Annotated in this window: 37 protein-coding genes and 1 pseudogene; 18 read left to right on the forward strand and 20 right to left on the reverse strand. The window is 48.9% G+C overall.

Annotation, left to right across the window (positions count from 1 at the left end):
- Positions 1-78: 78 nt before the first annotated feature.
- The 3 genes and pseudogenes from DXD78_RS18735 to DXD78_RS18745 all read right to left on the reverse strand — a co-directional run.
- On the reverse strand, positions 79-1,047 hold the full coding sequence (locus tag DXD78_RS18735; protein ID WP_009037578.1) for a fimbrillin family protein: 969 nt from the start codon (positions 1,045-1,047) through the stop codon (positions 79-81).
- A gap of 45 nt (positions 1,048-1,092) precedes the next feature.
- Entirely contained in the window at positions 1,093-2,097 is a 1,005-nt protein-coding gene (locus DXD78_RS18740; RefSeq protein ID WP_034529235.1) for a DUF5119 domain-containing protein, read from the reverse strand.
- Positions 2,073-2,612, reverse strand: a pseudogene (locus DXD78_RS18745) (DUF3575 domain-containing protein); the annotation flags it as partial. The pseudogene DXD78_RS18745 and the gene DXD78_RS18740, both read right to left, overlap by 25 nt.
- A 512-nt stretch (positions 2,613-3,124) precedes the next feature.
- Here DXD78_RS18745 and DXD78_RS18750 point away from each other — a divergent pair.
- Positions 3,125-3,928 carry a glycerophosphodiester phosphodiesterase family protein gene (locus DXD78_RS18750; RefSeq protein ID WP_009037576.1) on the forward strand — a complete coding sequence of 268 codons (804 nt, stop codon included), beginning with the start codon at positions 3,125-3,127 and terminating at the stop codon, positions 3,926-3,928.
- 19 nt (positions 3,929-3,947) lie between these two features.
- On the opposite strand, the gene dprA is transcribed toward DXD78_RS18750, so the two are convergent.
- From dprA to DXD78_RS18765, 3 genes are read right to left on the reverse strand one after another with little or no spacing between them, the layout of a single operon-like run.
- Positions 3,948-5,066, reverse strand: coding sequence for a DNA-processing protein DprA (gene dprA, locus DXD78_RS18755; RefSeq protein WP_009037575.1), 1,119 nt, complete (start codon positions 5,064-5,066; stop codon positions 3,948-3,950).
- Positions 5,067-5,077: 11 nt separating this feature from the next.
- The gene (locus DXD78_RS18760) at positions 5,078-5,494 is read right to left on the reverse strand and encodes a thioesterase family protein (protein ID WP_005834284.1); all 417 of its coding nucleotides are present in this window, start codon (positions 5,492-5,494) and stop codon (positions 5,078-5,080) included.
- A gap of 31 nt (positions 5,495-5,525) precedes the next feature.
- Complete coding sequence (locus DXD78_RS18765) at positions 5,526-6,818, reverse strand: peptidase U32 family protein (RefSeq protein ID WP_005830944.1); 1,293 nt, start codon at positions 6,816-6,818, stop codon at positions 5,526-5,528.
- 69 nt (positions 6,819-6,887) lie between these two features.
- Here DXD78_RS18765 and dusB point away from each other — a divergent pair, with 69 nt between their 5' ends.
- The 3 genes from dusB to DXD78_RS21450 all read left to right on the forward strand — a co-directional run bounded on the left by dusB (position 6,888) and on the right by DXD78_RS21450 (position 8,352).
- Positions 6,888-7,868, forward strand: a complete 981-nt coding sequence (gene dusB, locus DXD78_RS18770) for a tRNA dihydrouridine synthase DusB (RefSeq protein ID WP_005830947.1) — start codon at positions 6,888-6,890, stop codon at positions 7,866-7,868.
- Between the two features lie 102 nt (positions 7,869-7,970).
- Positions 7,971-8,216 (forward strand): hypothetical protein, encoded by a 246-nt coding sequence (locus tag DXD78_RS18775; RefSeq protein WP_153880885.1) that lies wholly within the window; start codon positions 7,971-7,973, stop codon positions 8,214-8,216.
- Positions 8,217-8,226: 10 nt separating this feature from the next.
- The gene (locus tag DXD78_RS21450) at positions 8,227-8,352 is read left to right on the forward strand and encodes a hypothetical protein (RefSeq protein WP_005834280.1); all 126 of its coding nucleotides are present in this window, start codon (positions 8,227-8,229) and stop codon (positions 8,350-8,352) included.
- Here DXD78_RS21450 and DXD78_RS18780 read toward each other — a convergent pair.
- The 3 genes from DXD78_RS18780 to DXD78_RS18790 form a co-directional block, all read right to left on the reverse strand.
- On the reverse strand, positions 8,349-9,314 hold the full coding sequence (locus tag DXD78_RS18780) for a phosphatase PAP2 family protein (RefSeq protein ID WP_005830954.1): 966 nt from the start codon (positions 9,312-9,314) through the stop codon (positions 8,349-8,351). The two genes, DXD78_RS21450 and DXD78_RS18780, sit on opposite strands and share 4 nt — an antisense overlap.
- Positions 9,305-10,312: an NAD(P)-dependent oxidoreductase gene (locus DXD78_RS18785; RefSeq protein ID WP_009037572.1), complete on the reverse strand. Its 1,008-nt coding sequence runs from the start codon at positions 10,310-10,312 to the stop codon at positions 9,305-9,307. The genes DXD78_RS18780 and DXD78_RS18785 overlap by 10 nt, the downstream gene beginning before the upstream one ends.
- Positions 10,313-10,373: 61 nt before the next feature.
- A complete protein-coding gene (locus tag DXD78_RS18790; RefSeq protein WP_009037571.1) occupies positions 10,374-11,312 on the reverse strand; it encodes a cation diffusion facilitator family transporter in 939 nt (312 codons plus the stop codon).
- A gap of 226 nt (positions 11,313-11,538) precedes the next feature.
- Here DXD78_RS18790 and rnr point away from each other — a divergent pair, with 226 nt between their 5' ends.
- Together rnr and DXD78_RS18800 are read left to right on the forward strand one after the other, a co-directional pair.
- Positions 11,539-13,683, forward strand: a complete 2,145-nt coding sequence (gene rnr, locus DXD78_RS18795) for a ribonuclease R (protein WP_005830959.1) — start codon at positions 11,539-11,541, stop codon at positions 13,681-13,683.
- Positions 13,684-13,848: 165 nt separating this feature from the next.
- Positions 13,849-14,325: a pyridoxamine 5'-phosphate oxidase family protein gene (locus DXD78_RS18800; RefSeq protein ID WP_005830961.1), complete on the forward strand. Its 477-nt coding sequence runs from the start codon at positions 13,849-13,851 to the stop codon at positions 14,323-14,325.
- 63 nt (positions 14,326-14,388) lie between these two features.
- Here the strand turns inward: DXD78_RS18800 and cysK are convergent, their stop codons facing one another.
- Positions 14,389-15,336 (reverse strand): cysteine synthase A, encoded by a 948-nt coding sequence (cysK, locus tag DXD78_RS18805; RefSeq protein ID WP_005830963.1) that lies wholly within the window; start codon positions 15,334-15,336, stop codon positions 14,389-14,391.
- Between the two features lie 219 nt (positions 15,337-15,555).
- Between cysK and epsC the strand changes: the two genes are divergently transcribed.
- The 9 genes from epsC to DXD78_RS18850 all read left to right on the forward strand — a co-directional run bounded on the left by epsC (position 15,556) and on the right by DXD78_RS18850 (position 25,910).
- Entirely contained in the window at positions 15,556-16,455 is a 900-nt protein-coding gene (gene epsC, locus DXD78_RS18810; protein ID WP_005830965.1) for a serine O-acetyltransferase EpsC, read from the forward strand.
- Positions 16,456-16,594: 139 nt separating this feature from the next.
- Positions 16,595-18,094, forward strand: a complete 1,500-nt coding sequence (locus tag DXD78_RS18815; RefSeq protein WP_009037570.1) for a THUMP domain-containing protein — start codon at positions 16,595-16,597, stop codon at positions 18,092-18,094.
- Positions 18,095-18,114: 20 nt separating this feature from the next.
- Positions 18,115-20,340, forward strand: a complete 2,226-nt coding sequence (locus DXD78_RS18820) for a DPP IV N-terminal domain-containing protein (RefSeq protein ID WP_009037569.1) — start codon at positions 18,115-18,117, stop codon at positions 20,338-20,340.
- Between the two features lie 169 nt (positions 20,341-20,509).
- On the forward strand, positions 20,510-21,784 hold the full coding sequence (purD, locus tag DXD78_RS18825; protein WP_009037568.1) for a phosphoribosylamine--glycine ligase: 1,275 nt from the start codon (positions 20,510-20,512) through the stop codon (positions 21,782-21,784).
- The gene (locus DXD78_RS18830) at positions 21,785-22,780 is read left to right on the forward strand and encodes a hypothetical protein (RefSeq protein WP_005834261.1); all 996 of its coding nucleotides are present in this window, start codon (positions 21,785-21,787) and stop codon (positions 22,778-22,780) included. It abuts the gene before it with no gap.
- Positions 22,765-23,244: a YqaA family protein gene (locus DXD78_RS18835; RefSeq protein WP_005830979.1), complete on the forward strand. Its 480-nt coding sequence runs from the start codon at positions 22,765-22,767 to the stop codon at positions 23,242-23,244. The genes DXD78_RS18830 and DXD78_RS18835 overlap by 16 nt, the downstream gene beginning before the upstream one ends.
- Before the next feature lie 162 nt (positions 23,245-23,406).
- Positions 23,407-24,093, forward strand: a complete 687-nt coding sequence (gene mnmD / locus DXD78_RS18840; protein ID WP_034529232.1) for a tRNA (5-methylaminomethyl-2-thiouridine)(34)-methyltransferase MnmD — start codon at positions 23,407-23,409, stop codon at positions 24,091-24,093.
- Positions 24,094-24,163: 70 nt separating this feature from the next.
- Complete coding sequence (locus DXD78_RS18845; protein ID WP_009037566.1) at positions 24,164-25,066, forward strand: metal ABC transporter solute-binding protein, Zn/Mn family; 903 nt, start codon at positions 24,164-24,166, stop codon at positions 25,064-25,066.
- 34 nt (positions 25,067-25,100) lie between these two features.
- A complete protein-coding gene (locus tag DXD78_RS18850; protein ID WP_009037565.1) occupies positions 25,101-25,910 on the forward strand; it encodes a metal ABC transporter ATP-binding protein in 810 nt (269 codons plus the stop codon).
- Positions 25,911-25,992: 82 nt separating this feature from the next.
- Here DXD78_RS18850 and DXD78_RS18855 read toward each other — a convergent pair whose 3' ends face one another.
- The 6 genes from DXD78_RS18855 to DXD78_RS18880 all read right to left on the reverse strand — a co-directional run bounded on the left by DXD78_RS18855 (position 25,993) and on the right by DXD78_RS18880 (position 39,317).
- Positions 25,993-27,882 (reverse strand): hypothetical protein, encoded by a 1,890-nt coding sequence (locus DXD78_RS18855; protein WP_172679951.1) that lies wholly within the window; start codon positions 27,880-27,882, stop codon positions 25,993-25,995.
- A complete protein-coding gene (locus DXD78_RS18860) occupies positions 27,872-30,400 on the reverse strand; it encodes a glycoside hydrolase family 9 protein (protein ID WP_009037563.1) in 2,529 nt (842 codons plus the stop codon). The genes DXD78_RS18855 and DXD78_RS18860 overlap by 11 nt, the downstream gene beginning before the upstream one ends.
- A gap of 5 nt (positions 30,401-30,405) precedes the next feature.
- A complete protein-coding gene (locus DXD78_RS18865) occupies positions 30,406-31,650 on the reverse strand; it encodes an AGE family epimerase/isomerase (protein WP_005830990.1) in 1,245 nt (414 codons plus the stop codon).
- 202 nt (positions 31,651-31,852) lie between these two features.
- Positions 31,853-33,532 carry a RagB/SusD family nutrient uptake outer membrane protein gene (locus tag DXD78_RS18870; protein WP_008662437.1) on the reverse strand — a complete coding sequence of 560 codons (1,680 nt, stop codon included), beginning with the start codon at positions 33,530-33,532 and terminating at the stop codon, positions 31,853-31,855.
- 24 nt (positions 33,533-33,556) lie between these two features.
- Complete coding sequence (locus tag DXD78_RS18875; protein ID WP_211475851.1) at positions 33,557-36,730, reverse strand: TonB-dependent receptor; 3,174 nt, start codon at positions 36,728-36,730, stop codon at positions 33,557-33,559.
- Between the two features lie 211 nt (positions 36,731-36,941).
- Positions 36,942-39,317: a TIM-barrel domain-containing protein gene (locus DXD78_RS18880; RefSeq protein WP_005830996.1), complete on the reverse strand. Its 2,376-nt coding sequence runs from the start codon at positions 39,315-39,317 to the stop codon at positions 36,942-36,944.
- A 256-nt stretch (positions 39,318-39,573) separates the two neighbouring features.
- Here DXD78_RS18880 and DXD78_RS18885 point away from each other — a divergent pair, with 256 nt between their 5' ends.
- Positions 39,574-43,485, forward strand: coding sequence for a two-component regulator propeller domain-containing protein (locus DXD78_RS18885; protein WP_009037561.1), 3,912 nt, complete (start codon positions 39,574-39,576; stop codon positions 43,483-43,485).
- Positions 43,486-43,490: 5 nt separating this feature from the next.
- Here DXD78_RS18885 and DXD78_RS18890 read toward each other — a convergent pair whose 3' ends face one another.
- From DXD78_RS18890 to DXD78_RS18900, 3 genes are read right to left on the reverse strand one after another with little or no spacing between them, the layout of a single operon-like run.
- Complete coding sequence (locus DXD78_RS18890) at positions 43,491-45,221, reverse strand: glycoside hydrolase family 9 protein (protein ID WP_005831000.1); 1,731 nt, start codon at positions 45,219-45,221, stop codon at positions 43,491-43,493.
- Positions 45,222-45,261: 40 nt separating this feature from the next.
- Positions 45,262-47,136, reverse strand: coding sequence for a hypothetical protein (locus DXD78_RS18895; protein ID WP_227741077.1), 1,875 nt, complete (start codon positions 47,134-47,136; stop codon positions 45,262-45,264).
- Between the two features lie 23 nt (positions 47,137-47,159).
- Positions 47,160-48,413, reverse strand: a complete 1,254-nt coding sequence (locus DXD78_RS18900) for an AGE family epimerase/isomerase (protein ID WP_009037559.1) — start codon at positions 48,411-48,413, stop codon at positions 47,160-47,162.
- Positions 48,414-48,752: 339 nt separating this feature from the next.
- On the opposite strand from DXD78_RS18900, the gene DXD78_RS18905 reads away from it, so the two are divergent.
- Positions 48,753-51,287, forward strand: a complete 2,535-nt coding sequence (locus tag DXD78_RS18905; protein ID WP_005834212.1) for a glycoside hydrolase family 9 protein — start codon at positions 48,753-48,755, stop codon at positions 51,285-51,287.
- Positions 51,288-51,429: 142 nt separating this feature from the next.
- Here the strand turns inward: DXD78_RS18905 and DXD78_RS18910 are convergent, their stop codons facing one another.
- A complete protein-coding gene (locus DXD78_RS18910; RefSeq protein ID WP_005831010.1) occupies positions 51,430-52,851 on the reverse strand; it encodes a sialate O-acetylesterase in 1,422 nt (473 codons plus the stop codon).
- A gap of 193 nt (positions 52,852-53,044) precedes the next feature.
- Between DXD78_RS18910 and DXD78_RS18915 the strand changes: the two genes are divergently transcribed.
- Positions 53,045-53,920 carry an ATP-binding protein gene (locus DXD78_RS18915; RefSeq protein WP_227741078.1) on the forward strand — a complete coding sequence of 292 codons (876 nt, stop codon included), beginning with the start codon at positions 53,045-53,047 and terminating at the stop codon, positions 53,918-53,920.
- The last annotated feature ends 28 nt before the right edge of the window (positions 53,921-53,948 follow it).

Below are 53,948 nucleotides of genomic sequence, written 5' to 3' on the forward strand. Positions count from 1 at the left end.
GAACCCATACTGAATCCCGTATTTTACATTTACACAAAATATTTTATAGTGCCGTTTTTTATTGCGGACAGTGCCGTTTTATTTTTCCACGTTCGTATCATCAGCCGTACTCCATGGACCAACTTCAGGTACAAAGGTTACTTTTGCCGCCTTATTGGCCAGCGTCAGCGTATAACGTATCTTTTTGCCTTCACCCCAGGCTTGTGTATCATTCAAGTCAATGGCGGAAGTTACAGTATCAAGAAGAACGTCTTTCTCATAGATGTCATAGACAACATTGATTTTGGCATTCGTATCCAACGTCTGGGGCATCAACATCCAGGCTGTATTCACTTCCACACCCGTTGTATTCACTTCCAATGCACCATCGTCAATCGTATGTGCATAAGTGGCTGTTCCTTCCTGTGACTTCCATATTGAATCATCAAAACCATAAGTTCCTTTATTGTGCACACCGGATATTGTAAGTGTTTTCAGTTTATAAGTCAAAGCGTCGGCTGCCTTGACAGTGAAATTTATTTGGGTCAGTATATGGCCGAATTTCAAAGATACCCCACTGGCATTTGATGCCTTGGTTGCATCCGTCGCTTTCGCGGCTACCAAGTCCGTTTGGGCAGCTACATCCGCTACCGTATAAGTAATGGAAGGATATATAGCACTAGCAGCCGGTTGATTGTACGTCAAGGCCCCGGTACCCGGATTCCCGTAAGCAAAGAACTGCAAGTTATCCGTCATTGGCCAATAATATGTTCCCCCAGTCAAACTCCAGTCGGGAGCACTATAAGTTACCTTAACAGCTGCCATGAATTCCTTCATCGCATCAAAAGTCGCAACAGAGGCCATTGTTGTTGCTCCCGTATTATAAGCATACACAGTGAACCCTACCTTCTGCAATTCCGGCAAATCAGTCACTGTGGCTCTCGTAGTGTTACCCACTACTGTTCCCAATTTAATCTCCGCCTTTTGTCCGGCATTCTCTATCTCCTCACTTTCCGAGCAACTCATTACTGCTGCTGCAGCCAAAGCCAAAAATAAAACCTTCTTCATAATTGTCTGTTATTAAAGTTAATATATTTATTTGTCTGTTTGCTATCAATTCACCGGTAGCTCCACATCCGTCTCATCATCCCAATCGTCCACATCGCCACCAATCCCTCCATCTCCTTCATCAGTTCCCGGTTCCAAATCATCCACCACAACCTTGTCCTCCGGTACGGGAACCTCGATATGGATTTCCGACCCAGGAACGCCCACATCAGGTTCTTCTTCGCCTCCTCCCGAGGGAGGAGCTGTTTCAATCACTTCCGTGATATCCACCTTCACCTCTTGAACCGTTTTATCTCGTTTCACAATCTTCAGTGTCAGCAACATAGGACTATCCGCACGGGTCTTGGTATCTTTCAGTAATACAAAACTGGAGAAATGCCCCCATAAAAGCCCGTTTTCACGCTTTGTATCCACACATATAGGTACCTCGCTCAAATGGCAAGCACGGTTGCCTATAAAGTAACTTCCGTTCAAGCCGTCCACATGGCAGATGATGCTCGATATTCTATCCCATCCTTCCACCTTTATATCAAAGGAATAATGGTCCACTACCGCTTCCGGCTTCCAGTCCAACGGAAGCGCCACATCACTCTGCCTTATTTCCACCTCGTCCAAAGCCACCACATACAAAGGGTCGGGCGACCAAACCATATCTTCGTGTACATCCAGCCCCGTACAGTGTCCCGTAAAAGCCTCAATCGTCTCATAACTCTCGTCGCCCCGTATCTGTATACTCTCCGTATTGAAGTTATAGGCCACCACCGCATACTTCCCCGGCGGTACCTTCACCTCACCCCCTCCGGCAGGCAGATAACTTTCAACCTTTCTCCCCTGAGTATCTTTCGGATAGAAGATAATCCGCATGGTCTGCGGCAGCTTATCCGTCACCCCTTTCCAATCCAGTTTAATCTGTACTCCGCTAACGGGATAATCATCCAGCATATCGCGGAAGTCACAGCTTCCCAGCATTGGCAACAGCCCGAAGAACAGCCAGAGAATCATATGCCGTGCATCTTTCATACCACTCATCTCCCCGACGTTAGAAGCCATACCAAAGAAATTTTTGCTTTTGTCGGCCCGATAAAGTGATACTTTCCACTGCTGACCCAAACCAAGTCATTTCCATAAGAAGTATATTTCCTGTACTCCGTATCCAAGTATCCAATGCCCACACTGAATTCAATCGCCAGATGCCGAGCCAGTGGACGCACGTATCCATAAGTTATTCCTGCAGCTGCGTAATACTTCCCCCGGTATCCCTTCTCCTTTTTCAACTGAAAATCATAGGTACCTCCTTCGGCATATGCTCCCAGGAAGTGTCCGGACAATCTTCCGCGCGTATGGCGGTTTCCCAACCAGTAACGCGCCTCTGTCCCTCCCGAAAGGAGCTGATAGCAGAAATTACATCCGCTGTCAGACCACCAAGGGCATTTGTACTCAACATTCAAAGACCACCTCTTTCCCAATGGCAGCTCCACTTCTATGTTCGGAGCCAAGGCCAGGTCGTAAAGCAAATTATTTTTTAACGCCAGCACCGTTTTACAAGTATGGCTATGGGATTCTACCGACTTATTCTGCCCTATTACCTGCCCCGACATCATGCAAAAAAGGAGTAGCCAAAAGACATATATAAAAATGCGTTTTCCCATAATTTCGCGTTGTATACAAACAAAAGTAGAAGATAATTACCGAATAAAAATCACTTTCCATCACTCTTTTCAAAGGCTGAAAGGTTCTGTGAAACGATTGAAACAGATTTGCAACTTCTGCCTTATCCGGGACGCTGTGAATAGATTCTTCTCTCTCAAAAAGTCAATCCGTGTGCGAAAACAGTAAAATTCAGTGAAAGAAATACAAAAGAAGTAGCAGGAACATTCTGAAATTTGGAAGATAACAACGGGAACCTTACATTTGTAATGTGATTTTTTTCATAGTATTAGATTTAAGGTTAACAAAGGTTGGAGTACAGCGGTACTCCTTTTTTTATGCCCATACGTTTCTCCGAATGACAAAAAATAGCTATCTTCGATGGCTTTTATAACTGTTAAAGAAGAAAACATCACCACTTGAGCCCATTATGAAAAAACCGGTACTCGCATTGCTTTCCATAATCCTACTTACCGCAGGATGTTCCCAACGGCCTGCCGCCACCACCAAGATACCCCTAACCAGCGCACACCGTGGTGCCGCCACCATCGCTCCCGAAAACACAATGGCATCCGTAGATTCGTGCATCAAATACGGTGTAGGCAATATAGAATGCGATGTCTGCATCAGTAAGGACAGTGTCTTCTACGTACTGCACGATTCCACCCTCGACCGTACCACCAACGGTACCGGCGCCATCTCCCAATGGCTGTCCGCCGACATCGACACACTGGATGCCGGCTCTTGGTTTGCGCCCCGATTTGCCGGACAACGGGTACTACGTCTTACCGACCTGCTACGCAAGGCCAAAGAGCACGGTTTAAGAATCACCATCGACTACCGCAACGGCGGTCTGCACCAATTACTGGATCTGATAAAGGACGAAGGCATGCTGGAAAACTGCAACTTCACCTTCAGCAAGGAGTATCATGCCAAATGCTTCAGAAAGATGGCACCCGAGGTAAGAACCCTGCAAGCCTACATCAAAAGTGAAAAGGACATAGAGCATGTCGTAAAGGAACTGCATCCCGACATCGCTGTCGTCTGGATTGACTCCCTTACCCCACAATTCGTAAAGAAATGCCGTGAGCACAACCTGCAGGTACTGGCACTCGTCCTGGGGCTGGACGACAAGACGGAAGAGAACCAGAAGGCAGTCGACCTGGGGGTAGACATCATAGCGACGGACCACCCGGAAAAGTTCATCATGAAATACGGGAAACCGTCCATATAAGGCAAGAGACCTGCCGCGCTCAAGTCAGCAAGTGATAGACACCACCCACCATTGCCTTGACCACTCCCTTCATCTCCAATTCAAAAAGCAAGGCACTCATCCGGTTGACGGGTATGTCCGCTTCCACCACCATCGCATTGATATGGAGGTCTCCCTGCCGCATAAGGATGCGCATAACAAGCTCCTCCTCTTCTGTCAGTTCCGGAAAGAGATTACGCTGAATACCTTCTGTCCGGGCAGGCTGCTCCGCTACGGCCCAGCCCATAATCTGCACAAACTCTTCCGCACTCTGGATAAGGGCGGCCTTGTTGTCGCGTATCAACCGGTTACAACCGATGGAAGATTCGTCCGTAACACGCCCCGGAACGGCAAAGCAGTCACGATGGTATCCCTCCGCCAACTCTGCAGTGATAAGGGAACCTCCCTTTGCGGCAGACTCCACCACAATGGTAGCATCACTCATACCCGCCACAATACGGTTGCGGCTGACGAAATTATGCTTGTCCGGATTCGTCCCGGTAAGGAATTCGGTCAGCAGTCCGCCTTGTGCCAGCATGTCGATGGCTGTTTTCCGGTGGACATACGGATAGATGCGGTCCAGTCCGTGAGCAAGGACAGCAACGGTAGGGAGATGATTTGCCAAAGCGGCCCGATGGGCATGGATATCTATCCCGTAAGCCAGTCCGCTTACTACCAGCACATCGGGACAAAGAACGGCCAAATCGCGCAGGAAGTCGGCACAGAATTGCTTGCCGTAATCGGTGGCACGGCGTGTACCTACCATATCGATGACATGCAGGCGGTTGAAATCGGTGTTTCCTTTAAAGAAAAGTACAATCGGCGCATCCTCACATTCGCGCAAGCGGGAAGGGTAAGCCTCATCCTTCAACGTCAGGCAGGAAAGACGATTCTTCTCTACAAACTCCATCTCCTGCTCGGCACGCAGAAAGGCAGCGGGACAATCAAGAGCCGTCACTACCCCCGGATTCACACCGGGCATGATTTCGGGGAGCTCCTTCCGCCGACTGAATACTTCGGCAGCACTGCCCATACCCTCTATTAAACGCTTTGCCCCGATATGTCCTATACCGGGGCAAAGTGTGAGAGCTATGCTGCAAATCCATTCGTCACTGTTCATTCCACCACAGATTACACAGATTCACACGGATTGAGATAAGGGGCAAAGAGACGGTCGAACAGTTCGCTATCGCTTAACCGTCCGTTCACCACACATACGGTTTCAACTATGCCTTTGAGACAGACTTTGCCGTCGGAAGCACGGAAGATATCTTGGTAAAAGACGTACTTGATACCCTCCTTCTTCATGTAGAGTTTGGAGACAAACTCGTCACCACTCCTCAGGGGAGTCTTGAAAGCCATATTGATACGTGCCACTACCGGGTCTACCCCCTGCTCGTGCAGTCCGGCAAAGCTGACGCCGGCACTCAACAGAAACTCATGGCGCGTATGCTCCAGATAATGCTGATAATTGGCATTATTGACGATGCCTTGCAGGTCGCATTCATAGTCGCGCACCTTCATGGGAAGTTCATAGATATAATTCATATTTACTATTGGACTATTTACTATTTGATACTTAGCCACGTTGTTTCTCCACATCCAAGCCTTTGAACTTCTTCAGTTCCTCTACGCTGACCAGCTTGTAGAGTTTGTCACTGGGACGTATTTTCACCGATTTCATCGAGAAATGCTGGCCTTTCTTTACAGTCTGCACGGGTTTCAAATCGACGCGTGCCTCGTCCAAAGTGACGAATTCGGCACCCGTTGTGGGACCCGTAATCAGCAACTTGTCGCCTACGCTCACTTCGGCTGCTTCTACCAGGAACTCCGCCACACCGATGTTTGAGAAGTAGCGGATACCCTTACCCACATAGATTTTACGTTCCGTAGCGGCAGAGCCGTAGTTCTTGGTCCATTCGCCCAAGCGTTGTCCCAGGTAGTAGCCGTCCCAGAAACCACGATTGAAGACCGTCTTCAAGCGTTCGTCCCACCGAGCAATCTTCTCATCGGTGAATGTATCGTCCAGATAGGAACGGATGGCTTCTTTGTAACACTCCACTACCGTGCGCACGTACTCGGGTCCGCGGGCACGTCCTTCTATTTTGAAAACACGAACACCTGCATCCAGCATCTTGTTCATGAAGTGGATAGTTTTTAAGTCTTTGGGGGACATGATGTATTGGTTGTCCACCTCCAATTCCACATCCGTCTCCTTGTCGCGCACCGTATAACTACGGCGGCATACCTGCATGCAGGCACCGCGGTTGGCGGAGTGGTTCATCTCATGCAATGAGAGATAACACTTTCCGCTGACTGCCATGCAAAGGGCACCGTGGCAGAACATCTCTATACGTATCTGCTCTCCGCTGGGTCCACAGATATTCTCCTCACGGATATGGCGGTAGATTTCTGCCACTTGCTCCAGATTCAGCTCACGCGCCAGCACCACCACATCGGCAAACTGCGCATAGAAGCGCAGGGCTTCCACGTTGCTGATGTTGAGCTGTGTGCTGAGGTGTACCTCCTGCCCTATCTGCCGGGCATAGCTCATCACTGCCACATCAGCGGCAATGACTGCCGAGATGCCTGCCGCCTTTGCCGCATCTACAATGGTACGCATCAGCGGAATGTCATGGTCGTATATAATGGTATTGACGGTGAGGTAGCTCTTCATGCCATGTTCGTCGCACGTCCGGGCTATTTCCCGCAAATCGTCGATAGTGAAGGTATTTGCCGAACGGGCACGCATGTTCAGGTTCTCGATACCGAAATAGATGGAGTCGGCACCTGCTTGTATGGCTGCTGCGAGAGATTCGCGCGAGCCTACCGGTGCCATGATTTCGAAGTCACTGATTGAGTGTTTCATCATTTCTTTTTGAATTAGAGTATGCAAAGGTAGGCTTTTTTCTGTACTTTTGCGGACAAATCCGCTTAGATTATGAAGATTAAAGATATAGACCTGGGCCCACGCCCCGTATTCCTCGCCCCGATGGAGGACGTCACCGACCCTGCTTTCCGCCTGATGTGCAAGCACTTCGGAGCAGACATGGTATATACCGAGTTCGTTTCTGCCGATGCCTTGATACGCTCCGTAGGCAAGACCCAGCAGAAACTGAACATCAGCGATGAAGAGCGGCCCGTAGCCATACAGATATACGGACGGGACACCGCCACCATGGTAGAAGCCGCCCGCATTGTGGAGCAGGCACATCCGGACACGCTGGACATCAACTTCGGCTGCCCCGTGAAGCGCGTTGCCGGCAAGGGTGCCGGTGCCGGTATGCTACAGAACATTCCGCTGATGCTGGAAATCACTCGTGCCGTGGTAGATGCCGTGAAGATTCCCGTCACCGTGAAGACCCGCCTGGGCTGGGATGCCAACAGTAAAATCATCGTAGACCTTGCCGAGCAGTTGCAGGACTGCGGCATTGCCGCCCTCACCATCCACGGCCGTACCCGCGCCCAGATGTATACCGGCGAGGCGGACTGGACACTTATCGGCGAGGTGAAAAAGAACCCACGCATGCACATTCCCATCATCGGCAACGGTGATATCACCACTCCCCAACGGGCCAAAGAATGCTTCGACCTCTACGGTGTGGACGCCATCATGATAGGCCGTGCCAGCTTCGGCCGCCCGTGGTTCTTTAAGGAAGTGAAGCATTATTTGGAGACGGGCGAAGAACTCCCTCCGCCGAGTTCCGAATGGCGGCTGAACGTACTCCGCCAGGAAGTGGAAGACAGCGTCAACCTGCTGGATGAACGACGGGGCATACTGCACGTGCGCCGCCACCTGGCAGCAAGCCCGCTCTTCAAAGGGATTCCCAATTTCCGCGACACCCGGATAGCCATGCTGCGGGCAGAGACGAAGGAGGAACTGTACCGCATCTTCGAAGAGATAGAACCGTTGCTGCCATAGGAGAAAACCGCATACGATTTTTACCATCGAGTCCGATACTTGAGCAATCATCCTCACGCTCCTTCTTGAATAGCTTCTGAGAGGGGGGCTATTCAGACGCAGATGACACGCTTTGTTGCCATCCGCATAACTCACTGTCTGTCAGCAAGAAATTTTGCCAACCACTTGCCTTGCCCTTGGCAAACTTTTGCCATGCCTATGGCAAAGTTTTGCCAACGCGGTGGCAAAGCCTTGCCAATGGGAAGGCAAAACCTTACCAACAAGGAGGCAAGAAAAAAAACATTGTTTCTTTGGCAGAAAGAAACAAGTCCCTATATTCGTCTTCCCAAGAAAGAAAGAATCCCATAAATATGTCTTTATGAAAAAGAAAAAACTGCTCAAACAGCTCATCGTAAACTTCCAGCATTCACTTCCGGCAGAAGTTTATCCGCGTACATTGGTATTGCCCACAGACAGTGGAAAGATAATCACCGTGCCCGACTAGCGGAACATCGGCTGCGCAAACCATCGCTTGAACATCCACGTGGCCAGGATATAAATGCCGAAAGCCGATACGAAACCCACGATAGAGTCTATCAGGTAATGTGCCTGGATATAGACCGTAGCCCCGCACAACAGCAGATAGAAAGGAAACAAGCAGGCAAACAGACGCTTGCTGCCACGCCATGCCATAATCATCAGTACCGTAGACATTCCGACGTGCGAACTGGGAAAAGCAGCCGTGGGGCGCTCACCCACCTGCTGGGAACTCTCCACCAGGTTGTAGAAGAAGCCGTGCTCATAGCCCGGACCGGGAAGAAGTTCCTGATGGTGATGGAAATAGTCACCGATGGACGGAAAGATACCTTGCGCCACATGGTCGCTTCCAATGGCGGGGAAGTAGAACTGCGGCCCGGCAACGGGGACGAAGATATAAATAAGGTAATAGATGAAGAAAGCGGTGACGATGACGAACGAAACCTTCTCGAAAAGGTCGAAACGATAAAGGAAATACCACACCACCACCAGCAGAATCATCGGATAATAGAAGAAGTACCCCATATTGAACGGCTCGCTCACCCACATCTGCGGAAACCTTTCACAGAACCACACAGCAGGCTGTCCGCCAAACATCCACTGCTCCACCGACGCGAACACGTGGTCGAGATTGGGGAATATCCGGTTGAACTCAAAGGTGTCGGGATACCAATAGGAAAGCAGTGACATCTGGATGGCTATGCGCACAAAGGCAGAGAACTTGCAGGGTGCCAGCCGGTAAAGATACATCAGCAGGAACGTCATACCCGCAATGACAACACGGTCTGCAAGCATCTGCACCGGATGATCCATTTCCTGAAAAAGAAACAGAATGAGAATGGAAGTCAGCAAATTGTATATCAGCGTAATCTTCTCTACCGCAAAAAGCCCCTTACGGGTTTCTACCCTTTTAAATAAATCTAAAGCCATCCCTTATCCTTATACCAGGCAATGGTTTCCTTTACACCCCGTTCCAGGTCGTACTCAGGACTGAAGCCCAGTTCCTCGACGGCCGGTGTGATGTCACACTGCCAGTTGCGTTGTTTCATTATTCTATACTTATCCGAATTGAGCGTACTGGTCTTGTTCTGCCGCTTCGCCCAAAATTCAGCGAGCAAAGATACGACTTTCAATACAATTAACGGACATCTCAGGCGAATAACAAACGGATTGCCCAATTCTTTCCTTATCAAATCGGAAAAAGCACGGCTGCTATACACCTTCCCGTCAGCCAGGAAATAGGCGCGGCGGGACACCTGCTTCTCTATCCCGAGGAAGATGGCCTGCACGATATCCTTTACATATACAAACGTCAAGTCCTGGCGGCAGAAGCCTACAGAAAAGTCCGTATGCTGCCGGATGGACTTTGCCATAAGATAATAATCCTTCTCACGCGGCCCGTATACACCCGTCGGCCGGTAGATGACGTAGGGGAAACCCGGAATACTCTGCAAATAAAGTTCTGTTTTCAGTTTACTGAGTCCGTAGGCGGTATTGGGTGAAGGGGGGTCACTCTCCATAATCGGGTCGTAGGTCCTCTCGCGTACCGGGCCGAACACACTCAGCGTACTGATGAAGATAAACTGCTTGGGAATCATGTTCAGCTCCCTCAGCGTATCGATGAAGTATTTGGTCTGCAGATAATTCACCAAATCGAATTCGTTCTTGTCCACACACTTCGTCACACCGGCACAATGGACAATATAATCAAACTTATTGTAGGTCCCTTTATGTCCCGAGAGTTGTGCCCTCAGTTCATTGGGGTGCGCAAAGTCCAGTTCGAGGAAATGTATCTTGCGGTCACGCAGATACTCGCGGCTGCTGGACGAACGTACACCCGCCCACACACCGAACTTGCGCTTCAACGCCTCCTCCACGATGAAACTTCCGATAAATCCGCTTGCTCCTGTAATTAAAATCGATTCCACTTCTTCTGTTACAAATTACTAATTACTTTTCATCCGGTCCGTCACCTTGACGCTCCTTGTGTTACTCTGTCGCCTCGTTACTCTTCTTCACCGGCTCCACATGGATGCTGACCAGTGTTCCTTTGCCGAACTGCCTTTTCAACTTGTTCTCCACCGCCGTTGCCGTCTCGTGAGCTTCCTCCAGCGAGATGCTACCATCCATACGCACATGCACCTCGATGGCACAATAACTGCCGATGCGGCGCGTACGAAGGTGATGCGGCGAGCTGATACCGGGAAAAGAAAGAATCGTCTTCAGTATCTCATCCTCCACCTCGACGGGCAACGATTTCTCCAACAGTTCGTCCACACACGGTATCAACAACTGCACAGCCACCTTCATAATGAAGAAGCTGACAATAACCGCTGCCACCGGGTCCAGCACCCGCCAATGGTCACCCAAAAGAATGGCGCCACCTATACCCGCTGCCGTGCCTATGGACGAAAACGCGTCACTCCGGTGATGCCAGGCATTGGCAACAACCGCCTGCGAATTCAACTTCCTGCCCTTGAATACGGTATATTGATAAAGCACTTCCTTGAAAACGATGGATACCAATGCAGCCACCAGTGCCAGTATACCGGGTTCCTGCAGAGAGCCGCCTTGCAGGAAGCGGTAAATGGAGGAAGCCCCGTTCCAGAAAATGCCGAATCCCACAAACAACAGAAAAATACCGATAATGGCAGTTGCCAGCGTCTCGTACTTGCCATGACCGTAATCGTGTCCTTCATCTTCGGGCTTTGCCGAAATGCGCACAAAAACAATGACAATAATATCTGTAATGAAATCCGACAAAGAATGTACCGCATCTGCCAGCATGGCGGCACTGTGACCTACAATACCTGCAAAGAATTTGAAGACAAGCAAGAGAAAGTTTACCACACTTCCCACAACCGTCACCCGGTAAATGTCTTTTTCCCGTGTGGCATCTGCTTTTTTGTTCAGAGTTTGCATTTCCATCTGCTTTTCGTCTAAGGTACAGCCTATCTTCACTTTGTGTGCAAATATAGTACATAAATCCATTACAATCTGTCGTTCCTTCATTATTTTCAATAGAATGATAATATTTTGAAGTCTGAGTGAACGAAGGAACGTATTTATTTGTTTACTTTGCAAGAGGTAATCACCACAGATTACACAGATTGACACAGAATCTCTATTTATACATAAAATACATCATAACATTATGGCCAAAAAGAAAGAAAAGAAAGCCGGCAAACGCATGAAGAAGAAAGAGCTCGTCAAAGTACTGCTGGAATTCTTCCACACAAAGCAAGACGAAGTATTATCCCTGAAATACATCTTTGAACAACTCCACCTCACCACACATCCGCTGAAGATGCTGTGCATGGACATCTTGTCCGAACTGTCGATGGACGACTACATCACAGAAGTGGACAAGCACAAATACAAGCTGAACAACCACGGCGTGGAAATGACCGGAACCTTCCAGCGCAAGAGCAACGGCAAGAATTCCTTTATACCGGAAGGTGGAGGCGAACCGATATTCGTGGCCGAACGCAACTCGGCACACGCCATGAACAATGATAAAGTGCGTATCGCCTTCTATGCCAAGCGTCGCGGACGCGAAGCCGAAGGAGAAGTCATCGAGATACTGGAACGTGCCAACGACACCTTCGTGGGTACCCTGGAAGTTGCCAAGTCATACGCTTTCCTTGTAACGGAAAACCGTACGCTTGCCAACGACATCTTCATCCCCAAAGAAAAGTTGAAAGGCGGCAAGACGGGCGACAAAGCCATCGTAAAGGTGGTGGAATGGCCCGACAAAGCCAAGAACCCCATCGGCCAGGTAATCGACATCCTGGGGCGCGCAGGAGACAATACCACCGAGATGCACGCCATCCTGGCGGAATTCGGCCTGCCCTATGTCTACCCCGCTGCCGTAGAGAAAGCTGCCGACAAGATACCCGCCGAAATCTCCGCCGAGGAAATAGCCCGACGTGAGGACTTCCGGGGTGTGACCACCTTCACCATCGACCCCAAGGATGCCAAGGACTTCGACGACGCCCTCTCCATCCGCAAACTGAAAGGGGGACTTTGGGAAGTAGGCGTACACATTGCCGACGTGACCCACTACGTGAAAGAGGGCGGCATCATAGACAAGGAAGCCGAGAAGCGTGCCACATCCGTCTACCTCGTAGACCGCACCATCCCAATGCTCCCCGAACGGTTGTGTAATTTCATCTGTTCACTCCGCCCCGACGAAGAGAAGCTTGCCTACTCCGTCATCTTTGAAATGACGGAAAAAGGCGAAGTGAAGAACTCACGCGTGGTACATACCGTCATCAAGAGCGACCGCCGCTTCACCTACGAAGAAGCCCAGGAGATTATAGAAACCGGCAAAGGAGACTTCCAGGAAGAGGTGCTCCAACTGGATAAGCTTGCCAAAATACTGCGTGAGAACCGCTTTAAGGCAGGAGCCATCAACTTCGACCGCTACGAAGTGAAGTTCGAAATTGACGAGAAGGGCAAACCCGTCAGCGTCTACTTCAAGGAGTCGAAAGATGCCAACAAGCTGATAGAGGAGTTCATGCTGCTTGCCAACCGCACCGTAGCCGAAAAGATAGGCCGCGTGCCCAAAGGCAAGAAAGCCAAAGTGTTGCCATACCGTATTCACGACCTCCCCGACCCGGAGAAGCTGGACAACCTGGCACAGTTCATCGCCCGTTTCGGCTACAAGCTGCGTACCAGCGGTACAAAGACCGACATCTCCAAGTCCATCAACCACCTGCTGGACGACATCCAGGGCAAGAAGGAGGAGAACTTGATTGAAACCGTCTCCATCCGCGCCATGCAGAAGGCACGCTACTCCGTGCATAACGTGGGGCACTATGGTTTGGCTTTCGATTACTATACCCATTTCACCTCGCCCATCCGCCGCTATCCGGATATGATGGTACACCGTCTGCTCACCAAGTACTTGGACCAGGGAGGCCGCACCGTGTCCGAACAGAAATACGAAGCCCTCTGCGAACACAGCAGCAGCATGGAGCAGATAGCCTCCAACGCGGAACGCGCCTCCATCAAGTACAAGCAAGTAGAATTCATGACCGAACGCCTGGGACAGACCTTCGACGGCGTCATCTCCGGCGTAACGGAATGGGGACTCTACGTGGAGCTGAATGAGAACAAGTGCGAAGGCATGATTCCCATCCGCGACCTCGACGATGACTATTACGAATTCGATGAAAAGAACTACTGCCTGCGCGGACGCCGCAAAAATAAAATTTATAGTCTGGGAGATGCCATTACCATTAAGGTGGCACGCGCTAACTTGGAAAAGAAGCAGCTGGACTTTGCACTGGTGTAACCTCACCCCCGACCCCTCTCCGAAAGAGAGGGGAGAGGAGAGCAATGAATTGAAAACTTGCGAAACTTGAGTGAAGTGAAATAAAGAATAACCCTACAATATTAAATATCCCCACTTCCCCACTCCCCTCTCTTTCGGAGAGGGGCCGGGGGTGAGGCTTTGCACATGAAGACAATTACTATTACAGACCCTACACAGATTGAGGAAATTATCCGTAAATGCCCATACTGCATAGTGGGCATCACAGACCTTGAAGGAAACCCATATGCGGTTCCCATGAACTTTGCCTATCAAGACGGGGTAATATACTTGCATTCCGGCCCGGAAGGCAGTAAAGTGGAGATGGTAACAAAGCACCCGCAAGTTTGCATCACCTTCTGCGAAGGACACGAGCTGGTTTATATGCACCGGCAAGTGGCATGCAGCTACAGCATGAAGTCGCGCAGTGTTATCTGTCGTGGGAAAGTACACTTCGTGGAAGACATGGAAGAGAAGCGACGCGTACTCGACATGCTGATGAAGCAATATACGGAAAATGAATGCAAATATGCCGAACCCGCCGTACGCAATGTCAAGATATGGGAAGTGAAAGTAGAGAAAATAAGCTGCCGGTCATTCGGGTTAAGACCAAGCGAACTATAAATACCATCTGCCGGTCACCTGCTCCACATTGATGGAGCGGATAACCGGCAGAAATATTTACTTTTACAACGGATATTCCTCAAATGCATACAACAGCGTCGAAAGATACCGTTCTCCCGTATCGGGCAGCAGCGCTACAATCGTCTTTCCTTCATTCTCGGGCAACCGTGCCAAGCGGGTAGCTGCAGCAACGGCAGCTCCCGAAGAGATGCCGACCAACAATCCCTCATACTTCGCCAGTTCGCGGCCCGTACGTATGGCGTCATCATTGGATACCTGCAGAACTTCGTCTATTACGGCACTGTTATAGTTCTTCGGCACAAATCCGGCACCGATACCTTGTATTTTATGGGGACCGGGCTTCCCACCGGAAAGTACGGGAGAATCTTCGGGCTCCACAGCCACAATCTTTACCTTCGGGTTATTGGCTTTCAAGGCTGCACCCACACCACTCACTGTGCCTCCCGTCCCTACACCGGCCACGAAAATATCCACCCGGCCGTCTGTATCACGCCAGATTTCTTGTCCGGTAGTACGCTCGTGCATTGCCGGATTGGCAGGATTGTCAAATTGCTGTAGAATCAGCGAGCCGGGGTTGGCGGCTTTCAGTTCTTCGGCACGGGCTATTGCGCCTTTCATACCGTCGGCACCCGAAGTCAGTACCAGTTCCGCACCAAGGGCTTTCAAGAGGTTGCGGCGTTCCAAACTCATCGTGTCGGGCATCGTCAGTATCAGCTTGTAACCTTTGGCGGCGGCCACAAAAGCCAGCCCTACGCCCGTATTCCCACTGGTAGGTTCGATGATGGTGGCACCAGGCTTCAACAGCCCTTTTGCCTCGGCATCTTCTATCATGGCAAGCGCCACGCGGTCCTTCACACTGCCGGCAGGGTTAAAATATTCCAATTTGGCAATAACACGGGCTTTCAGACCCTTATTCTTGTTATAATTATTCAACTCCAGCAAGGGAGTGTTGCCTACCAGGTCGGTAAGGCGTTCTGCTATCTTCTTCATAATCCAACTGTTTTTAAATTCCTCATTCCCCTAAGGGAAAAGACTAACAATCCGGAGTGGAACGAGGTATGTTATTTCTTACAAGACAAAAGTAGCGCAAAATTGGTTCGTAGAAAATACCACAAATATGGTAAATACGTACTATAAATGAGGGATATGTAGGATATTTGACGAGTATTTCCTATCTTTGTTGCCACTTTTAAACTTAAGGATATCATAATGAGTCCACTCAACTTTACCCACATTTTGACACAAGCAGTCGATGAGCTATCGGAAAGCGAATCATACAAAGGACTGTTTCACCAGCATACGGACGGCAACCCGCTGCCTTCGGCAAAAGTGCTGCGCGACATCATCGAACTGGCGCGAGCCATCATCTTCCCCGGATATTTCGGAAATTCTACGGTCAACAGCCGTACGGTGACTTACCATATCGGTGTCAATGTCGAACGCTTGTTCGACCTGCTGACCGAGCAAATCCTTGCCGGCCTCTGCTTTGCAGGCGACGGCGAATGCAACTGTTGTACCGAGCTCCAACGGGAAGAAGCCGCCTTATTGGCTGCCAAGTTCATCAGCAACCTGCCGGCAATGAGACGTACACTCGCCACAGATGTGGAAGCCGCCTACAACGGTGACCCCGCCGCACAGTCGTTCGGCGAAGTCATCAGCTGCTATCCGGCCATCCGCGCCATCAGCAACTACCGCATCGCACACGAGTTGCTCAAGTTGGGTGTTCCCCTCATTCCCCGCATCATCACCGAGATGGCGCACAGTGAAACGGGAATCGATATCCATCCAGGAGCGGAAATAGGTGGTTATTTTACCATCGACCACGGTACGGGTGTGGTAATCGGCGAGACCTGCATCATCGGCAACAACGTGAAGCTGTACCAGGGTGTGACCCTCGGTGCCAAGAGCTTCCCGCTAGACGAAGACGGCAAGCCCATCAAGGGTATTCCCCGCCATCCCATTCTGGAAGACAATGTGATAGTCTATTCCAACGCCACCATATTGGGACGCATCACCATCGGACAAGGAGCCACCGTAGGCGGCAATATCTGGGTGACAGAAGATGTTCCCGCAGGAGCAAGGATTGTACAGACAAAGGCCAAGAAGTAAGTCACAAACAACCAATAAACAATTAAAATCGTAAATAACTCAAATCAGCAGTTCAAGTAGTTAAATGGTTATCAGCCACTAATGAGAGAAACGAGTGACAACTACCCAGATTGCCGATTCACATAAAGTAAATGCATAGATGAGCGAACAATCTTTTGAAATGATTGCCAAAACCTTCCAAGGACTGGAAGAGGTACTGGCACAAGAGCTGACTGCACTGGGCGCCAACGAAATAGAAATAGGCCGCCGCATGGTATCTTTCAGTGGTGATAAGGAAATGATGTACAAGGCAAACTTCTGCCTGCGTACAGCCATCCGGATACTGAAACCCATCAAACACTTCACAGCCAAAGATGCCGACGAGGTTTACGAACAGATTAAAGCCATCCGATGGGAAGACTATCTGGATACGGACAAGACCTTTGCCGTGGACGCGGTTGTATTCAGTGAAGAGTTCCGTCATTCCAAGTTCGTTTCCTACAAGGTGAAGGATGCCATCGTGGACTATTTCCGCGAGAAGACCGGCGAACGTCCCGGCGTGCGTGTCAACAAACCGGACGTGCTGCTGAACATACACATTGCCGAAACCAAATGTACGCTGTCTCTCGACTCCAGCGGCGAATCGCTGCACCGCCGCGGTTATCGCCAGGAAGCAGTAGAGGCCCCGCTGAATGAGGTGCTGGCCGCCGGCATGATATTGATGACCGGCTGGCGTGGCGAATGCGACCTGATAGACCCGATGTGTGGTTCGGGAACCATTCCCATCGAAGCGGCGCTGATTGCACGCAACATCGCTCCGGGCGTATTCCGCAAGGAGTTCGCTTTCGAGAAGTGGGTGGATTTTGACCAGGAGCTGTTCGACACGATATACAATGACGACAGCCAGGAACGTGAATTTACGCATAAGATATACGGTTACGACAACAGCCCGAAGGCAAACGAAATTGCCACACACAATATAAAGGCTGCCGGCGTAAGCAAGGACGTGGTATTGAAGCTGCAACCTTTCCAGCAATTCGAGCAACCTGCGGAGAAATCCATCATCATCACCAATCCTCCCTACGGTGAGCGTATCTCTACCAACGACCTGCTGGGCCTTTACTCCATGATTGGCGAGCGTCTGAAACATGCCTTTACGGGCAACACCGCATGGATTCTTTCTTACCGGGAAGAGTGCTTCGACCAAATCGGGCTAAAAGCCACCTCCAAGATACCTTTATTCAATGGTGCGCTGGAATGCGAATTCCGCCAGTACGAAATCTTCGATGGAAAGTACAAGGAATTTCGTGCCGAAGGCGAGGAGTTGAGCAAGGAGCGCAAAGAATTTCGTCCGGCTTCTGGGGAACGGAAAGAGTTCAAACCCGGAGAAAGACGCGAATTCCGTCCCCGATTCAGTGGAGAGAGACGTGAATTCGGTAGCGAAAGACGCGAGTTCAACGGCGAACGCAGACCAAGAGAATTCAAGGACGGCGAAAAGCGCGAATTCCGTCCGCGTGAAAGAAGAGAGTTCAAGGATGGGGAAAGACGGGAGTTCAGACCGAGGGAAAGACGTGAATTCGGTGGAGAACGCAGAACAAGGTCGGGTGAGTCTTACCCGGAAAGCAAAAGAAGAGAGGCGGGAAAGAAGGAAGAAGAATAACACGAACAATGACAAGGAGAATGAATGCAAAGAAAATAAGTAAGAGCATTCTTGCACTGCTGATAACAGTACCTGCTCTGCTTGCAACAAACGCTATGGCACAAGAACTAAAAAAGCCGACCCTGGAAGATCTGATTCCCGGAGGTGAGACCTACCACAAACCGGAAAACAAATCGTACCAGTGGTGGGGCGATGCCGCTTGTCTGGAACTTGGCATCGACAATATAGAAGGTACATGGGCTGTCAAAGGATTAGGTGCCAAGCCCGGAGAGAAATTCACTGCCATCACATTGGAAGAAGCCAACGCGCTGCTGGAAGAAAAAGGACTTGGAAAACTGCGTCACTTTCATGCTGCAAAGGCTGTCAACGTACCCCGAGGCGTCAATCTGGGTATTCAAGTCCAAATAGACCCACTCCTGCTGCTGAACACCGGCAAGTACCGTGCCCTCGTCGACTGGAAGAAGAAAAAAGTCATCTGGAGCCAGCCTTGCCCCGCCCAAGCCGCAAATGAGGATTGGAACGAGGTAAGCCGCCATTTGGCTTATACTATCGGCAATAATCTCTATGTGATGACCGGTGACGGGCAAACCCTGAAAGTCACCAACGAACCGGAAGGTATCGTCTGCGGACAAAGTGTGCACCGCAATGAATTCGGCATTTCAAAAGGCACTTTCTGGAATCCTGCCGGGGACCTGCTGGCCTTTTATCGAATGAACGAAAGCATGGTCACCCCCTATCCATTGGTTGACATCACGACAAGAATAGCACTGGTGGATAAAATACGCTACCCCATGGCCGGCATGCTCAGCCATCAGGTAAAGGTAGGTATCTACAATCCGGCTACTCAAAAGACCATCTATCTGGACATGGGCGACCCAAAAGACCGCTACTTCACCAACATCACCTGGGCACCGGATGGTAAAAGCCTCTATCTGATAGAGCTAAACCGAGACCAAAACCACTCTAAACTGTGCCGGTACGATGCGGAAAGCGGAAAGCTGCAACAAGTGCTCATCGAAGAGAGACATCCCAAATATGTGGAGCCGCAATCTCCCATTCTATTCCTGCCATGGGACAGCCACAAGTTCATCTATCAAAGCCAGCGTGACGGCTTCAACCATCTGTACCTATACAATACGGAAGGGGAACTGCTGAAGCAACTCACCTCCGGCCCCTGGCTTGTACAAGACATCGTAGGTTTTAACCGGAACACGAAAGAGCTCATCATCAAGAGTACGGAAATCTCTCCTTTGCAGAGCAACCTTTACGCTGTCAACCTGAAGAATGGCAAACGCAGCTTGATAGGAGACCCAACCGGCATGCACTCGGCACAAATCTCCGGTTTCATGGGAACTTACCTCATCGACAATGCCTCTTCGCCCACTTGCCCCCGTATCATAAAACTGATGTCCACCAACCCGAAAAAACAACGGGAACACACACTGCTGACAGCCAAGAACCCCTACGAAGGCTTTGAAATGCCCAGCATAGAAGTAGGCACCATCAAAGCCGCCGACGGCAAGACAGACTTGTACTACCGCCTGATAAAGCCTGCCGACTTCGACCCGGCAAAGAAGTATCCCGCCATCGTCTACGTATACGGCGGCCCGCACGCCCAGATGATAACGAACGGCTGGATGAACGATGCCCGCGGCTGGGACATCTACATGGCAAACAAAGGCTACATCATGTTCAGCCTCGACAACCGTGGCAGCAGCAACCGTGGACTGGAGTTTGAAAACGCCACCTTCCGCCAGCTGGGCATCGAAGAGGGCAAAGACCAGGTGAAGGGCGTAGAATTCCTGAAAAGCCAGCCTTATGTGGACGGAGAGCGTATCGGAGTGCACGGCTGGAGCTTCGGAGGACACATGACTACGGCGCTGATGCTGCGCTATCCCGAAATTTTCAAGGTAGGCGTTGCCGGCGGACCGGTTATCGACTGGGGATACTACGAGATAATGTACGGTGAGCGCTATATGGACACTCCGCAAGCGAACCCGGAAGGCTATAAGCAGACAAATCTGAAAAACCTTGCCGGTAACTTGAAAGGACATCTGCTCATCATACACGACGACCACGACGACACCTGCGTGCCGCAGCACACCCTTTCATTCATGAAGGCGTGCGTGGATGCCCGTACCTATCCCGATTTGTTTATCTATCCCACGCACAAGCACAACGTCCTGGGACGCGACCGTGTGCATCTGCACGAGAAGATAACAAGATATTTTGAAGAATATCTTTAATGTACAATGTACAATTTGCTATGCAGTGCGGGCGTGCAAATAGGGAGTAGATGGTAGAAGAAAGAAGAGAATAAAAGAGAGAATAAATCATTAAGTATAACAATCTGTACAACTTACCTGATGCCCCACAGCACAGACAAATTGTACATTGTAAATTGTAAATGAACCCATGAAAGTATTATTATTAGGCTCCGGTGGCCGCGAACACGCTCTGGCATGGAAGATTGCCCAAAGCCCGAAAGTAGAGAAACTATATATTGCTCCCGGCAATGCAGGTACAAGCGAAGCAGGCGAGAATGTGAACCTGAAGGCGACAGACTTTCCCGCACTCAAGGCCTTTGCCCTTGAGAAAGAAATCGACATGATTGTTGTGGGTCCCGAAGACCCGTTGGTACAAGGCATCTTCGACAGCTTCAAGGAAGACCCTGCCACCTGCCATATCGACATCATCGGCCCCACCGCCAAAGGTGCTACACTGGAAGGTAGCAAGGAATTTGCCAAAGGCTTCATGATGCGCCACAACATCCCCACTGCCCGCTACAAGAGCATCACCGCCGACAACTTGCAGGAGGGACTCGACTTCCTCGCTTCCCTCGAAGCGCCTTACGTACTGAAGGCCGACGGACTGTGTGCAGGCAAGGGCGTGCTGATTCTCCCCACACTGGAAGAAGCTCAGAAAGAGCTGAAGGAAATGCTGGACGGCATGTTCGGCGATGCCAGCGCCACGGTAGTCATTGAAGAGTTCCTCAGCGGCATCGAATGTTCCGTATTCGTGATGACAGACGGCCGCCACTATAAGGTATTGCCCGTAGCCAAAGATTACAAGCGTATCGGCGAAGGCGACAAAGGCCTCAACACCGGCGGTATGGGCAGCGTTACTCCCGTACCTTTTGCCGACGAAACATTTATGGAAAAAGTACGCACCCGCATCATCGAACCTACCGTAAACGGTCTGCTGGAAGAAGAAATCGGCTACCAAGGCTTCATCTTCCTGGGACTTATCAACGTGAAGGGCGAACCGATGGTGATTGAATACAACGTCCGCATGGGCGACCCCGAAACCGAAAGTGTAATGCTGCGTATCAAGAGCGACCTGGTAGACCTACTCGAAGGCGTTGCCCAGGGCGACCTCGACCAGCGTACACTGGAATTCGACCCACGCACAGCCGCTTGCGTCATGCTGGTGAGCGGAGGATATCCGGAAGCCTACGAAAAGGGCAAGGTGATGACCGGATTCGAGAAGGCTGCCGAAACAGACAGCATCCTCTTCCATGCCGGAACAGCCACCAAAGACGGACAGACCGTAACCTCCGGTGGCCGTGTCATCGCCGTCTGCTCCTATGGTGAAACGAAGGAAGAAGCCTTGCAGAAGAGCTACCGCGTGGCCGACATGATAAACTTCGAGAAGAAATATTTCCGTCGCGACATCGGATTTGACTTATAAATGAGAACGAAGAGATTCCAGAACCGGATAACGGCAGGGCGGTTCACACTACCCACCGCTATCCTGATTTCAGTATCCTGCTGGATACTGACCGCTGTTCTGTTGCCCGAGACGGAGACACAGCAAAGCGGATATTCCCTTTGGGAAACATTCTGCGACTTCTGCATCCCCACCTGGGCAAACCGTCTCTTCAGCTTTATTCTGTATGCCGTCATCGGGTACTTCCTAATACAGCTCAACAATACGTTCGCCATCATCCGGATGCGGGCATCGGTACAGACTTCTGTCTACTTCCTGCTGATATCCGTCTGCCCCAGCCTACACATGCTGTATGCGGGAGACTTGGCAGCTGCCTCCTTCCTGGTGGCACTGTTTTTCCTCTTCAAGAGCTACCAGCAGGCACGGCCCACAGGCAGTCTCTTCCACGCCTTTGTCTTCATCGGACTGGGCAGCCTGCTTTTTCCGCAGCTCATGCTGTTTGTCCCCATCTTCTGGATAGGTGCCTACAACTTCCAGTCTCTCCAACCCAAAAGTTTCTTCGCTTCCTTGGTAGGATGGAGCGTACCCTACTGGCTGTTACTGGGACACGCCCTCTACTACGGGCAAATGGAACTCTTCTGCCAGCCCTTCCGCGAGCTGGTGACCTTCGCTCCCACCCGGTTCGACTATCAGCCGTGGGAACTCGCCACCCTCGGGTATCTCCTTGTTCTGTTCATCGTCAGCGCGGCACACTGTCTCATTGCCGGCTATGAAGACAAGATACGCACCCGAAGCTATCTACACTTCCTCATCCTGCTGAATTTCTGCATCTTTGTCTATATCGGACTGCAACCGGTATTGAGTGTCCACCTGATGTCCTTCCTGCTCATCGGTGTCAGCATCCTGGCGGGACACTTGTTTGTACTGACAAATAGCCGCAGTTCCAATATATTCTTCATTTGTGCATTTATCGGATTATTCATTCTATTAGGATTCAACATATGGACGCTTTTGTAGATACACTCGTACAGCTGCTAATTGACTGGGGATATGTCGGTCTGTTCATCTCTGCCCTATTGGCAGGAAGCATCATTCCGTTCAGTTCCGAGATAGTGATGGTAGCACTGGTCAAGGTCGGTCTGAGCCCGGCACTGTGCGTACTCTCCGCCACCTTGGGAAATACGCTGGGAGGCATGACGTGCTACTACATGGGACGTCTGGGACGTATAGACTGGATTGAGAAATATTTCAAGGTAAAAAGGGAAAAGATAGAACGGATGCAGCATTTCCTCCAAGGGAAAGGGGCACTGATGGCTTTCTTCGCCTTTCTGCCTTTTGTGGGAGAAGCCATAGCCATTGCACTGGGCTTCATGCGCAGTAATCTGATGCTGACCACCACGTCCATGTTTGCAGGGAAACTGGTGCGCTACATAGCTATGCTGTGGGCACTGCAAGGAGCCATTTCGATGATGAATTATTGACATGTAGTGAGTTTGAGCAATAGATGTATAGATACAACGCGTTGGATGTATAGATGCAACGTGCTGGATGTATAGATGCAGCACGCTGGATATATAGGCGCAACAACACGCTGAATCACAGAGAATTAAACTAAATAAAAACATTCAACAAAAGCAGAAGTGATGCAACGAATCATAGAGAAGACGGAAGACGGAAGTGCGACACTGTTTGTACCGGAACTGAATGAACATTATCATTCGGTAAAGGGGGCACGTACAGAATCACAGCACATCTTCATCGACATGGGACTGAAAGCATCCGCTACTGCCCGCCCGCATATCCTTGAAATCGGTTTCGGCACCGGGCTGAATGCCCTGCTTACACTGGAAACTGCCGAAAAGGAAAAGAGACCTGTGCACTATACCGGTATCGAACTCTATCCGCTTGCATGGCCGGAGGTGGATGCGCTAAAATATAGCGACAATCCTCTGTTCGAGGAACTGCATCGGGCTGCGTGGGAAGAAGAAGTTGCCATAACTCCTTATTTCACACTGAGAAAAGTGCGGGCAGATATCGAAACAATAAGCATCGACAGTTTGTTAATGATTAATAAATCTCCGTTCGACGTTGTCTACTTCGATGCTTTTGCACCCGAAAAGCAACCGGGAATGTGGGAGGAAAAAGTCTTCCGGAATATCCATGCCGCCATGAGCACTGATGGCGTGCTGACCACCTACTGCGCCAAAGGAGTAGTACGTCGCATGCTGCAAGCCATAGGATTCAAGGTAGAGCGTCTTCCAGGCCCCCCCGGAGGGAAACGGGAGATACTGAGGGGAAGGAAAGAGGAAGTGATAATGGATAAGGAATAGTTGATAATGAATAGTTGATGCCCCCTGCCACAGCGCAGCCAAATTGTAAATTGTAAATAGTAAATTGTAAATGAAAAAGTTTTGTTTTTTACTCCTCATAGCCACCTTGCTCTTCTCGTGCAAGCAAGGAGGCCAACAGAACAAGAAGAATGACGATAAACCCGTGATTACCGTCACCATCGAGCCGCTGCGGTATTTCACCGAAGCCATTGCCGGCGATGAATTCACCGTCGTCAGCATGGTGCCCAAAGGTTCAAGTCCGGAAACCTACGACCCCACGCCCCAGCAGCTTGTCGACCTTGCCCAAAGCAAGGCCTATTTCCGCATCGGCTACATCGGTTTCGAGCAGACATGGACGGAAAAACTGACGGACAATGCTCCCCACCTGCAATTCTTCGATATGTCCGAGAATGTGGAACTCATTCTGGACGATACCCATGCACATCATCATAAAGACGGGCATGTACACGAAGGCCATACGCACGCCGGTGGTGTGGAACCCCACATCTGGAATTCCACCATCAACGCCCAAATCATTGCCGGAAACATTCTGAATGCACTCTGCGCCATAGACAAAGCCAATGAAAGCGTCTACATGGAACGTTACAACGTACTCATCCGGCAGATAGAGCATACAGACAGCCTCATCTGCCAGATGCTTTCCAGCCCGAATGCCGACCGTGCCTTCATGATTTATCATCCGGCACTTTCCTACTTTGCCCGCGACTACAACCTGCACCAGATTCCTATCGAGGCAGGTGGAAAGGAGCCCTCCCCCGCCCATCTGAAGAGCCTGATAAACTCCTGCAAGAAGGAGAAGGTACGCATCATCTTTGTACAGCCGGAATTCGACCGCCGCAATGCCGACCTTATCGCCCAGCAGACCGGAACCCGGGTAGTGGCTATCAATCCCCTCTCATACGACTGGGAGGAGGAGATGATGAATACGACCAGAGCGCTTGTAAAAGAGTAAACGATGATTCTGTCCATTTAACGAAGAAGAAGCTATGCCTGCATCCCCCATTATAGAGATAAAGAACCTCAGCGCCGGATACGATAACCGGACCGTACTGCATAATATAAACCTGACTATCTACGAACGTGATTTTCTGGGTATCATCGGTCCCAACGGTGGTGGAAAGACTACCCTTATCAAATGTATACTGGGACTGCTGAAACCCACTACCGGGGAGATTCTATATCACTCCTGCCCCCCATCCCCCTCCGAAATTGCCAATTGTCAATTATCAACTGTCAATTGTCAACTATCCATGGGTTACTTGCCCCAGTACAGCAGCATCGACCGGAAATTTCCCATCACCGTAGAGGAGGTCATCCTTTCAGGACTCAGCAGCAAGAAGCCGCTGGCTTCACGCTTCACCGCCCGACACCGCGAGAAAGCCTCTGCCGTGATAGCCCGCATGGGGCTGGAAGGCATGGAGCAGCGTGCCATCGGCGCTTTGAGCGGCGGACAGTTGCAACGTGCCCTCCTGGGCCGTGCCATCATCTCCGACCCGCAGGTGGTGATTCTCGACGAACCCAGCACATACATCGACAAGCGTTTCGAAGCCCGCCTCTACGAACTGCTGGCAGAGATAAACAAGGATTGCGCCATTATTCTCGTCAGCCACGACATCGGCACGGTGTTGCAGCAAGTCAAGTCCATTGCCTGCGTCAACGAAACCCTGGACTACCATCCCGATACCGGCGTTACGGAAGAATGGCTGGAACGCAACTTCAACTGCCCGATAGAGTTGCTGGGGCACGGGACACTGCCGCACAGGATATTGAAAGAACACAAGCATTCTCACGGATGACTGGAAGCAAAGGAGGCCGGCCCATTGTAGAACCGACCTCCCGTTACCCTTCCGAATAACTATCCGACAATCTTCTTACCCGTCATTTATATTGGAAAGCCTTATACGAATGGGGTAGTAATGACAAACGGAAAGAGTTCTTTGGTGTCACCGGACGCCTGCTCTGTACGGGTTCGGCAGGAAGGGGAGCCAGAATATCCCCATTCTCCAGATTTTCCAACCTCGTCACCTCATCATCGGTAACAATACGCACTTCCACCGGTTCATCATTGAAGTTCTCCACCACCAGTGTTTTATTGTCATACACAAACAATCCGACTTTGGAGGGAGCCTCCAGATAGATATCCATATCCCTACTCATAATGCGGCGAATCTCATTCAAGGCTTTTGCCGGAAAATCATATAAATTTCCCATATCATCGGGAATGGTCAATACATATAGATTGCCGGCGGCATAGGGAGCTCTCAACAAAATAGGATACCCCGATACTCCTCCCGTCAACGGACGGCCCGCACTGACTACTTCCCAAGCATCATTCGTATAATACTGAACCTGCGGTATCAATAAATCGCGTCCGGCTTGTCCATATCGGCCAAAATCATTGACAAGAGCTTTCAAATCGGTACAACGCAACTCTACTATTTCGGCAATTTTTTCAGGAATGGCTTTCAGCAAGCCGCTTGTAATCACCACATCCCGTCCGCTTTGCAATTGCTTCCTAATGTCGGTCATGAGCTCCGGAGCTTGAGCCGCCTGGGCAGTCAGCAGCACCACTTGTTGGTCTTTCGGAAAAACGGGACGTATATCCATCGGCAAACCTATCATGCCCAGATAATTCTGCAAGAAATCATCACCCGCCACATGAAAAGGCTTGTAGGACTTGATGCCAATGGGGTTACCCAACTTACCTACCAGTTTATCAGTCTGTTTCAATACAACATCCGCAATGCGTGCCATGGTGGTAGGCTCTATGGAAGTTCCGTTCTTCTGCCGGATAGGGGCAGTCATCTCATCATAATTAAAGCTGGTGCCCATGCCCTGCCAAGGGGTACGGAACCTGGGAGACAACTTCACGCCCAGAAGCTGGTTATAGGCAAAGAGAATGATTTCGGGAGCCTTGGCAAGCATGGTCAGATGCAGCTGCTCAGCATAGCGGTCCATACCCAGATTCAGTCCACCGGAGTCCACCCATCCTCCACCATTGTAGCCCGGACGCAGATTATCAAAATAACGGATAATATTATAGCTTAGATAATTCTGCAGATGCTGGTTGCCGGCAGGGTCCCTTGTTTCGGTACCCGTCCAGACACCGTCAAAGAGTTGGGGACCTTCCTCCAGATTAAAGCCCAAACCTTGGAAATGGTCGTACCAGTTGGGATACTTGATGATTACCTTTACACGAGGATTCACCTTCTTGGCAGGTTTCAGCACAAGGTCGCGCCCGGCTTCAGTCATCAGCTTCAAACGGTATTCCGTCCAGCTCTGCGTACCTTTGGCTTTTATCTCTATGTCCGACTTGCAACTGGTGAAGAAAAAGTCATCCAGAATAAACTCGTCAAAGTGCTTTGCCGTATGTTCTGCAATCTTTCGCACCATCTCACGATGCTCGGGATTGGAATAGCAGAACGTCTCGAAACTGTTCGCCTCGTTGATGGTGTAGGTAATTCCTCCGGCAGTCTCTATTCCCCGGTCATGGAAAAATTTCTTAGCTTGCTCCAGGGTGGCGTCATCCACAATCAGTAAATCACGATGTGTTTCCAAATAAATCTTGTCCACTTCCAACTGTTGTGAAATCACATTCCAAGTCGAATCCAGCCAATGGATGTCCTTCATCTTGTCTACCTCGTAGGCACGTACATAGACCGATACCTTAAAATTGTCATAAGCTTTTGCCTGCATGGCCATAGTGCAGACCATGCAGAGCAGAAAAGCTACAATTACAAACTTATCTACCTTTATTTTACTGTTCATTACCATTCAATATTTTCTGAGATGCCAATACCATATACATAAACCACGTAGCATGTCCGCCCAAACAGTACTCACCTTCCTGCCATAAGAACGGGAAATGAAGTAATTCGGGCAAGTCGGGACGAATCAGATTTGTACCCGGAGACACTCCACCCGGAATATAAGACCAGTCGGCACGGTTGACACCATAGGCGGCTTTCATCGTTTCGGCACCGACTCCCGTTACAAACGCTGCCTGATTACGTCCCGGATGCATACCGAGCAGGTATTGGACAGCATTGAAAATATAGTCCGGTGCAAACAAGTCAGGATAGGCAGCATGCAGGTAACAGTAATTGTAGCCCAGATGCTGGGGTTCCCATGAACCGGAAGAACGGTTACCTCTGTCATGCGGCACTCCATACGGAGTTTTACTGCTATACTCCTGATACATAGCCTGCAACTCCGGCAGTGCTTTGCGAACAGCCTTGCTGAAACGTGCATTTCTCACAGCTTTGTCGAAACGTCCGATGAACCAACCCGTCTGACGGATATTCTTGCAGATGAAATCCTGCTGCTGCAAAACGAAATCACGGTACTCCACTTCCTTTGTCGCCAGATAAAGTTCTACGGCAGCATGTACCTTGGCTGTCAGCACCCGGTTGTTGTCGCAGCGGGTAATCCTGAACAATTCACGGGCTATCTCCAGACAATCCGCTCCCAATGCATCGTTATGTCCCTTCAAGACACGTGAAATACCTGCCAGCCAGGCAGCCACCTGAAGTTCCCTACCAGGGTTGTCCTCCGTAAACACCCAGCGGTCGTCGGCAGTCCCACTGACATGGTCTGTATGGGCCGACGCATCACCCAAGTGTGCATACTGGCGTACGGTAGGACACAGAATCCCTCTGTAGAGACGCCCCAGAGCCTTCCAACCCGCCACTATCGTCAAAGCACCGTTTTCCACCTGCTGCAACAAGTCATTCTTTCCATCCGGCTGGTGAATCTCGACTATCTTCTTTTCAAAATCTATGGAAGTCTCGTCCCAATAGGCACCAAAGTTCTCACAAGCCATGGCAAGTATATAGGCCTCGCCTGCCTGGGATTCCACACGCAGGTCATAGTCCCCCGCATCGTGCCATCCACCCACATTCAGCCCTGGAACCAAATCACCCGGCTGGTACTTACAAAGAGTAGAGGTTCCCTGAGTATATCCGTCTATATGGTTGATATCGGTTTTGGCCATACGTGCATCGTCATGATGACAGAAGTCATGCCATACACGGTATTTTTCGTTCACACGCATGTGGCACATCTGTACCGGCAAGAAGTATTCCACCTCTGCCTGCCAGATACCCTTGTCCCACACATCTTTGGCAATGCGGAACACCGGAGAAGCAGCATCGCCGTACATTACCTGATAGAGCCCTTCTTCCGTCACTTCCGTGAAATCGAACTGCAGATAGTGGTAGCGTTGGAAATCTCCCCAATCCTTGGCAGCCTGCTGCTTTACCAGTTTCCTGCCATCGGCAGCAATGCGATAAAGGGCAGGTTGCTTGAAGTCTGTATCCCGTTTATCCAACTCTATGACAGCCACTTTCTTCTGTCCAGGATGGTAACCTACTTGAGAGGCTTGCACCACCGGTGCATAACGCCAGTCTTTAGTGACTGTCGGACGGATTATCCATTTCACCGCACCTTCCTTTGTACCTGCCGGGAACTCCGAACGGAGCACAAACCAACCGTTGTTATGATTTATCCTTCCATCATACAGCAACAAGTCTCCTTTCTCACTTTCAATCGTAATCTTTGCCAAATCATCCTGAGGATTGAGTACAAACTTTTTCCCTGCGGCCAAAGGAGCAGAGACGATATCATCGGCAATCATCGGGTTATAAGTCTTTCTATCCAACAGCAACTGGTCCAAATCAGCTTTCCCGCCAGGGTTGAAATCTCCGATATGCTCCATGTTGGAAGACTGTTTCATGGTGGGCCCCATCGCCTGGTGGGGAAAGACTCCCGTCCGGTTGTCCATAATCCACGGCTTGCCCAGCAAAGTGGAAGGTACCAATTCCAGATTAAAGCCCAACTTGCCGGCAAACCGCTCGGGCACCGGTTGGTCCAAATCAACGGTCAATACCAGATAATCCTTCTCGCCTTTGACCTTAATGGTATAGCCAAAAACAAAATCCGGATAAATCATCGGATTAAAGCCTGCCATATGTTTGGCCGAATCCGGATAACTCAATGTGACACGGATTTCATTGTCAGCCTCATCCACCACCCTGCTTCTCATCTTGGGCAATCCCTGCCACTGCCCTTGCGAGATTTCAAAGCGCACATCTCCATTGGCAGCCCTGCGGTCTCCATTCAAAACAAGGGTCAGTCCTCCCTGGTGTCCTTCAGGGTAGACGTCACTGAACACCATCACATTGGCCCCGCCATTCTCAAAATATCCCGATGGATTGATTCTGAAATCCTGGGCGTGCAGCCCCATACAAAGCATCAGTGATGCTGCACCTGCTATAAATTTCTTCATAAATACTATTTTAAACGATTATGTATTTCTACTCCCAAGCGTACCGTATGATACGGGCAACGCCACATACTCACTTTGGGAGTATCCTTCTTGGGTTCTCCATCAAAACAATCACTGTACCATTCACCGTATTCCCGGTCTATCATACAGTCCTTTACGAAAGTCCAAACCGTATCGGCCGATTGCAGATAAACGTCATTCCCGCTGATTTGCCAGGCATTGACACAAGCTATCATCGTTTCAATCTGGCCCCACCATGAGGCATGCCCGGTTGTTCTTCCGCCCTTCTTTTCATACATCATATACCCTTTGTCACTCAGTCCTTCCACCAAGCAAGCATCCGTCACATCCAGCGCAAGCCGATTCGCCCTATCCATCAGTTGACGGTCTTCTAACACACGGGCAGCCTCACAAAGCAGCCATCCCGCCTCTACATCATGTCCATAAGAGTCCATCTCAACCAGACTGTTCCATGCATTATCAAAGAACAAATTAAAATGCCTCCTTGAAGAGTCATAAATACGGTCCATAAACAACTCGGCGCAGAACTTGAGTCTTTTCCTCAGTCCGTCGTCTTTCCAGCATTGATATAAAAGGGTATAAGCTTCCAGCACGTGCAAATGCGCATTCATAGTCTTGGATGCATTGTTATCATAATTATCCAGTTGTTTCCAATCTTCAGTAAAAGATTCCACATAACCGTCATATTGCGGTTCGCGGCCTTTCTCCTCCAAGGTATGATATAAACCGACAGCCATATCCAGACTCTCGCTGTTACCTGTTGCCAGATAGTGTTCAGCCAGCCCATAGATGGCGTAGGTCATGGCATACGTATATTTGGAAGCATTCAGCACCTCACCGTCAGGATTGACCAGCCAATATACCCCACCATGTTCCTTGTCTATAAATGTATCAATGAAGTAGCGTTGCGATTTATCCGCAAGCTTCAGATAAGCCTCATCCTTAAACGTACGGTATGCGGCAGAAAAACTCCACAGAATCCGGGCATTCAGAACCCCTCCTCTCGGAGCATCCACTACCGGAGTACCATTCCGCAATACAGTTCCATAAAAACCGCTGTCGGGAGCCACTGCATAATCCATCCAAAACGGCAACACGCTGTCCCTGACATTCGTGACAATCTCTGTACGCATGCGTGTCTGCATATCTGTCTCCCCTGAATGCGACCGGCAGCCTGCCAGACAAGACGCAACCAGCAGTGCTATCCAATAAAACATCTTCCTTTCCATAATTATTCTCTAAAACCATCAAACTTTTCCTTGTTTAATTCCCCGTTTATCAGAGACTGGTGTTCGTCGTCTCAAGTACTGGTGTTTGTCATGTCAGACACCGGCTTTCATCACGACAGACGCTGACGTCTATCACAACAACTACTGGTGCCTGACATTTCACTCACAAATATTTTATTATTAAGTGTTTATTTATAATTTATCAATATCCCGGATTCTGGTCAGCCTGATTGATGAGCGGGTTGGTCAGAATCTCATTCGTCGGAATCGGGAAGATTTCCTGATAAGCCTCGTGCTCAAAGAAACGGAATGAGTCACCAGTCTGCAGACAAGCCTCTTGTGAAGAGTTGGCTGCTGTCTTCGGATATTCGGCGGCAAACCATTCTTTGCACATACCCATACGGCACAAATCATGGTAAAGCGAGAACTCGGCATTGAATTCATGGCGACGCTCTATAATCAGCGCCACCTTCCATACCGGAGAAGTATAGCCTTTGGCTGCTTTATAGCTTGTATAATAGGTCTCTGCATCCGGCACTTCCACCGTCTGGGTATTCAACATGTCGGCGGGTAGGTCAATCATCGTCGCTCCCATCTCCAAATTACCCCAAGCACGGTTACGTATCTGACGTATCATGTTCCATCCGGTAGCGTTGTCACCTGTCTCGAAACAACATTCTGCATAGTCGAGCATGATGCCTGCATAACGCTTCAAAGTCAACGAAATAGGATTGAATACTTTGTTGTTCTCACCTGGCTTGCATCTCCAGTATTTCAAGGAATAAACAGTAGGCATATTTTCGGAACCTTGGAAAAGACCGTCAAAACCACTTGTCACCCCTACAGTCTGCCCGGTAATGGGATGCGTATCCCCTTTGGCAACAGCAGAGTATTGGCGGCGTTTGTCACCCGGTTCAAAGGAACGTACAAACTCCCAAGAAAGACAGAGAGACCCCCAGCCTCCCCATTCGGGTGCCGCACACATATATCCGTACCACATCATGGCATCTGAAGACGAATCGGCTCCCCAGCCCATATATCCTTGTTCATGATACATCACCTCAAATACAGATTCTTTGGTCCAATGTGTATCCCAGGCATGCAGGTTACCGAAGCAGGGCTCCAATGAATAGGTTCCACTGTCCACTATATCCTTTAGTTCCGTCTTGGCTTTCGTAAAGTCTTTCTTCAACATATACAGCTCGGCCAAATAAGCTTTGCAGAACCCCTTGGTTATACGTCCGTATTCACCATTCATGGGTAACCAGTCCAGATGGTCGCGTCCAAAAGACAAATCTTCCTCGATAGCCGCATAAGTCTCATCCACGGATTCCGGACGTGCCTTTCCTACCGAAGTAGTATAGGTTTCACCGGTAAGCAACATCGGTACCCTTCCGAAAAGTTTCGTCAGGTAAAGGTAGTTATAACCGCGGATGGCACGTGCTTGCGCTTCATAAACGGTCTTGGAATTGCTGTCCGCAAATATAGAGGCATCCGCCGTCTCCAGGCCAGCCAGGAAACGGTTTGCACGGTCCACTGCACGATAACTCATCCGCCATGCAGTCTCCAGGGAACCCTTATCGGGTTTCCAGGCATGACGCTGCCATTCCGCATCCCAACCGGAAGCCTGACAGTCCATCGTAGAATGGTTGGCAGCAAATACCTGAGGCTTGAATCCCCATGTTTCGTCATCACCGGAACCGTGCTGGTCCGTATAAAAGGTATCATAAAGTCCGTTCAATCCGGAAAGGACATTCTCCTCCGTTTTAAACATGAAATCTGCCGGAAGAATATCGTAATGATCCACTTCCAAATAATCGTCACAAGACGTTACGGTGCTTAAGGCCAGCACACCGATCAACAGTTTATATAAGTTTTTCATAATCATATTTTTTATCCGTTAGTATTAGAACTGTACACTCAGACCGAAAGTAACCGACATCGGGAACGGATAACGTCCTCCGTCAAATCCCGAATACAATACATTGGAGTCACCAACTTCCGGATCGCCGAACTTATTGTACGAAGAGATGGTACATACATTGTCGACACTGGCAAATACGCGTGCATTTTCCATTTTCACCGGTTTCAGCACATTCTTCGGGAATGTATATCCTATCTGAATATTTGAAATCTTCAGATAATCCCCCTTCTGGATGTAGGCGTCGGACACACGCATGTTCTTATTATAGTCTGTCTTGGTGATACGCGGATATTTGGCGCCGGTATTCGAAGATGACCATGCATTATTGATATATTCCTTCAGTACATTCTGATAACCGCCGTCGGGTGCATAGACTGAGGTCAAGCGGGCCGAAGAATAAGAAAGGATATCCATACCGGCTACACCGTACAAGTTCATCGAGAAATCAAAGTTTTTCCAGGAAGCGGTAAGGTTCATTCCGTAAGTGAACTTGGGATATCCATTGCCTATAACAGTACGGTCGGCATCGGTAATCTGCCCGTCACCATTCAAATCAACAAACTTATAGTCGCCGGGCTGGGTAGTCTTGTCCTGATATACACCACTTTCAACTCCCTTTTCAACCGCCAGCCTATTCATTTCATCAATTTCGGCCTGGGTTCTGAAAATGCCTTCTACCTTCCAGCCATAGTAGGAACCTACAGGATAGCCGTTCTGTGTAATGGAGTGGTTGTCCCAGTTGTCGCCATCTTGTGCTGAACCTGACTTGCTGAATATCGGATCGCCGACTTCAATAGCCTCGTTCTTCAGGGTAGACCCATTCAGTCTTATGCCGATATTCCAATCGCTGAAGCTCTTGTTCCACGCAGCAGTAAACTCGAAACCTGAGTTACGGATATGTCCCGCATTAGTATAGACATTGGAGAAACCGGTGGAAGGACGAATCTGGCGATACAGAAGCAGATCCTTTGCGTCACGGATAAAGTAATCGGCAGAGAAAGAAAGCTCATTGTTCATAAAGGCAAAGTCAATACCGATATTTGTCTGCTCATTGGTTTCCCATTTCAGGTTGGTATCAATTTCTTTCTGCTGGGCAATACCGGCACCGTTAATCACACTCGAACCATTAAAGAACCAGTACATTGCATTTGCCGAAGACAACTGTGCTATGGACAAGTTGGTACCATTGCCCGCATTACCGGTCTGTCCCCATCCGGCACGCAACTTCAAGTTACTGAACAGTTCTAAATCCTTAATGAACTTTTCCTCGGAAAGACGCCAAGCTACAGAAGCGGAAGGGAATGTACCATAACGATTGCCGGCACCAAAGTTCGAAGAACCGTCGCGGCGTACCGTTGCAGTCACAATATAGCGGTCGTTCAAAGTATAAGTCAGACGGCCGAAGTAAGAAAGGAATCTTGTCTTCAAATCCAGCCCACCATCCGTTTGCTTAGACGATGGGTCATTGGTCAATGAAATTTTGCGGATGTTGTCTGCCGGGAAATCGTTGGCACTGGAATTCAGCCAGGCACCGTTCGTATCGCTGGTAGAGAAACCGGCCATTGCACTTACGCGGTGATGCTCATTGGACCAGTCATAGTTCAAGAACGCTTCCAGACCGAGTGAAGTGGACTGGCTCTGGTTCAGCGAGAACGAGTCCTTACGGTCTTGAGTTCCAAAGGTTCTATCATTATAGGCTGTATAGCCATTATAACCTTTTGTATAATAATTATAACTGGCAATAGTCTTGAAAGTCAACCCTTTGTACAAATCGAGTTGTAGGAAAGCACTAGCAAGCATACGGTCCCATTTATTAATACTGTCGGCAGTCTTGGCAGCAGCAACCAGATTGTCAGCTCCCTTGTTCACGTCTCCATTGCCTTCTTTCTTGTAATGTCCCCAAGTACCGTCGGGCAACACAATAGGCATGGAATAGAAAACACCGTCCTCTACATAATCCATGGTTGGAATGGCTTGTGCATAGTTTCTCAGGTTGCCTCCTCCCATCTTTTCCGAATGTGCATAGTTCAAGTTCAAGCCTACATGCAGAAAGTCTTTCACTTTGTGAGTGATATTAGCGCGTGCCGTCAAGCGTTTAAAATTCGACTCAATCACGATACCCTGGTTGTTCAAATAACCCAGAGATAAGTTGGCTTGGGTATTTTCGCTGCCTCCCGAAGCAGAAAGGTTATAGTTCTGCTGTAATGCCGTGCGTGACATTTCATCCTGCCAGTCAATGCTGTTCAGTCTGCCTATGTAATCCTCGCCATATGCCAGATTGGTCATGGCAATACCGTCATTCTTGACGGCGGAACGTACAGCACTTGCAAACAAGCCCGCATCAGCCACATCAATCTTATTCGAATTGAACTGGAGGGCATAGTTGGCCGAAAAGTTCACCTTTGCCTTCCCCTTACCACCGTTCTTGGTAGTAATCATAATGACGCCATTGGCACCGCGAGTACCATAGATTGCCGTAGCCGAAGCATCCTTCAGAATTTCGATGGACTCTACATCATTAGGATTCAAGAAATCGATGGAAGTTCCTACCTGCACACCGTCCACTACATAGAGTGGGTCGGCAGAACCATTCACGGTTGCCACACCGCGGATACGGATGGAGAAACCTCCTTCCGGGTCACCGGAAGAACGGATGACAGATACACCTGCCGCAGCTCCCTGCAAACCTTGTCCCAAGTTCACCGGATTCCGCTTCATCATTTCCTCCGCATTCACGGAAGCCACAGAACCGGTGAGGTCGGATTTCTTCATCGTACCGTAGCCCACAACAACTACCTCATCCAAGGTTTCGGTATCCTCCTTTAAAGTAATTTTCAGAGCATTCATATTCCCGGTTACTTTGACCGTTCGCGCCAGATAACCGATGTAACTGGTCTTCAGCGTAGAACCTACGGGACACTGCAAGGAGAAGTTACCGTCCAAATCGGTAATCATACCGTTTGTCGTACCTTCCACAATGACATTGGCACCGATGATGGGCTCGCCTTTCTCATCCACCACTTGGCCCTTCACAGTAACTACACTCTGCTGTACGACAGTGACACCTGCAAACGGCTGTACGCTTGTTGCAAAGAGAGGTCCGGCACATGCCAGCGATACTGACATGATACCCAAATACTTCATCACATTTCTCATAAATACTAAATACTTAGGTTTAACAAATACCCCGGTCATAAGCACATCGGGAAAAAGATATGCGACACAATTTTGTGCCACTATAGAGGCACTGCCGTGCCATTGGGAAGGCACATCTGTGCCACCATAGTGGCACAGATTTCGGTAACTATATCCCTTTCTCTTCCATACCGACAGGGGTGAATTCAATATAGATTTTCAAAGATTAAGTTCAGAAACTCAGGGAAGTGCCTTCAATCTGGTTCAACAGTTGCGGTTTGGCCTTTCCACAATCCACTTTCACAACCTGAATACGGTTGTCGGCAGGTAGACAAACCAATCCTTCTGCCTGCTTCTTGTCAGCACTGTATACCTTCAGGCTCATTTTGCTCCAATCCATCTCAGCAGTGGACTGCGCCAACTTCAGATGAGGAAGTACCGAACCGTCACGTACCAGCATGATTATCGGCAGACTGCCTGCTTCAATCCGGTGCCATCCGCCTTCGTAGACTTTCTCTGTCTGGTAGTCTATCCATTTTCCTTCGGGAAGGTAAACTGTGCGGCCCGTCATACCGGATTCAAGCAAGGGGGCAACCAGAATCTGCGAACCGAAGAGATACTCGTCATCCACTTTCCATGCTCCCGGATCATCGGGGAATTCTACAAACAAGGCTCTTAGCATCGGTAAGCCCTTTTCTGTACATTCCTTAGCCTGAGCATACACATAAGGCATCAGACGGTACTTCATCTCCGCACTCTTGCGGAAGACATCCTGCACACGCTTGCTGTCGTACAACCACGGCTCTGTCGGAGGTGCCCCATGCGCGCGGGTATGGGAAGTAAGAAAACCGAACGGTATCCAGCGGCAATACAAGTCCTCCGGAGTGGATTTTACAAAGCCGCCCATATCATGGCTCCAGAAGGAGAAACCGGACAAGCCGAAGGACAAGCCTGCACGAAGCGTACCCAGCAGACCCGTGTTCGTAGTTGCAGCATCACCGCCCCAATGCAATGGATAACGCTGGGAACCAGCCCATGCGGCACGTGCCCACATTATATTCTCGTTGTGCAACTTCTTGGTTATCTCGGACACTGCCATATCATAACGCACCGGATAGAGGTTATGCTCATACCATCCGCTCTTGCCGGAAGCGTAAATACCATTCAGTGGAGCAGCCTCGCCAAAGTCTACTTTAATGGCACTGACACCGATATTCAGCAATCCCGCCAGTTTGTCCTGATACCACTTTACTGTTTCCGGATTGGAAAAATCAAGCACCACATCTTCGTAGGGAAGTTCACCATTTCCATTTTTCACATACATGTCTTTCTCTATCAGTTCAGAGAAATAACGGTTTTTAGGAGTGAAATAAGGCAACTGCCACAAACATACATGGAAACCTTGAGACCTCAAATCCTTCAACATCTGCTGTGGATTCTGGAAACGGTTCTCGGAGAATTTATAGTCACACTGCCAGTCCACATCAAACCAGCCGGTATCGAAATGGATAACATCGCACGGATACTTGTTCTTACGGATATTGGCCGCTACATCATAACCTTCCTTTTCACTGAAATAGGTAATACGGCTCATCCACGTACCGAAAGACCACAAGGGGGGCATGCCCGGCTTTCCTACCAAATCGGTGTACTCGTCCAGAATATCTTTCGGCTCGCCGAAGAAAACGAACAAATCCAGGTTCTCGTCACCCATGAACATTTTGTTCAGCCCAATATAGGTAGCACCAAAATCACAAGTCACGGGAGCGGATGTATGCATAAACATACCATATCCCCGGTTACTCATAAAGAAAGGAATCGGTTTGTACATCTGGTCCGTCTCAGGCCCTTGTGGGTCTGTAACGAACAAGTTCACCTTCTGTCCGGCCTTGTTCAGCCCAGTGGCAGACTCTCCGCAACCAAAAATCATTTCATCTGCAGTCAAGGTAAATACCGGATTGATGCGGCGAGCATTGTCGCTTCCCCGCTTCACAAAACAGAACGGCGTATATTTTACCTGCGTAGAGTCCGCGTCGCTCAAAGCGGCAGTCTGGCTCAAGATACGTCCGGCTTTATCCTTCAAGACGATTCTCCAAGGATTCTTGTTAATCTGAATGGTTCCATAGTCGCTGGAATAGATAATCTTGTCATTCGTCTCGGTAACTTTCCAGCTTCCATCCCTGCCCGGTTCCTTTGCCAACATGATGGAAGCGGCAGGTTTGGGTTCCACCGGGGTCGTTAGCATACGGATACGTACCGTACGCGGAGTTACAAAGTCAATCTTGAATTTGAGGTTAGGGTCATTTTCATAGGCAGTGAAGGGGAAATCGAGCATTCTCATTTTACGGGGCTGTGCACCGTTGGTATTGAAGGCTTGGCGGGGCATCAGATGCCCGCGTTTCCAATTCACCAGCCCTTCACCCGACTTGGCATCGAATGACTCCAGGTGATCTGCAAAAAACAAGGTATTACTCAAGTCACGGAAATCGGTACTCATGTCCAGAGGTTGGTTCATCAAATACGAAGTACCGTCATTGACATGTGGCTGTGCCAACAGATTGCCACCGGCAAACAACAGCATCGCCACTGCTAAAAGTTCTTTCTTCATACTATTAGGATTTAAATGATCTCGCCTGCAAATGTATTTTTCTTAAAGGAAACACAGATGCCTTAAAAATGTCTTTTAATATCCGGTTTTGTTTCATAGAACCCATATAGGGCCATTGGAAACAAAATGCATACTATTTTTCACCAAACGGAGGATATCATCCCACACGAATACGCAAATCTTTCCTTGCTCGTTCGAAGGATTATATTTAAGTTTGCAGTTACAATATTGTTAATCCTTCTAATAAAGAAAATACATGAAACAACTGCTCCTATTCCTTATATGCAACCTGGCCTTCCTCCTTACTGTTCAAGGTAACTCAGCGGAAATCCCGCCGGCTGTCATGTTCAAGCAGCTCTCTACAACAGAAGGACTCTCCAACAACAGTGTCCGAAGCATCTACAGAGACAATAGGGGATTCCTCTGGGTGGGGACAGAATCAGGACTCAACAAATACGACGGCTACTCCTTCCAGCAGTATTACCAGAACAACTCCGACCTGCCGGACGATGCCATCAGCGAAATTTTCGAAGGACCGGACGACAATGTATGGATAAGGACTTCCAGCGGCTACAGTATCTATAATTATAAGACCGGTAAATTCGACAATGACTATAAACCCATACTCGATGGGCTGCAAATCCCCAGTAAAAACATTCTGAGGATGGGAAAAACATCCAAGAATGAGTTTTGGGCCTACGACTATTCCAAACTTTACATACGAAGCATGGACAACAGCTCCATCAAAGCCTATCCACTGGCAGTTGAAAAGATTTCAAACCTCTATATAGGTGTCCAGTTCATTTATATAATGTACTCCAACGGTACCCTATACAGTATCAGCAAGCAGACTTCCGAAGTCAAGGAAATAGCCATTCCCACCATCTATAGACCTTTGCTGGAGAATCATGAGCCACACATTTACATAGACCAAAACGAAAGCCTATGGGTATACACCTTCCAAAACAGCCTACTTTTGCACAAGAACAGTTTTACACAGCAATGGGAGGACATCAGCCTGAACAATAACACTCACATACAGTACAATCGCGTGCAACGCATCCTCGACCTGGGAGACGGCAACGTATGGATACTTACCAGCCATATGGGGCTGTTCGTTTACAACACCCTGACCAAATCGCTTACCAACTTGGTGCACAATCCATTGAAACCGCACACCATTGCCAGCAACAATCTGAATACCATTTACCGGGACAAAGACGGAACCATATACATAGGGAATTTCAAACACGGTATTTCCTATTATAGCCCCATGTCCCAAATCATACTATGCAACAAATCCCTGGAATATGATGATATCCTGACCTTCTGCGAAGACACCAGCCAGGAATACATTTACTACGGAACAGACGGTACGGGACTAATCCGACGTTCACTAGTGACCGATTCATACGAAAAGATAGCAACTCCCGCCAATATTGTAGTCGACTTATCCATCGACTCCAAAAACCGCCTATGGATAGGCACCTTCCAGAAAGGACTGCTATGCTACTCGAAAGGGCAAATCAAACAATACACAGTAAGTAACAGCCAGCTTCTCGAGAACAATGTGTATACAGTAAAGGTAGACAAACACGGATACATCTGGATAGGTACCATGAAAGGATACATACAGAGGTTAAATCCGGAAACCGAGCAGTTTGACACCATCTTGTACCGTCCGGGAGAATTCTTTGTCCGAGATATGTACTATGATAAAGACAGTACCCTTTACGTAGCGACCAAAGGAGGACTCATTATCATCGATACGGAAACCCAAGCCTATAATATCTACGCCGAAGCCGGCCGCTTCAAGGAGAACAATATGCTCACTGTCTATAAGGACAGCCGGGACCTTCTTTGGATAGGACATCCACACGGACTGAGTATATGGAACCAGAAGAACGACTCCATCTACTTCCTTGACCAGAAAAACGGACTTGCCGCCAACCTCGTCAGAGCCGTCACGGAAGACAACAACAACCAGATGTGGATTGGTACCGGCAACGGCATCTCACGAATCAAAATAACAAACGGTACATACGCCATCGTGAACTACTCCGTAAGCGACGGACTGATATGCAACGATACCAATGTCCACGCCATCCTCAAGCTACAGAACGGCAATATACTGATAGGCACGCCACAAGGTTACCAGACTATCATTCCACAAGACATCCTGACCACAAGTTATGATGCCAATATTTACCTTACCGGTATTGAGCTCAAATCCGGAATGACCCATCCGGACATCCTGAACGGCAGCTCACTTGAATGTGCACAACATCTTTCCTTCACTGAAAAGGAAAATTCATTCACTCTGTCCTTCTCTGCCCTCGACCTGGTGGAAACGGATAAGATAAAATATGCCTATAAGATTCATTCCAACTGGATTTATGCTGAAAACAACAAAGTAAACCTATCCATGCTGACTGCCGGAAACTATACTTTATCCGTCAAGGCATGCAACTCACAAGGCATATGGAGCCCCAACGTCAAGGAACTGAAAATAAAGATACTCCCTCCTTGGTGGCGCACTTGGTGGGCTTATACCATATATAGCGGTATCGTTTTGTGCATCCTTCTGTCCATTATCCGCAATCTGCGCTTACGCCAAAAGCAGAAACAAATCATGCAGGCCATCGAGGTGGAAAATGAAAGGCAGCAGAAAATCAACAATATGAAACTGCAGTTCTTTGCCAACATAAGTCACGAACTGCGGACCCCCTTGTCACTTATCATCAATCCGCTTGAAGAGTTTTTCGTAGACCATCCCGAATATCGTAAAGGCATTCTGGATATGGTCAAACAAAATGCCGACTATCTGCTGGAACTGATTAACCAACTGCTGGATTTCAGAAAGCTGGATGCCAAGGCTGAAACCCTGAAATGCAAACATGACAACATCCTTATCATTCTGAGTGAAATATTCCACTCTTTCGATCCGATAGCACAGAAACGGAACATCAGCTATAGCCTTACCGCTCCACAACATTCTGTATTCATGGATTTCGACTATGACAAGATACGCAAGATATGCACAAATATCCTGTCAAATGCATTCAAGTTCACTCCCAATAAAGGAAGCATCTCACTGGATATTGCCGTAAGAGGCACAAATCTGGAACTGACCTTTACCGACACCGGTTGCGGCATAGAGGATGAAGCCAAGGAGAAAATATTCCAAAGATTCTATCAGTCGGGCAAAAACCAGTCGAACAACGGAGGCAGCGGCATTGGACTGCACATTGTTTCCGAATACGTAAAGATGCATCAGGGTACTGTCTGTGTCAGGGATAACCAGCCTTGTGGTTCTGTATTCCTGATTGCCCTACCCCTACACCAGAACAGTAATGAAACCAAAAACGGAGAACCGGTCGAAGGACCGGAAATAAAAGAAGAATCCCATCCATTCACCATACTACTCGTAGATGACAACTACGACTTCTTGAAATTTCTCTCTGAAAGTCTTGCCAGGCAGTATCATGTATTAAAAGCCACAAACGGAAAACATGCACTGAATGTACTGGAAAAGGAAGATATTGATTTAGTGGTCAGTGACATCATGATGCCCGAGATGGATGGTCTGGAACTATGTTCAACCATCAAGAATGACATACGCTACTCCCATATCCCCATTATCCTCCTGACAGCTAAGGCAAGTGAAGAACACCAATTGGAAGGGCTTAGCGTTGGCGCAGACGACTATATCACCAAGCCTTTCAATATGGAAGTCCTCAAGCTGCGCATCAACAAGATTATCGAGATGAACGTCAAACGTCAGGAAATATTCAATCAGGACATTAAAATCGAGCCAAGCCGTATCACCATCACTCCCCTTGACCAGCAGCTGGTGGAAAAAGCCATCCAGATTGTAGAGGACAATATCAGCGAAACCGAGTTTTCCGTCGAGGAGCTTGCCAGCAGCCTGAATATATCACGCAGCTATTTCTACAAGAAAATGATTAAGATAACGGGAAAGAAACCCATCGAATTCATCAGGACCATCCGTATGAAACGTGCACAACAACTCTTGACAGAAAGCCAGATGCAAGTTTCGGAAATTGCATATACCTTGGGGTATAACTCCCCCAAGATATTCTCCAAACATTTTAAAGAAGAGTTCAACATCAGCCCATCCGAATTTATAAGGCAGCAGGCTGAATAGAAACATTATTTTGACATCAAAGCATCCAACGAAGACACCAACGCCACCAAAGCAGCACTCCAATTAATGGCTATTTCATTGGAAGCATACGAACCTTCCACATCTGCATAAGACTCATCCGGCAGATTGGAAGGATAGGGTACACCGTCTTGTTGGCCAGGATTGGGACCGCCAACAAGGAAACCGGGAAGAGGTGCCTCTATATCATCCGATGCAGAAAGACGATGGTGCGGATACAGAGGACTTTTCATCCCGAAACCGGTGACATAACAATATCCCGTGGCATTCTTTCCTAAAATGTAGTCCATATTGCGGTAGGCGTTCGTCAGGTACGACTTCTCACCCGTAAGCAAATAGGCGCAAACCAGTGAAGTGGCTTGGTTAGCACACCCTTCGGCAAGGCATCCCCAAAAGAAATCTTTGGCATCGTTGCCGTAAGGAGCGTGGAAAGGAGAGCGGTCAGCACCCCGCACAGCCTCGGCAGCATAGTCCAGTAGCAGGTCTTTCATGGCATTTGCCAACTCCACGTCTTCACCCTGATATTCCCTGCCCGGTTGCAGCCAGGCAAACACGCCCAACGCAGTGGTATTGCCCCAAGAAGGAGTCTTATATGCAGTGGGCAGATGCTTCTTCACTTGTTCCCGGTAAACGGGCTTTCCCGTAGCAAGATAGAGCTCGGAAGCCGCCCAGAAGAATTCGTCATCGGCACTACGATCACCGTAAGCTCCCGTAACCACGGCAGGTTGATATTGCTTGTTGAGGAGGTCCTGATGATAGAGCGCTTGCGGATGCGCTTCTGCCCAGGCGTAAGCACGTTCGGCAGCCTGCAAAGCCACTTCCGAAAAGCCAGGATAATCCTCTTCGTAAGGAGCAAACAACACGGAAGCTTGCGCTAAAGCCGCAGCATAGTCCAATGCCGCCGTTACTGATTTCTGAACTACATAACGGGGCTGCTTACACTCCGTAGGCTTGATAAATCCCTCGAACGAAGGGGTAGTCAGCTTGTGGTAGACTCCTCCGTCGGCAGGGTCTTGCATGGTCAGCATCCATTTCAGGTTATAGTACATCTCGTCCAGCAAATCGGGCGTGTGGTTTCCGCTTTCCGGGATGTTCACCCGTTGACGGATAAAATAGTCAGGAAAGCGGGCATAAATCGCCTGCATCAATCCGATGGAATAAGCGGAGTTCACAATGTACTTGTTATAATCTCCGGCATCATACCATCCTCCCGGAGAAGAAATCACCGCTCCCGCCTTACGTTCCGGCCCGGCAGCATTGGGATGTACCAGCACCTTGTCATCTGGATGGCCTGCCGGACGGCTCCACCGACCCGCATAAGTCGCTTCGATGGGCATACCCGTACGTTGGTAATAGAAAGATTTCAAAGCGGCATCGGCCAAAGGGGACAGCACCTTTTCCTTTACTTCGAATGCCACTGAATCGCCGTTAACCAACAGAAGATATCTTCCCGGTACCGTGATGTCACTGAAATCCAATATTGTCCTGCTCCTATCCGACCAAGCGGATGAAGCGGTATATCCGGGTTTGCCGGAAAGTAGCCGATTGCCCGTGGCTGCATCTACTATGGTAAATTCACGTACCTCACCGGCATTCACCACAGCTACTTTTTCCTGCTGGGGATAATACCCTAACTGATTCAAACGTACAGTTTCTGAAGGATGCCCTAAAGTGGCCATTCCTCCCAGAACTGTAAACAGACATGTAGTTATATTCATATCACTATTCTTTATATATTAATATTATTCCATTTCAAAATTATTTATCCGACAATAAGGTAATGAAACTGATAGCCGGCAAGTGTACCCGTACCAGTCCATTCTCCACCTTCACTGCAGTTTCCTTCATGCAGTCCTTTGTATTGGTCACATAGACTTTCAGTTCCTTCACTTCTGCAGGGATACCGGAGATGACAGCCTCGCAATCCGCCCCATTATTGACCATATGGACGGCATATTCTCCGCGCACCATATTTCCGAAAGCCGCACAGTTTACATTTTTCTTGCTGCTACTGACTGGAATAGCCAAGGCATCGGCCGGAGTGGAGGCCAGCTGCTTAATGTTCCAGAAACGTTGTGTAGGACGCAAAGGACCTTTGGAGCCATAAATGCCGTCTCCCCACAACAACGAATAGTCTGAAGTGAGCTGCCACTGCAAGATGGACAATGGTTGGCAAATCGCACAAATACGTGTATACAGATTGATTTCATAAAGTGCAAACGTCGACTCATTGAATATCTCGGCATAACCATGAGCAGCGGCATCCGTACTACCCTCACCAACCAAGAGTAGTACATTAATCTCTTTGGCAGCACCCGCCCACTTCCTTAACGTAACATCATCACAACCACGCCATGAATGGAAAGAAACTGCACCAATATACTTATGAGTCTCAGGATTGTTCAAAGCAGGAAGGATAAAATCGAAAGTAGTGGCATCCGAATTGTCGCCAAGCAGCATGCGGGTAGGAAGATTCAACCCTGCCAGATAAGCACCGAACTCCTTAATGAAATCTGCATGCTCCTGCGGAGTGTGGAGGACATCAATACCCAAATCCGATTCATTGAACGAGAACATGGAGAACTCAATACCATAATACCGTTTGGCATACAACAGATAATCTGCCATGGATTTATAAATCTTCTCCTTTTTCCGGTTATCCAGACGATAAGCAATGACACCACCTTGACGGGCATAACTTGCAGGACCTCCGTCAATGGCCCATGCAGGCGGAAACCAACAGCTTAGTATTACCGGCATTCCCATCGCCTTCAAGCGCTTTGCCATGAGGAGACTTTCCTCCACCCGCTTGTTCAGTCCCCCATTCTGTGCCACGGCAATAGGATCGGATTCTTCTTCGGGTTGCCACAATCTCCACGGAAATTCCACACGGCCATAAGCTACGCGCAAGTTTTCCAGACAGTAATCTATCACTTTAGGGTCGGCAGCAGGATTCTGCAGGCGGAAATTCCCTCCAAAGCCTGCAAACAAACTTCCCGGATTCTGCATATCCAATGTAATTTCCGCGTCACTGTGATCTATCACTCCGGAAGCATGCAGTTCCATAGACAATGCTGTTCTCCCAGCCTTTTTCAGAATCGGCATTAGCGAGATATACACAACAGTACCGGTAGACTCTTTTTCAACCGTGGCCTTTACAGACTTATTGAACTTGAATTCCAACTTCCTATTGGCCGAAGTAACGGTCAGCTTCCTGCCACTTGTCCTTACTTTGGCATCAACGTAGTTTTCCGGACTTAAAGCAATACAGTAATAGGCTGTCTGGTTCAAAGTAGTGTCCGACAGCGCATCAATAGAAATCTCCACCAAGCCTTTTCCCTTATCAGTCACTTTCTGATGGAACTTTACACCTCGTAGAGTAGTCGTCACTTCCTGCATATCCCCCTCACGATGGAAAACGGGACGGACCTGCTTCTCCTTTCCAGTAATCTCCATATCTCCTTTCAAGGTTCCGACACGCAGGGATGACTCAAAGTCTATCAATTCACCGTCTACACGGACACCCGTGATATTGCTCCATGCCATCACTTCCGTCTGGGCAGAAAGCGGCAGAGATAATATACCACACAGCAATACAACTATTCCAAACTGGAAAATTCGTAAATTCTTCATAATATCAAATCTATAAAAGGTTGTCATTTCAGTCTGGTATCAATCTCAAACCCCATACGGCTGTTATGATAGGGACAATTCCACATACTTGCTTTAGGCTCCTTGTAGCGGGGAGTTCCATCTTCCAGCACCGTTCTGAACCATTCACCATACTCCTTGTCTATCATCCGTGATTTGATGAAGTTCCAAGTGCGGACGGCACTGTCCAAATAAGATTGTTCACCAGTCAGTTGCCAGGCATTGATACAACCGACCACAGTTTCCGCCTGGCACCACCAGGAAGCATCCTTCCTGATTTTGTCCTTATGCCGTTCGTACATCATGGCGCCCATCGGGTTGATGCCCTCTTTCAAGGAGGCGTCTGCAAGTTCCAATGCTACCTTCCTGCACCTCCCGATAACCTCCGGGTCACCCAGAGCCTCTGCAGCTTCCGTCAGCAACCAGGAAGTTTCGATGTCATGCCCGTAAGAGTCGATGTCATCCAGATTGTTCCAATTCGAATCACAGTACAATATCAGGTGATGTGTTTGTGGATTGTAGAGCTTGGTTATTATCAAATCTATTACTTTTGTAAGACGTTCGCGTAGGCCATTATCCTTCCATACTTTATATAAAGCTGTGTATGCCTCCAATACGTGGATATGGGTATTCATTGTTTTGGTGGCAACGCCATCTCCATCATATCCCAGCTTTTGGGGAACTCCCCATTCGCGGGTGAAAGATTCTATATAACCATCGTTTACGGGGTCTTTGATTCTGCTCTCCATGGTCCGGTAAAGTTCTATGGCTTTTTGCAGGCTTTCATTGTTGCCCGTTGCTCTAAAATGTTCGGACAAACCGTAGATAGCATAAGAGCAGCCGTAAGTCTGCTTGTTCGTATCCAATGGGGTACCGTCCGCTTTTATCAGCCAATATACGCCTCCATACTGCGAATCAATGAAGTGGTCTATGAAATACCGTTGCGCCCTGTCAGCCAATTTACGGTAGGCAGTATCGCCATACATCCGGTAGGCGGTTGAAAAAGTCCAAAGGATGCGGGCATTCAGTACACCACCTTTGGGAGTATCCGCTATCGGGGCACCGTCACGTCCCAATGAACCATAAAAGCCTCCGGAAGGGTCTACGCTGTATCTTTCCCAAAAAGAGAGGATATTCTCTTTCAAGTCCGAGGTTATTTCATCTTTTAAAACCTTGTCTACGTGTGACTGTGCTTGCAGGAAAGGTGTAACCAGCAACCATACTGTAATCAGCAAAAAAACGGAAAACATACGTTTCATAATATAGCGATTTAAGGAATTAATCATAGTTACATTGCAAATGTACAAAAAAACAAGTTGCCACTACTCACTACCATCCTTTTTCAATGGATACAATTGGTTCCGATAAAGGCTGTTTTTGGGTACTGAGTCCTTGTTTTACCAGACATCAGCTTTTATTAGCTCAAACGTTGGTATCTGGCAGTTCAAACACCATTGTATGACAAATATAACAATGAATATCATAAAAATAGAGGAAAAAGACACATTTCATAACGTTATTGGCTACAAACAAAAGCCATCCGTTTCCTTTTTAGTCCGTATATTAGTAGAAAATTTCGTAACTCAAAAATAGATACTATGAGAAAGAAACATTTCCTATTTGCATCAGTCTTGGCACTGCTTTGCGGCAGCAGTACGCTGCATGCGCAAGACTTCAAGCTGACATCCTCCGGTTATTTCAAGAACCAGGGAGTCGACGTCATGGCTTTTGATGACATCTATCCCGAAGGACACCAGGGAGGGGTATGCATCATCATGAACGGACACCGTGTGGCAACAAACGGAGACATCCGCCTGGAAGCCACGCCCGGACAATGGCAACCCGTACCGAAACAGCTCGACCGGAAGCTTGGTGACAACAGCATCACCGCCACGCTGTGCTATCCCGACTCCTCACGCCATCTCACCGGATTCAACCCGATGATTTACCCGGACCTCCACCTTATATATACGGTAAACGTGGAAAGCAAAGGTAAAAACATAGAGGTGACCGTAGATCTTGACCGCCCCATTCCCCAGGAATTCATCGGAAAAGTGGGCTTCAACCTTGAATTCTTCCCGGGTTCCCTCTTCGGCAAGCCCTGGATTATGGACGGTCAGAGCGGCATCTTCCCGCAACAGCCCAACTCCCCCCTGATGACAACCCAGCCCAACTATCTGCATACAGGAAACTACCATGACGGCAAAAAATCGCTGGCAGACATGGACAAACTGATAGGAAAAGGTTACAGCCCGATTGTGGCAGACGACATCATCAGCGAACCTTATGCCAAAGGAACCAAGTTCACCTCCCGGCCCGATGACCCTTACAACAAAGTTACCATCGAATCATTGAGCGGTGACCTGCAACTGTTTGACGGGCGTATGAACCACAACAACGGCTGGTTCGTACTGCGCAGCAACATAAAACCGGGTGTCACCAAAGGTGCCGTCAAATGGATTATCACTCCGAACGTAGTGGCCGACTGGATGTATCAGCCGGTTATCCAGACTTCACAGATAGGTTATCATCCCACTCAGGACAAGGAAGCCGTCATCGAAATGGATATACGTGACAACAGAAAGGAAACGGCACAAATCATCCGCATTGATGCCGACGGCGAAAAGGTTGTCAAGAACGTCACTCCTGCCAACTGGGGTAAATTCTTGAGGTATAACTATCTGAAAGTAAACTTCACAGATGTAAAGGAACCGGGGCTTTATAAGATTAAATACAATACCTCCGTGTCTCCCATCTTCCGCATCGACAATGACGTATATGCCCGTGGCGTATGGCAACCCGTACTGGAATACTTCCTTCCCGTACAGATGTGCCACATGCGCGTCAACGAAAAATACCGCGTATGGCACGACTGCTGCCACATGGACGATGCCCAGATGGCACCGGCACACAATCATATCGACGGCTACGACCAGAAAGAGGGCCTGTCCAAGTTCAAACCGGGTGAAGTGGTTCCCGGAGTGAACATAGGCGGCTGGCACGATGCCGGAGACTTTGACCTCCGCATCGAATCCCAAGCCGGAGAATCCTATATCCTGGCACTGGCCTACGAAGCTTTCCACCCGAATCTCGACGTGACTTCCATCGACCAGATAAACCGTGTGACGGAAATCCACCAGCCCGACGGTAAGAATGACTTGCTGCAACAAGTAGAGAACGGCGCCCTTACGGTAGTCAACGGCTACCTGGCACTGGGACGTCTCTACCGGGGAATCATCTGCAACGACCTGCGCCAGTACGTACTTCTGGGTGATGCCGCCGCCATGACCGACGGGAAAATCGGTAATGAAGACGACCGCTGGATATTTACGGAGGATAACCCCGGACGGGAACTGTCGACAGCTGCCCAGCTGGCTGCCGTATCACGTGTATTGAAAGGTTTCAATGATACATTGAGTGTGCATTGCCTCGACATTGCTCGCAAAGTATATGCTTCTACCGGAAGCGGCAACAACAGAGCCTTGTTCCCCAAAGTGCAGGCAGCCGTAGAGCTGTACCTCACCACCGGCGAACAACCCTATATGGACTTCATTCTGGACAACCAGGAGCTCATCATCAAGCAGATAGGCCGCATCGGCTGGTACACGGCACGTGTGGAAAAACTGTTCGCACAGATGAAGAACAAGAAAGCCAAAGCCTTTTCAGCAGCTTTCCGCAAAGCTTTGACCGGATATGAACAAGAACTGAACAAACAAGTGCAGGAGACTCCCTATGGCGTTCCCTACCGTCCGAACATCTGGGGTGCAGGCTGGGATATACAGCGTTTCGGCTTCCAGCACTACTTCCTGACAACCGCCTATCCGGAAATATTCCCGAAAGCACCGGTATTCAATGCCCTCAACTTCATTCTCGGATGCCACCCGGGCTCCAACCAGGCTTCCTTCGCCTCGGGTGTCGGCGCACAATCAGCCACTGTAGGCTACGGACTGAACCGCGCAGACTGGTCGTACATTCCCGGTGGAGTCATTTCCGGTACGGCGCTTATCCGTCCCGACTTCCCGGAACTCCTGACGTTCCCGTTCCTCTGGCAACAGACTGAGTATGTGTTGGGAGGAGGTTCGTCCCACTATATGTTCCTGGTACTTGCAGCAGAACAGTTGCTGAAACAATAAAAGACAGAGGGGGAACAAAACCCTCTGGATATTTTCTTTTAGGCGCGGATTACACGGATTTAGTTTACTGCATCCGTGGATTCCGCGTAACCCGCGCCCAATATTATAGTATAATGAAAGTGTTTATATACTTTTCACTCTTTCACCAATTATCCGTACGGAACGGAATGGTAGGCAGTTCATTCCCACCGATCATCGTACCAATCTGGAAATCATGGAAACAATAGCGCACGCTGACGGGATGGGATACCTTTTCTGAAGAGATTACCACTTCATTCGTCTGCCAGTGCAGCCATACTTTGTCGGCAGGATGGAACACACGGTCCTCACCCGCCACTTCGAAACCGCGAAGGTCATAGTTGCGACAGATACCCATTTCCAAATGGTCGAAGGAAACCCATGCTTCACTGCCTTTAGCAGTCCATGACTTATATTGTGGGCCGAAACAGTGTATCTGCTTCAATCCATAGGTAAGGTTCAATGCCAGATAGCTCAAGCGTTGACCTACCTTTGTCTTGTTGCGGGGATGGATATTGTACATCTCATAAGGCTCTACAAGGTCGTTTGTCGAAATCATACCACTGTTCGGAATCAGGCTTTGGGCACGGAATTGCGCTTCACGTAGGTAAGCAGCTTTCTCTTGCTGGGTACCTCCATAGGCGTACGGCGCTATTTCGGCAAAGTAGAAAGGCAATTCGCCCAGCCCCCATTCCTTGCGCCACAGCTGCACCATGTCGGCCAAGCGTTCGGCATATGTTTCATGGCGACCTACGTTCGACTCTCCCTGATACCAGATGAACCCTTTGATGGTATAGTTCTGAAGCGGCTTCAGCATGGCATTGTACATCAGCATGGGGCGGAGCATGGGATGCAGGCGTTCGATGGAATCGGGGTTGAGAGATATGTCTGGATAGTTTTCCAGCAGTTCACGGCTTATCCAACCTTCTACAGTGGATCCACCGTAAGCGCTACAGATGATGCCGACCGGAATCCGGAGGGCACGGCTCAACGAAGTGGCAAAATAGTAGGCCGTCGCACTGAAATCGGGTGCGGTTTCTATGGAAGATATGTTCCAGCTACCTTTGCAGTCGGTTTGCAGTTCATAAGTCTGGTGCTTGGGAACGGTGAACATACGCACCCCCTTATTCTCGGCAGAAACTATGATGTCATCCGCTCCGTTCATGATGCAACAGCCAGCAAAACCTTTCAGGGGCATTTCCATATTGCTCTGGCCGGAAGCAAGCCATACTTCACCGATTAGGATATTCTTCAACGTAGTTTTTTCTCCGTCATCAAAAGTTATCTCATAAGGCGTGTATCCTGCTGCCGGAGTCTCCACGGCAAGCGTCCAACCGCCATCCTTATCGGCACGGCAAGTCATTGTCTGTCCGTTCCACGAAGGCGTAACGCGTACTTCGGCTTCCGGAGCAGCCGTTCCCCACAGTTTCACTTCAGTCTGCTGCTGGAGTATCATGTTGTCGCCCACCAGTGCAGGCAGTTTTACTTTGGCGCCCAACGAGGCGGCACCGCATAATAGAATCAATGCAAGAACCTTACTTTTCATAGTATATTTGTATTTAACATTATATTCGGAATCAATAACGCGAGCAAAAATAAGGCTTTTTTGCTCACGTTCTCCGTTTCATGTGCAAAAAGTGGGTGTTTTTGCACATGTGCTCAAACAAAATTATACATTGATGTATTATACATTGATGTATAATTTGTATATTTGTCATTAAATCAAGAACAGAAAGTTTATGAAATCACCTTTTCAATACGGCACACTGGTTGATAAAGAAAGTTTCGTCAATCGGGTAGAAGAACGAAAGCAACTGAAAGAATTACTTGGATCGGGCATCAACGTAATGCTTATTTCACCGCGCCGATGGGGAAAATCGTCGCTTGTAAAAGTAGCTATGGACGAACTGACACAAGAAGACAAGCATATCCGTGTCTGCTTCATTGATGCATTCAGCATCAAGACGGAAGCTGAATTCTACCGCATCTTTGCGCGAGAAGTCATTTCTTGCACCGCCTCCACCCTTGAAAAGAGGCTTGAAGATGTGAAACAGTTTCTTAAAGCCGTTTCTCCCAGTATCACATTGAAGAGCGACCCAACCGATACCCTCTCCTTTGACCTGAAATTGGAACTGGAAGAAAAAAGTGTCATGGAGATACTGGAACTACCCGAAAAGATAGCAGCTGCCAAAGGCATACACCTGATTGTCTGCATCGACGAGTTCCAACAACTGGCACTACTACCCGGCTACAAAAGTATGGAGGGAAAAATGCGCTCTGCCTGGCAGAAGCAGCAACAAGTCTCCTATTGCTTTTACGGAAGCAAGCGGCATATGATGATGGATATCTTCAACAATTCTTCTAACCCCTTCTACCGCTTCGGACAAGTACTGTTCCTGCAAAAGATAAAGAAAGAGGAATGGGTGCCCTTCATCGTCAATGCCTTCCACCGGACGAACAAAGAAATCAGCGAACAGCAAGCAGAACAACTGTGCGACATCGTGAAATGCCATTCGTGGTATTTGCAACAGTTGTGCTATTTCATCTGGAGCGGTACGTCTGAAAAAGTGACAGATGAGATTATCGAAATCGGCAGTATCCATAATTTTGTGTAAATAGAAACGGGATTCAGTTATAAGTTCT

Origin of the sequence: Bacteroides sp. D20 (genome assembly GCF_003436255.1) — a bacterium.
Lineage (GTDB): Bacteria > Bacteroidota > Bacteroidia > Bacteroidales > Bacteroidaceae > Bacteroides > Bacteroides uniformis.

Bases quoted from the DNA above. Each gene is read 5' to 3' on its own strand.
- DXD78_RS18845 (WP_009037566.1), top strand. From the start codon at position 24,164: ATGAAAAAGTTTTGTTTTTTACTCCTCATAGCCACCTTGCTCTTCTCG.
- DXD78_RS18905 (WP_005834212.1), top strand. From the start codon at position 48,753: ATGAGAAAGAAACATTTCCTATTTGCATCAGTCTTGGCACTGCTTTGC.
- rnr (WP_005830959.1), top strand. From the start codon at position 11,539: ATGGCCAAAAAGAAAGAAAAGAAAGCCGGCAAACGCATGAAGAAGAAA.
- DXD78_RS18895 (WP_227741077.1), bottom strand. From the start codon at position 47,136: ATGAAGAATTTACGAATTTTCCAGTTTGGAATAGTTGTATTGCTGTGT.
- DXD78_RS18780 (WP_005830954.1), bottom strand. From the start codon at position 9,314: ATGGCTTTAGATTTATTTAAAAGGGTAGAAACCCGTAAGGGGCTTTTT.
- dusB (WP_005830947.1), top strand. From the start codon at position 6,888: ATGAAGATTAAAGATATAGACCTGGGCCCACGCCCCGTATTCCTCGCC.
- DXD78_RS18790 (WP_009037571.1), bottom strand. From the start codon at position 11,312: ATGGAAATGCAAACTCTGAACAAAAAAGCAGATGCCACACGGGAAAAA.
- DXD78_RS18740 (WP_034529235.1), bottom strand. From the start codon at position 2,097: ATGGCTTCTAACGTCGGGGAGATGAGTGGTATGAAAGATGCACGGCAT.
- DXD78_RS18835 (WP_005830979.1), top strand. From the start codon at position 22,765: ATGGACGCTTTTGTAGATACACTCGTACAGCTGCTAATTGACTGGGGA.
- DXD78_RS18735 (WP_009037578.1), bottom strand. From the start codon at position 1,047: ATGAAGAAGGTTTTATTTTTGGCTTTGGCTGCAGCAGCAGTAATGAGT.
- DXD78_RS18910 (WP_005831010.1), bottom strand. From the start codon at position 52,851: ATGAAAAGTAAGGTTCTTGCATTGATTCTATTATGCGGTGCCGCCTCG.
- DXD78_RS18765 (WP_005830944.1), bottom strand. From the start codon at position 6,818: ATGATGAAACACTCAATCAGTGACTTCGAAATCATGGCACCGGTAGGC.
- DXD78_RS18860 (WP_009037563.1), bottom strand. From the start codon at position 30,400: ATGAAGAAATTTATAGCAGGTGCAGCATCACTGATGCTTTGTATGGGG.
- mnmD (WP_034529232.1), top strand. From the start codon at position 23,407: ATGCAACGAATCATAGAGAAGACGGAAGACGGAAGTGCGACACTGTTT.
- DXD78_RS18800 (WP_005830961.1), top strand. From the start codon at position 13,849: ATGAAGACAATTACTATTACAGACCCTACACAGATTGAGGAAATTATC.
- cysK (WP_005830963.1), bottom strand. From the start codon at position 15,336: ATGAAGAAGATAGCAGAACGCCTTACCGACCTGGTAGGCAACACTCCC.
- purD (WP_009037568.1), top strand. From the start codon at position 20,510: ATGAAAGTATTATTATTAGGCTCCGGTGGCCGCGAACACGCTCTGGCA.
- dprA (WP_009037575.1), bottom strand. From the start codon at position 5,066: ATGAACAGTGACGAATGGATTTGCAGCATAGCTCTCACACTTTGCCCC.
- DXD78_RS18820 (WP_009037569.1), top strand. From the start codon at position 18,115: ATGAATGCAAAGAAAATAAGTAAGAGCATTCTTGCACTGCTGATAACA.
- DXD78_RS18885 (WP_009037561.1), top strand. From the start codon at position 39,574: ATGAAACAACTGCTCCTATTCCTTATATGCAACCTGGCCTTCCTCCTT.
- DXD78_RS18855 (WP_172679951.1), bottom strand. From the start codon at position 27,882: ATGAACAGTAAAATAAAGGTAGATAAGTTTGTAATTGTAGCTTTTCTG.
- DXD78_RS18750 (WP_009037576.1), top strand. From the start codon at position 3,125: ATGAAAAAACCGGTACTCGCATTGCTTTCCATAATCCTACTTACCGCA.
- DXD78_RS18900 (WP_009037559.1), bottom strand. From the start codon at position 48,413: ATGAAACGTATGTTTTCCGTTTTTTTGCTGATTACAGTATGGTTGCTG.
- DXD78_RS18880 (WP_005830996.1), bottom strand. From the start codon at position 39,317: ATGAAGAAAGAACTTTTAGCAGTGGCGATGCTGTTGTTTGCCGGTGGC.
- DXD78_RS18815 (WP_009037570.1), top strand. From the start codon at position 16,595: ATGAGCGAACAATCTTTTGAAATGATTGCCAAAACCTTCCAAGGACTG.
- DXD78_RS18915 (WP_227741078.1), top strand. From the start codon at position 53,045: ATGAAATCACCTTTTCAATACGGCACACTGGTTGATAAAGAAAGTTTC.
- DXD78_RS18890 (WP_005831000.1), bottom strand. From the start codon at position 45,221: ATGAATATAACTACATGTCTGTTTACAGTTCTGGGAGGAATGGCCACT.
- DXD78_RS18760 (WP_005834284.1), bottom strand. From the start codon at position 5,494: ATGAATTATATCTATGAACTTCCCATGAAGGTGCGCGACTATGAATGC.
- DXD78_RS18830 (WP_005834261.1), top strand. From the start codon at position 21,785: ATGAGAACGAAGAGATTCCAGAACCGGATAACGGCAGGGCGGTTCACA.
- DXD78_RS18875 (WP_211475851.1), bottom strand. From the start codon at position 36,730: ATGAGAAATGTGATGAAGTATTTGGGTATCATGTCAGTATCGCTGGCA.
- DXD78_RS18850 (WP_009037565.1), top strand. From the start codon at position 25,101: ATGCCTGCATCCCCCATTATAGAGATAAAGAACCTCAGCGCCGGATAC.
- DXD78_RS18775 (WP_153880885.1), top strand. From the start codon at position 7,971: ATGACACGCTTTGTTGCCATCCGCATAACTCACTGTCTGTCAGCAAGA.
- DXD78_RS18865 (WP_005830990.1), bottom strand. From the start codon at position 31,650: ATGGAAAGGAAGATGTTTTATTGGATAGCACTGCTGGTTGCGTCTTGT.
- epsC (WP_005830965.1), top strand. From the start codon at position 15,556: ATGAGTCCACTCAACTTTACCCACATTTTGACACAAGCAGTCGATGAG.
- DXD78_RS21450 (WP_005834280.1), top strand. From the start codon at position 8,227: ATGAAAAAGAAAAAACTGCTCAAACAGCTCATCGTAAACTTCCAGCAT.
- DXD78_RS18870 (WP_008662437.1), bottom strand. From the start codon at position 33,532: ATGAAAAACTTATATAAACTGTTGATCGGTGTGCTGGCCTTAAGCACC.